This is a genomic window from Sphingobacterium litopenaei, assembly GCF_014692495.1.
GTDB classification, from domain to species: domain Bacteria; phylum Bacteroidota; class Bacteroidia; order Sphingobacteriales; family Sphingobacteriaceae; genus Sphingobacterium; species Sphingobacterium litopenaei.
Genome location: NZ_JACOIJ010000010.1, coordinates 57,672 through 107,960, shown reverse-complemented (window position 1 = coordinate 107,960; position 50,289 = coordinate 57,672). Strand labels below are relative to the sequence as shown.

Annotated in this window: 38 protein-coding genes (1 of these 38 cut by a window edge); 18 read left to right on the top strand and 20 right to left on the bottom strand. The window is 35.5% G+C overall.

The window, feature by feature from the left end; translation table 11 throughout:
- The first annotated feature begins 289 nt into the window (after positions 1 to 289).
- The gene (locus H8B04_RS07445; protein WP_190301940.1) at positions 290 to 1,921 is read left to right on the top strand and encodes an ABC-F family ATP-binding cassette domain-containing protein; all 1,632 of its coding nucleotides are present in this window, start codon (positions 290 to 292) and stop codon (positions 1,919 to 1,921) included.
- 51 nt (positions 1,922 to 1,972) lie between these two features.
- On the opposite strand, the gene H8B04_RS07440 is transcribed toward H8B04_RS07445, so the two are convergent.
- The 6 genes from H8B04_RS07440 to H8B04_RS07415 all read right to left on the bottom strand — a co-directional run bounded on the left by H8B04_RS07440 (position 1,973) and on the right by H8B04_RS07415 (position 8,035).
- On the bottom strand, positions 1,973 to 2,320 hold the full coding sequence (locus tag H8B04_RS07440) for a YcxB family protein (protein ID WP_190301939.1): 348 nt from the start codon (positions 2,318 to 2,320) through the stop codon (positions 1,973 to 1,975).
- A 314-nt stretch (positions 2,321 to 2,634) separates the two neighbouring features.
- Positions 2,635 to 4,212, bottom strand: coding sequence for an efflux MFS transporter permease (locus H8B04_RS07435; protein ID WP_190301938.1), 1,578 nt, complete (start codon positions 4,210 to 4,212; stop codon positions 2,635 to 2,637).
- Between the two features lie 5 nt (positions 4,213 to 4,217).
- Positions 4,218 to 5,273: an HlyD family secretion protein gene (locus H8B04_RS07430; RefSeq protein WP_190301937.1), complete on the bottom strand. Its 1,056-nt coding sequence runs from the start codon at positions 5,271 to 5,273 to the stop codon at positions 4,218 to 4,220.
- Positions 5,273 to 6,592: a TolC family protein gene (locus H8B04_RS07425; RefSeq protein WP_190301936.1), complete on the bottom strand. Its 1,320-nt coding sequence runs from the start codon at positions 6,590 to 6,592 to the stop codon at positions 5,273 to 5,275. Before H8B04_RS07425 ends, H8B04_RS07430 begins: the two co-directional genes overlap by 1 nt.
- Positions 6,593 to 6,694: 102 nt before the next feature.
- On the bottom strand, positions 6,695 to 7,090 hold the full coding sequence (locus tag H8B04_RS07420) for a luciferase domain-containing protein (protein ID WP_223815317.1): 396 nt from the start codon (positions 7,088 to 7,090) through the stop codon (positions 6,695 to 6,697).
- A gap of 33 nt (positions 7,091 to 7,123) precedes the next feature.
- Positions 7,124 to 8,035 (bottom strand): SRPBCC family protein, encoded by a 912-nt coding sequence (locus H8B04_RS07415; RefSeq protein WP_165289755.1) that lies wholly within the window; start codon positions 8,033 to 8,035, stop codon positions 7,124 to 7,126.
- Between the two features lie 231 nt (positions 8,036 to 8,266).
- Here H8B04_RS07415 and H8B04_RS07410 point away from each other — a divergent pair, with 231 nt between their 5' ends.
- Genes H8B04_RS07410 through ppk1 form a run of 6 tightly spaced genes read left to right on the top strand, consistent with a single transcriptional unit; the run spans position 8,267 to position 18,371 of the window.
- Positions 8,267 to 9,418 carry a Pycsar system effector family protein gene (locus H8B04_RS07410; RefSeq protein WP_190301934.1) on the top strand — a complete coding sequence of 384 codons (1,152 nt, stop codon included), beginning with the start codon at positions 8,267 to 8,269 and terminating at the stop codon, positions 9,416 to 9,418.
- A 9-nt stretch (positions 9,419 to 9,427) separates the two neighbouring features.
- Complete coding sequence (locus H8B04_RS07405) at positions 9,428 to 10,315, top strand: SdiA-regulated domain-containing protein (protein WP_190301933.1); 888 nt, start codon at positions 9,428 to 9,430, stop codon at positions 10,313 to 10,315.
- Positions 10,315 to 11,391 (top strand): metallophosphoesterase, encoded by a 1,077-nt coding sequence (locus H8B04_RS07400; protein ID WP_165289758.1) that lies wholly within the window; start codon positions 10,315 to 10,317, stop codon positions 11,389 to 11,391. The genes H8B04_RS07405 and H8B04_RS07400 overlap by 1 nt, the downstream gene beginning before the upstream one ends.
- Before the next feature lie 39 nt (positions 11,392 to 11,430).
- Positions 11,431 to 13,734 (top strand): hypothetical protein, encoded by a 2,304-nt coding sequence (locus H8B04_RS07395; RefSeq protein WP_190301932.1) that lies wholly within the window; start codon positions 11,431 to 11,433, stop codon positions 13,732 to 13,734.
- Between the two features lie 9 nt (positions 13,735 to 13,743).
- Positions 13,744 to 16,314: a BamA/TamA family outer membrane protein gene (locus H8B04_RS07390; protein ID WP_190301931.1), complete on the top strand. Its 2,571-nt coding sequence runs from the start codon at positions 13,744 to 13,746 to the stop codon at positions 16,312 to 16,314.
- A gap of 14 nt (positions 16,315 to 16,328) precedes the next feature.
- Positions 16,329 to 18,371 (top strand): polyphosphate kinase 1, encoded by a 2,043-nt coding sequence (gene ppk1, locus H8B04_RS07385; protein ID WP_190301930.1) that lies wholly within the window; start codon positions 16,329 to 16,331, stop codon positions 18,369 to 18,371.
- 4 nt (positions 18,372 to 18,375) lie between these two features.
- On the opposite strand, the gene H8B04_RS07380 is transcribed toward ppk1, so the two are convergent.
- The 5 genes from H8B04_RS07380 to H8B04_RS07360 form a co-directional block, all read right to left on the bottom strand.
- Positions 18,376 to 20,820, bottom strand: coding sequence for a DUF4982 domain-containing protein (locus H8B04_RS07380; RefSeq protein WP_190301929.1), 2,445 nt, complete (start codon positions 20,818 to 20,820; stop codon positions 18,376 to 18,378).
- A 79-nt stretch (positions 20,821 to 20,899) separates the two neighbouring features.
- Entirely contained in the window at positions 20,900 to 23,797 is a 2,898-nt protein-coding gene (locus tag H8B04_RS07375; RefSeq protein WP_190301928.1) for an exo-beta-1,4-galactosidase, read from the bottom strand.
- Between the two features lie 162 nt (positions 23,798 to 23,959).
- On the bottom strand, positions 23,960 to 24,160 hold the full coding sequence (locus H8B04_RS07370; protein WP_165289764.1) for a DUF6965 family protein: 201 nt from the start codon (positions 24,158 to 24,160) through the stop codon (positions 23,960 to 23,962).
- 18 nt (positions 24,161 to 24,178) lie between these two features.
- Positions 24,179 to 26,563, bottom strand: a complete 2,385-nt coding sequence (locus H8B04_RS07365) for an endonuclease MutS2 (protein ID WP_190301927.1) — start codon at positions 26,561 to 26,563, stop codon at positions 24,179 to 24,181.
- Positions 26,560 to 27,483: a DUF4296 domain-containing protein gene (locus H8B04_RS07360; RefSeq protein WP_190301926.1), complete on the bottom strand. Its 924-nt coding sequence runs from the start codon at positions 27,481 to 27,483 to the stop codon at positions 26,560 to 26,562. Before H8B04_RS07360 ends, H8B04_RS07365 begins: the two co-directional genes overlap by 4 nt.
- Before the next feature lie 91 nt (positions 27,484 to 27,574).
- On the opposite strand from H8B04_RS07360, the gene H8B04_RS07355 reads away from it, so the two are divergent.
- The 6 genes from H8B04_RS07355 (at position 27,575) to H8B04_RS07330 (ending at position 33,222) form a co-directional block, all read left to right on the top strand.
- The gene (locus tag H8B04_RS07355; protein ID WP_190301925.1) at positions 27,575 to 28,264 is read left to right on the top strand and encodes a YggS family pyridoxal phosphate-dependent enzyme; all 690 of its coding nucleotides are present in this window, start codon (positions 27,575 to 27,577) and stop codon (positions 28,262 to 28,264) included.
- Positions 28,265 to 28,279: 15 nt separating this feature from the next.
- Positions 28,280 to 29,089, top strand: a complete 810-nt coding sequence (locus H8B04_RS07350; protein ID WP_165289768.1) for an RsiV family protein — start codon at positions 28,280 to 28,282, stop codon at positions 29,087 to 29,089.
- Positions 29,090 to 29,107: 18 nt separating this feature from the next.
- Positions 29,108 to 30,376: an aspartate kinase gene (locus H8B04_RS07345; RefSeq protein WP_190301924.1), complete on the top strand. Its 1,269-nt coding sequence runs from the start codon at positions 29,108 to 29,110 to the stop codon at positions 30,374 to 30,376.
- Positions 30,369 to 31,553, top strand: a complete 1,185-nt coding sequence (locus tag H8B04_RS07340; RefSeq protein ID WP_190301923.1) for a THUMP-like domain-containing protein — start codon at positions 30,369 to 30,371, stop codon at positions 31,551 to 31,553. The genes H8B04_RS07345 and H8B04_RS07340 overlap by 8 nt, the downstream gene beginning before the upstream one ends.
- Before the next feature lie 51 nt (positions 31,554 to 31,604).
- Positions 31,605 to 32,600, top strand: a complete 996-nt coding sequence (locus H8B04_RS07335) for an LLM class flavin-dependent oxidoreductase (RefSeq protein WP_190301922.1) — start codon at positions 31,605 to 31,607, stop codon at positions 32,598 to 32,600.
- 61 nt (positions 32,601 to 32,661) lie between these two features.
- Entirely contained in the window at positions 32,662 to 33,222 is a 561-nt protein-coding gene (locus H8B04_RS07330) for a hypothetical protein (protein ID WP_190301921.1), read from the top strand.
- A 3-nt stretch (positions 33,223 to 33,225) separates the two neighbouring features.
- Here H8B04_RS07330 and H8B04_RS07325 read toward each other — a convergent pair whose 3' ends face one another.
- From H8B04_RS07325 to H8B04_RS07315, 3 genes are all read right to left on the bottom strand, one after another.
- Positions 33,226 to 34,311 (bottom strand): acyl-CoA dehydrogenase family protein, encoded by a 1,086-nt coding sequence (locus tag H8B04_RS07325; protein WP_190301920.1) that lies wholly within the window; start codon positions 34,309 to 34,311, stop codon positions 33,226 to 33,228.
- A gap of 1 nt (position 34,312) precedes the next feature.
- The gene (gene pnuC, locus H8B04_RS07320; RefSeq protein WP_190301919.1) at positions 34,313 to 34,921 is read right to left on the bottom strand and encodes a nicotinamide riboside transporter PnuC; all 609 of its coding nucleotides are present in this window, start codon (positions 34,919 to 34,921) and stop codon (positions 34,313 to 34,315) included.
- A 188-nt stretch (positions 34,922 to 35,109) separates the two neighbouring features.
- The gene (locus H8B04_RS07315; protein WP_190301918.1) at positions 35,110 to 36,603 is read right to left on the bottom strand and encodes a malate:quinone oxidoreductase; all 1,494 of its coding nucleotides are present in this window, start codon (positions 36,601 to 36,603) and stop codon (positions 35,110 to 35,112) included.
- A gap of 238 nt (positions 36,604 to 36,841) precedes the next feature.
- On the opposite strand from H8B04_RS07315, the gene fabG reads away from it, so the two are divergent.
- The 5 genes from fabG to H8B04_RS07290 all read left to right on the top strand — a co-directional run bounded on the left by fabG (position 36,842) and on the right by H8B04_RS07290 (position 41,171).
- A complete protein-coding gene (gene fabG / locus H8B04_RS07310; protein WP_165289775.1) occupies positions 36,842 to 37,585 on the top strand; it encodes a 3-oxoacyl-[acyl-carrier-protein] reductase in 744 nt (247 codons plus the stop codon).
- Positions 37,586 to 37,664: 79 nt separating this feature from the next.
- On the top strand, positions 37,665 to 38,645 hold the full coding sequence (locus tag H8B04_RS07305) for a long-chain-fatty-acid--protein ligase (RefSeq protein WP_165289776.1): 981 nt from the start codon (positions 37,665 to 37,667) through the stop codon (positions 38,643 to 38,645).
- A gap of 430 nt (positions 38,646 to 39,075) precedes the next feature.
- A complete protein-coding gene (locus H8B04_RS07300) occupies positions 39,076 to 39,864 on the top strand; it encodes a YEATS-associated helix-containing protein (RefSeq protein WP_317170648.1) in 789 nt (262 codons plus the stop codon).
- Between the two features lie 274 nt (positions 39,865 to 40,138).
- Positions 40,139 to 40,846, top strand: a complete 708-nt coding sequence (locus H8B04_RS07295) for a histidine kinase (protein WP_190301916.1) — start codon at positions 40,139 to 40,141, stop codon at positions 40,844 to 40,846.
- 46 nt (positions 40,847 to 40,892) lie between these two features.
- A complete protein-coding gene (locus tag H8B04_RS07290; RefSeq protein ID WP_190301915.1) occupies positions 40,893 to 41,171 on the top strand; it encodes a LytS family sensor histidine kinase in 279 nt (92 codons plus the stop codon).
- Between the two features lie 63 nt (positions 41,172 to 41,234).
- Here the strand turns inward: H8B04_RS07290 and H8B04_RS07285 are convergent, their stop codons facing one another.
- The 6 genes in view from H8B04_RS07285 to H8B04_RS07260 are tightly spaced (at most 11 nt apart) and all read right to left on the bottom strand, a layout consistent with a single transcriptional unit that may run on beyond the window.
- Entirely contained in the window at positions 41,235 to 42,482 is a 1,248-nt protein-coding gene (locus H8B04_RS07285; RefSeq protein WP_190301914.1) for a DUF4843 domain-containing protein, read from the bottom strand.
- 11 nt (positions 42,483 to 42,493) lie between these two features.
- Positions 42,494 to 42,691, bottom strand: a complete 198-nt coding sequence (locus H8B04_RS07280; protein WP_165289780.1) for a hypothetical protein — start codon at positions 42,689 to 42,691, stop codon at positions 42,494 to 42,496.
- Complete coding sequence (locus H8B04_RS07275) at positions 42,681 to 44,045, bottom strand: RagB/SusD family nutrient uptake outer membrane protein (protein WP_190301913.1); 1,365 nt, start codon at positions 44,043 to 44,045, stop codon at positions 42,681 to 42,683. Before H8B04_RS07275 ends, H8B04_RS07280 begins: the two co-directional genes overlap by 11 nt.
- A gap of 1 nt (position 44,046) precedes the next feature.
- On the bottom strand, positions 44,047 to 47,397 hold the full coding sequence (locus H8B04_RS07270; protein WP_190301912.1) for a SusC/RagA family TonB-linked outer membrane protein: 3,351 nt from the start codon (positions 47,395 to 47,397) through the stop codon (positions 44,047 to 44,049).
- Between the two features lie 3 nt (positions 47,398 to 47,400).
- Entirely contained in the window at positions 47,401 to 49,653 is a 2,253-nt protein-coding gene (locus H8B04_RS07265; protein ID WP_190301911.1) for a S9 family peptidase, read from the bottom strand.
- Positions 49,634 to 50,289, bottom strand: partial view of a S8 family serine peptidase gene (locus H8B04_RS07260; RefSeq protein ID WP_190301910.1) — the final stretch only. Its footprint extends 880 nt past the window's final position; only the last 656 of its 1,536 coding nucleotides appear in the window; its start codon lies beyond the right edge, outside the window; its stop codon occupies positions 49,634 to 49,636. The genes H8B04_RS07265 and H8B04_RS07260 overlap by 20 nt, the downstream gene beginning before the upstream one ends.

The following is a 50,289-nucleotide window of genomic DNA, read 5'->3' as shown; positions in this document are numbered from 1 at the left end:
GTCCTAATATCTGAGAAAATACGTTTATATTTACCATGGCGGTGATGGAATTTTAGCGAATTAAATATAGCAATCCCTGCTATATAAATACACCGCCATTTTTTCCCTTATTTTGGACACTACTGTAGCCACATATATTTTAATTTTTATTAAAAAAAATATTAAACTTATTAATATTAATTAGTGAGCTACAACAAATTTATTTTGTAGGGTATTCAATATGATTGTGCATATAATTAGAAATAACCCACTTAAATCTTATCTTTGCAACTCATAAAAAATTTTAATTGTGATTGATGTAAATAATGTCTCTGTAACATTTGGGGGCACTACCTTATTTAGCGACGTATCTTTTTCTATTAATGAAAATGACAAAATAGCCCTAATGGGCAAAAATGGTGCTGGGAAATCTACCTTACTTAAAATTATAGCTGGTGTCGGTAAGGCGACTACAGGTGGCGTATCTGGCCCTAAGGAAGCTGTTATTGCCTACTTACCACAACATCTTCTTACAACGGATAATGCAACTGTCTTCGAAGAAGCTTCTAAAGCCTTCGAAGAAGTTTATAAAATGCGTGATGAGCTTGATCAAATCAATGAGCAGCTGAACATTCGTACAGATTACGAATCGGATGATTACATGAAATTAATCGAACGCGTATCTGAATTGAGCGAAAAATATTACTCGATCGAAGAAACGAACTATGATGCAGAAGTCGAGAAGGTATTAAAAGGTCTTGGCTTCGAACGTACTGATTTCACAAGACCAACTTCAGAATTTTCTGGTGGATGGCGTATGCGTATCGAATTAGCTAAAATTCTCCTTAAAAAGCCGGATCTTATTCTTTTGGATGAGCCTACCAACCACATGGATATCGAAAGTATTCAATGGTTAGAAGAATTCTTGGTTAATTCAGCGAAAGCTGTTATCGTTATTTCCCATGACCGTGCTTTTGTCGATAATATCACGAATCGTACGATTGAGGTAACAATGGGACGTATTTATGACTATAAAGCCAAATATTCGCACTATTTAGAATTACGAAAGGAACGTCGTGCTCATCAATTGAAGGCATATGAAGAGCAACAAAAGTTCATTGCCGACAATCAAGAATTTATCGACCGATTCAAAGGAACGTATTCAAAAACACTACAGGTACAATCTCGCGTGAAAATGTTGGAGAAACTAGAAATCATTCAAGTGGATGAAGTGGACAATTCAGCATTACGTTTGAAATTCCCTCCTTCTCCGCGTTCGGGTAATTATCCTGTGATTGTCGAAGATCTTTCTAAATCGTACGGAGACCATGTTGTTTTTGAAAAAGCAAATATGGTTATCGAACGAGGTCAAAAACTAGCTTTTGTTGGAAAAAACGGTGAAGGTAAATCGACCATGATAAAAGCCATGATGGGTGAAATTGATTTTGAAGGTACGTTGAAAGTCGGTCATAATGCTAAAATCGGGTACTTTGCGCAGAATCAAGCTTCTCTATTGGATGGAGAATTAACAGTTTTCGACACAATTGATCAAATCGCTGTGGGTGATGTGCGTGTGAAAATCAAAGACTTGTTGGGTGCTTTTATGTTCAGCGGTGATGATATGAATAAAAAAGTAAAAGTGCTTTCTGGAGGAGAAAAAACACGTCTGGCGATGATAAAATTATTGTTAGAACCTGTAAACGTGTTGATTCTCGATGAGCCTACCAACCATTTGGATATGAAAACTAAAGATATTATTAAAGACGCTTTGCAGGATTTCGATGGTACATTGATTTTAGTTTCCCACGACCGTGATTTCTTAGATGGTTTGGTTACCAAAGTTTTTGAATTCGGAAATAAACGTGTACGCGAACACTTTGAGGATATTAAAGGCTTCTTGGAATATAAAAAGATGGCCAGTCTAAAAGATATAGAAAAGTAAAAATCAAAAGCCTGAACATATGTTCAGGCTTTTGATTTAAAATAGATATCTCTATTTCCATTCCCAATTCAATTCTTCTGAATAAGGTATATTAAGCAGTTTATACATTTCAAGTAATCTTAGTTTTATAGATTCTGTATGATTTGTATCTTCTTTTGGAATAATTAATGATTGACCACCTTTAATTTTAATCAAAAACATAGAAGAAATCTCAACCAATTCCATGACTTCGCTCGTTGAAACTTTACTTTCGCTTCCGGCATCACGTGTATGAATAAAATCATCAGCCAATTCAACTGTTACAACCTGATTTAATTTTTCTACGAAATTCTCCTTAATATATGCTTTAAAATGGTTTGTATATTTTCTTCTTTCCCATTTAGGATAAAGGAACACCATAGAATAGCGAAAACACCAAAAATTATAGCTAACGCTATATTTTCTTTGACAAAAAAAGAATACCAAAGAACACGTAAAATACAGGTACAATTATCTTATTTCTAAATCTTTTCTTTGTTATGCGCTCCGATTTCGAAGCTGTGTATAATTGATATATTAAATAATGATTCTCCTCTAAGGAGTATTTTAAAATCATAGTTTATGTTATTGATTTGTCTAAAATAAAGAAAACTTTGTGAAATTTTATAAAGAAAGCCTGAACATTTGCTCAGGCTTTCTACTGTTAAAATATAATATATGAAGATAAAAACGGACTATGCTGGTGAGACTAGATTTTGCTTTAATTTATTATACATCGTTTTCAATGATGGTGAGAATAAAATCAACACCAATAAACAAATGCTAATAAGGGACATCAATTCGTAATAATCCATGGCATAGCGAACATAAGCCTCATTCCGTACACGTTGGGCTATTAACTTAATTGCGGCAGCATGCTCTTTATATTGCAAGCCTTGATTCATTAATTTTCCCGCTTCTGTGGATAAGTATTCTCTGAAAATTGGATTATTCGGTTGAAGTTGACTGCCAAAAGCCTCTTGGTGTTGTGAATTTTCAAATAGTTTGAAAAAATTCTGTAATCCTATACTTGTTGTATATCCTAAATAGCGAATTGCTAAACAAACAGCTGCTGCAGAAACGCCAAAATGAGTTTTGACGCTGGAAATTACAAAGAGAATTGTCGGCACCATGATCAATCCTACTCCTAATCCATGAATCACTAGTGGAATAAAGAAATAATAGTCATTACCATCACTTTCGAAAGAAAAGAACATGATCTGATGGAAAGTCAACAAGCTAATATACCCAAAAGACCACATCCATTTTACCGATCGTTTTGCCAGAATCCAATACATCGAAAAGACTACCCCGCAGACTATCCCTAAAATATTAAACCATTGTATATAGGATAAATGTATTGGATCTAAATGCAATACTTGAAGGAAATACTGATTGGCAATTGACAATGAGAAACGCTCAATATACATCATGTAAAGCACCAAAAGTCCTAAAAGAAAATTTCGGCTTTTGAATATTCCCATGTGAATACAAATACGCTTCAACACATTTTGGCGAACAGTAAAAATTAGTGTTAGCGAGATAAATAAGATCAGTGCAATAAGCATTTTGGAATCTGAGAACCAATAGACTTCTTGCCCGTACACCATCATATAACCGAAACTTACAATAAGCAAGCTGTACAAAATAAAACTTCCCCAATCCAAAGAAAATAAAGGATAAGGTTTTGCCTGACGGATGGAACGCATCGTCAGCATAATCATGATAAGCCCTGGAACAAAAGAAATGGCTGCGTAAAAGTAGATTTCATCGAAATTGAAGGAATCAATAAAATCTGCTGTAACGAAGGTATTGAATGGCGAACTACACAATAACATACCAAAAAACACAGCATAACTTCCCTCCTTTGCTCTCTCAGATTTCAATCGGGAGAATATCATAGAAATAGACAGATTCACCGCAGAAGCAAATAACATTCCTTGAAAAAATCGCAATCCATACACCCATTCAATATCCGAAATCAAATGCATGAGCAGACAATTCAATATTTGCAGTATATTGAATATAATGTAGTAATGTTTGACAGGAAAGAACTGAAAAAATCGTCTTTCTAATATATAGAAACCTACAAAGCCTGCATAAAACAATACAATTAATAACTGTACATCCGATGGCTGACAACCGTAATAACCTGCTGTCACATTGATATTGGCGCCCGGTAGAAAAAATAAAACCATGCTGGGCATCAATCCGCTGAAAAGAATCAACTTGATCAACCATTCTGGCACCCACTCTTTGAATATTCCTTTCACCTCTGTTATTTTTTCGGAACAGAAACATTCACATTCATACCCGAACGAAGCTTATTTTCGTTTTGTCCTTTATCTAATTCAATACGAACCGGAACACGCTGTACGATCTTCACGAAGTTACCTGTAGAGTTATCTGGAGGCAAGAGTGAAAAAGAAGAACCTGTTGCTGGTGATATCGAAATAATATGACCTATAAACTTCTCATCTGGGTAAGCATCCGCTTCAATTTCTACTTTATCATTTAGAGCCAAATGACGCAACTGCGTTTCTTTAAAGTTCGCAGTAACCCATACAGGCGTTTCGGCATTCACAATAAATCCTAAAACTTCACCCGCATTGATCATCTGCCCTACTTCAATAGTTCTTTTTCCCATGATACCATCATAAGGCGCACGAATGATTGTATAACCAACATCCAAATGTTTTCTGCCTGCAGCAGCAGCCAAACGACTTTTTTCTGCGCCAATTACATTCTTTTGGACATCGACATCTTCTACTCGCTCTTTCGATGCATCCAATTTATGTTTTAGCGATTCTAATTCACTTTTGTATATATCAAGTTTTGCTTCTACTTCTTCCAATTGTTGTGCTGTTGCTGATTTTTCATCGTATAAGAACTTATAGCGATCATATTCCAACTGTTGCTTTTTTACTTTTGCTTCGCTGGCGCTAATAGATTTTTGCAACGCTTCGTGTTCTTGATTTAAAATTTGCTTTTTGCTCGACAAAACACTGATTTCCGCATTCTCGCGCTGAATTGATGCTGAAGCCTGATCCGCTTCATATTTGTATTCTCGATTGTCAATAACCAATAAAGTATCACTTCTTTTTACCGTTTGGTGATCGCGGTAGTTTACAGAAACAATATATCCTCCGACACGGGAAATAACAGGATTTATATATTGTGTCACCTGCGCATCATTCGTATAAGTATACCTGACACGCAACCACAATGTTTTTCCTCCCCAAATTAATAACACAAATAAAATGACCCCAGCTAGAATATTTGTGATGCGTGTTAATTTTCTATCTGATAAATGCTGCTCCGATTTAGGCTTCATTAAATAGTACCCTTTAAAAATTCAATAAAATAATAGTGTTTCTGTATAGCGATTTTGGCTGTTTCCAGCTCAAATAATGTTTGCAATAATTGCATATCTGCATCGAGAAGGTCTGTAACTAATGCTGCAGATTTGAAATAGCGGTTTTTAATGATACGTGCATTCTCTTGGGCTAAATCGACATTTTTCAATTTTACATCCTTCTCTTCCAATGCAAGTTTATACCCTAAGAAAGCTTGCAACAATTGATTTTCTAATGTTTCTTCCTCGTGGTGATGTTTTACTTTTTCACGTTCATAAGCGATGTTAGCTGATTTGACCACATTCTTATTCAAGTAAAATGATGAAATAGGAATATTCAACTTCAGACCTACGATACCTAAGTTGTACCAGGCATCATTATAGGGATAAAGAAATATTTGAGGATTTGCGAAAGTGAAGGTACTTGTAAGTCCGAGTTCGGGAAGATAATTGGATTTGGCTTGCTTGATGGAAAGCTTTTTGAGTTGAACTTCCTGTTCTGATTTTTGGAGGATAAATGCGTTTTCTTTGGCTTCTTTCACAATTTCCTCGTAGTCGAACAGTGTTTTGTCAAAAACTCGTTCCGTAGGAACTATCTCATCATCAATGCCAGTAATAAACTGTAATTTTTGATTGTTTGCAGCAATATCATGTTGAATTTGAACAAGCAACATTTCACGTTTAGACAATTCCAATTCTATTCGTAATACATCACTAGAAAGCACAGAACCTGCTTTGTACAGGTTTTTTACTTGCTTTAATTGTTCTTTTTGATCGATAATATCATTTTCAATCAAATTCTTGTGAATATAGCAACGTTGCAAATCCAAATAAAGATTGCAAACTTCCATCTTGATTTCTGCATTGGCCGTCAACCAATCTATAGAAGCAATTTCTTTCTCTAATTTCGCGGATTGAATCTTCATCAAATCACGATGGCCATTATAAAGGTTCAAATAAAAATCTGCTCCAGTATCGTATAAATAATGGATGACCTCGTGTTGAGAAGGTTTTTTGAAAATCCCATTGTCATAAATGGGCATATTAGTTGCATAACTTGCGGACCCACGAACAGAAATTTTTGGAAGTAATTCCATTCGTGTTTGCTCTACCTCTACTTCTTTTTGTTTTAAGTTTAAGTGTGATTGTTTGATGTGTTTACTGTTATTCATTGCATGTTTTAGGATATCATCCAACGATACATGTAATGAATCGATCGCATAAGTTGTATATACCGAGGACGATAGCACGCCTATCGCTAAAGACCTCTTTACCCAAGTTGGGAAATTTAAATTCACTGCCCTTTATTCTAAATTAATTAGTGCAAACTTAGAGACTAATTCATTTAAAAATTTATTCACAAATGGCAATAAAATTCTAATTATTGCCAAAAGTGTGATTTAAGACATGTTTTTGAATGATCTTTGTTGATAGGCTAGAGAAAGAAGCTTTTTTGCATAAACTAAATCATCGGTATTTTTAATATAAAAGCTAATCCAACCCGACTTAGGAAAGACATGATGGGATGAAATTCGACCTTCAAACAATAATTGAGCCTTCAGTTTTTTTGATAAAAGGACATCTAAAAGACCATTGCTATGTATATGCGCTAATTCTTTCTTATTAAAATCGAATTGTAACCCTCCATATGGGTGCATCAAAATAATTACATCGGGCATTTGCTGACCAAAAGATTCTAATTCATCTATGAAGTCTAATATTATTGGATTCGTTATTAAATACCAAATCCGCATTATACTGTCATAAACATTTCCCATCAAGGGAATATGCTTCAAATAGCCTAAATATTTGACGACGAACGAAAACATCTAGTTCTTTTCACTAAGGTGTTTTATGTGCTCCATGACACGAAAATGCACATTTCGCGTCACATTCTCCGCCCACAAATCAAAATACCAGGTCGGGAAAACATACAACTTATACCAACTGTTTCCAATTAAAGTGGTCGTTCCATTACCATTATCTTTTAGGATAAATTGACCTCTTTTAATATCAATATGCCCCATTATTTCTGGGTCTTTTGGCTGATCGATGATATCAAAAGTTAGTTTTTTATTCTCTTCAAATTCAACAATTGTTTCATCAAAAATATACCCATTGCTAAATATACATTTACGGTTGGCACCTAATTCTCGTGCACTCACTGTTGTAGCCATTGGACTGGGCATACCGATTTTGAAAAACCAATATTTTTCCTTCTCTTCTATTTTATCAAAAGCTACTACATGTGGCCATATTTTGTCAGGAGTGGCTTCAATTAAAATCTCATCAGCAACTAAATTTTCATGATCATGATCACTTATAGAATCAACTATAAACACTGCTATCAATAAGGAAATCACACTGACATTGAGTTTTTGATTTTTGCGTTTAAACATTGCTCTTCCTAAAAAAGCACCTGTAATAACAAAAGCTCCTATTAGTGGTGAGACGATCAGTAAACACAAAATACCTTCACCTAATAAAAAATAACTTAATATTATTCCTATTATACCATTTAACAACGATAATAAGGTCAATTGCTTACCTCTCAATTCTAAATCCCGCCAAATTCCTGCAGAAATAATACCCATGAGAATAGGAACAATTACGAAAGAAGAAAAGACAATTATACCCGAAGAGTTTTCATGCGAAATTTTAGTTTGAATTCCCACCACGGTAAGGGCAAATATATTCGCAATTATTATTCCTAATGCAGTTTTTAAAAATCTTTGATTCATAGAATGAAAGATAGTTTGTTTTTTTTATCTAAAGTAAATAATTTATTATAAAATTAACGACTTACTCTGCATATAAAACTATAAATATGGGAACTAGTTATAGCATATAATAGATAATATCTTGAAAATAGAGTGACATGTTAATCCATTATTAAAGGTATTTTTGCGAAAATAATAGTAAATTTAAATGGATAGAACTGTTCAAATACCTATTATCATTAAACAAATTGTATGACAGCATACAGCTCATTACTAGTTAAAATTCAACTCCATATACAATCCTTATTTGGCAATTGTGCCAGTAACTATTGTTATCATGGTATGCAACATACCGAAGGTGTGGTAAATGCGACAAAAGAAATTGCGACACATTATAATTTGCCCGATGAAGACTATTTTATAGTGGTTACTGCAGCCTATTTTCACGATTTAGGATATATGAATGGTGGTAGCCAGGATCATGAAGTTCGAAGTGCGCAACTAGCGGAAGACTTTTTGAAAGCCGAAGAAGTGTCTGAAGAAGTGATTCAAAAAGTTAAAGATTGTATTCTTTCCACTAAAATGCCACAATCGCCTACTAATCTATTAGAGTCAATTCTCTGCGATGCGGATTTATTTCATTTGGGATCTCAAAATTTCAAAGAAAAAAGTAAACTCATTCATCAAGAAATCGAGAATACACATAACAAAAAAATAGGTAAAGGACTGTGGCGAAGAATGACTATTCTGCTTATGCAAGAACACAAATATCATACAGATTACGCAAAGGAAAAATTGGAAAAAAAGAAGCAAGAAAACTTGGAAACTCTTATCAAAGAAGAAAAAAAATCAAAAGATAAAAGTGCTTTAAATAAGAAACCGGAACGTGGGATAGAAACAATGTTTCGCATTACCTCGTCAAACAATCAACGCTTGAGCGATATGGCGGACAACAAAGCAAATATCTTGTTAACTGTCAATTCCATTATATTATCGTTGGTTGTCACTGTACTGCTTCGCAAGTTGGATAATGATACGCATTTATTGATTCCAACGATATTTTTAATGGTGATCGTGGTTTTAACTATGATCTTTGCTATTCTTTCTACTATTCCAAAAATTCCTAACGGGTATTTTAATTTAGATCAATTGGAAAAGAAAAAAGTCAATCTTCTCTTCTTCGGAAACTTCTATAAGATGAGTTATATAGATTACGAAAAAGGAATGGGTAAAGCTATGGAAGACAGCGAATTACTTTACGGTATGTTAACAAGAGATGTATATTCCCAAGGTGTTTCTTTGGGGCGTAAGTACGTTCTTTTGCGTTACGCGTATGGAATTTTTATGATTGGTTTGATAATCTCTGTTATAGCTTTTAGCATAGCGGTTGTTGCAGGTAAATAGTATTATAATATGTCAAAGAATACACTATTCTTATTTTATTTGATGTGCGTATGGGTTTTAAGCTCTTGCCAAACCTCGAGCAATGGTCAGCAAAAATCGAAAGATAATACTATTGCAGTATCTAGTTTCCAATATGATTTAAATACATCACAAAAGATATATACATTACCGGCAGTATTGGATGAAATTTCAGGAATTACATTTCATCCTCAACACACAGAAGTTATTTATGCTATTCAAGATGAATTAGGTAAGTTGTATTCTTACAGTTTATTGCAAGAAAAAGTCATTGATGAATTTACTTTTGGCAAAAGTGGAGATTATGAAGATGTTGCGACGGATGGAAAGTACTTTTATGTGTTAAAGAGCAATGGAGATATATTTTATTTCCCGTTTGATCATAAAAATGATAAATCAAATGTTCAAGTAATTAAGAATCTATTACCGAAGGGTGAATATGAATCTTTAGCTATCAACCCATCGAATAATACACTTCATGTGCTATGTAAAGAATGTAAAATAGACAAATCTAACGGCACTCTTACGGGGTATATTTTGCAATTGGGAGAAAATGGAAGTTTCGACACTACTTATAAAACGTTTAGTTTGGATATAAATAGTCTTAAATCTTGGAAATCCGATATAGGAAAAAGCATTAAACCTTCAGCAATAACATATAACGCGAAGACACAAGAATGGTTTATAATCTCTTCTATTGACAAGTTTCTCTTGGTTACAGATTCTGATTTTAATCCAAAAAATTTGGTTTCATTCCAACGTCGTCAATTTGAACAACCAGAAGGATTAGCGATAAATACCAAGGGAGAATTATTTATTAGCAGTGAAATTGGAGATTCAAACTCCGCCGCATTATATCAGTTTAAGAGCGAAATATAATGAAGTATTTACTTTCCTTACTTTTACTTTTATCGATTAATTCTTTTGGGCAAACGATTACTCATCGTATGCTCCTATTCGGTGATGCAGGTGAAATAAATGAAGGACAACAACTTTCTATTAAGACCGCTCTAGGACTTGTTATTCCTGAAAAAACTTCTGTTTATTTTTTAGGAGACAATATTTATCCTGTTGGAATGGGAATAGATAGTGCGAGCGCTTTAGAAACAGAACAAATACTAAGGCACCAATATGCCCCATTTATCTATATTAATGTGCCTGTTACATTTATCGCCGGGAATCACGATTGGGATAAATCAGGCAAGCAGGGATTGGAAAAAGTTAAAGCTCAAGAGGCGTATTTATTTTCACGGTCATTAGATCTTTTAAAATTTGTACCCAAAGCAGGCACTGCAGATGTATCAGTAGTGGATATCACAAATACTACTAAGGCTATTCTATACGATAGTGAATATTGGTTATTTCCTCATCACAGTAATCCAGATTCTGCCCTTTCGGAACAGGTAAGAAATATCTTTTTGGATAACATTAAATCCTTGATTTCTTCAAATCCAGACCAAACAATTTTTATTCTTTCCCACCACCCTATGCTGTCCTATGGTGAACATGGAAAAAATATAACATGGAAAGATCACGTTTTTCCTTTGACTAGAAAATGGAAGAATTTGTATGTCCCATTGCCTATTATTGGATCGGTATATCCGTTACTTAGAAATACAATATTTCATTCAGCTGAAGATATGGGACACACTATCTATCAGAAACTTATAAACGACATTACTAATAGTACGTCAAATCATAAAAACATACTTTTTATAGCTGGACATGATCATGGCTTGCAATTCATAGAAAACCAGAATATTACGCAAATAGTGACAGGTTCGGGTTCCAAAACTTCACATATAGCTCATAATACGGCGCAAAAATTTGTTTCCAATAAGCAAGGATTTTGTGTATTAGATGTTCTTTCCAGTGAAGACATTAGACTTGCTTTTTATACTGTAGAAAAAGGAACCGTTACAAAATCCTTTGAAACTTTGTTACCAAAGAAATAGTATAAAAGAATATTATTAACGACTAGAGAATTAGATTACATGCCATTCAAGAATATACATATTGATTTAAATATAGATTCAAGCGATATACAACAAGAATTCTCGCTTTCGCCCGTCATAGCAAAAATAAAGACTATTAGCGAGGATGCTTCTTACGGCACAAAATTATTAGCTAAAGAATTACTCCATATTATTGAAGAAAATCACGTTGAAAATCTGAGTGTTAAGAAAGATTCAGAAAAATTTAAACCGATTTTTGAAATCATTTCAAACCTTTCGGGAGATATAAATTTTTCAACAGAAGAGCCTATTGCCTTTGGTTTTCCCGTTCCGGACAAACTTATTTTCAGTTCTTCTAACTTGCAGGAACTTTCGGCTAATGGTTTAAAATTCTATGAAGGAGAAACGAATTGCGACACTATTAATACAAAAAACTTAATTCTTTATAATCTTATACTTGAACGTTTTTATGGAATCAACTCTATCGAGACAGATTATATATTTGAGAGCTCCTTCGCAGGTTATACCAAATACTATGAGCTAAAGATAGATTTTTCGTTTGTTGATATTCAATACCAAGGAACACTTCCGAAAATCGACCTTGCAGCGATAAGAGATAATAAATTTCATTCCTACGATGCATTAAACGATGCTTTGGCAGGGATTGATTTATCTAAATTCAAATTCGAAGGATTAAGTATTCTACGTTTTAAAAACCGCGACAAAGAATTCATAATTAAGAGATTACAAGATATTATTAAAAATGTCAATATTAAGAATAAGGAAAGTTTAAAGGAAGAATTAAACAGTATTTTTAGATCGATCATTCATAAGAATGATTTAGATTTCTTCTTTTTACCCATTTTTGAATTAAGCGGTTTTCCTATTTCTGAGAATGAATACGCCAAGAAATCCATTCTTTTGGGAGAATATATGAATCATTCCATTGCCTGCAGTTTATGCTCCATATATTCTTATTTGAGTGAGCCTATTATTTGGTCCTATGGAATAGATCAAGATTTAAACATTAATGATCAGGTCTTTATACAAATACTAAAAGATAATGGCATTACCAATTATTTGGGTATTCCGCTTTTTCATACAGACCGCTTTGTAGGTTTTATCGAAATTTATTCAAAACACAATAATTTTGACAAAAATGACGCATTGAAGCTAAAACCTTATCTTCCTCATTTTGCTCAGTTATCTAATGATTTTGTTGCCTATTTGAAAAATCAGTTGAACAATATTATTTTGCAAAATTACACTTCTATTCAGCCAGCCTTGCAATGGCGATTTAATGAAGTGGCCGTTTCGTATTTTTCCCAATTAAACAGTAATAAAGAAACAGCAAAATTAGATAAAATCATCTTTAAAGACGTCTATCCAATCTATGGCGCTGTAGATATTAAAGACTCCACCCGAATTCGTAATGCTGCCCAAAAGCAAACTCTGCTCCATCATTTAGAATCGTTAAAGCAATTGTATGAAGAGCTAATTACACATCAAGATTTTGATTATTTACACTGTTATGGACAAAATTTTGAAAACGCTTACCAATGTATTCATGACAAAGGGATAGAGAAAAATATTGTTAATCTTCGTACGTTTCTCGAGAAAAAAGTGCCTATATTTTTAGCAGAAATAAAACCGAAGTTGGAAGACAATGTCAAACTTCTTATTACTATTGATGAGATAGAGCGAAACAATACACTTATTTTAGATCCAAATAATGATCCTTTCGAGAAATCATTACGAGCATTTACTCAAATGATTAAATCGGAATATGATGATCTGAACAAACAGCTTCAAAGCATATTTCCGTGTTATTTTGAAACATTCAGAACGGACGGTGTGGAGTATGACGCTTATATTGGGCAATCCATTACGCCTACATCCACTTTCCGAGACGAAATTCTACACGAAATGTGTAAACATCAGATTCTTTCAATGATACGTGTAGTGCAAAAGGCGAGAACGCTGAGTACAGATTTACCCCTTCCTTTGAAAACTACCCAACTTCTTTTTGTTCATCCCGAAAAGATTAGCATCAGTTTCAGGGAAGATGAAAAGCGTTTTGACGTAGAAGGTGGTTATAACATTCGTTATCAGATTATTAAAAAACGTATTGATAAAGCATTAATTGAAAACACTAAAGAACGATTAGTTCAACCAGAAACTATTGCTATCGTATTCAGCAATGAGTATATCAAAGATGATATTCAAAAGATTTTGGAAGAAATTATTTTATCGGGATTAATCGAGAAAGATTATGAATTTCTTACATTAGAGGAACTACAAGGCGTAAGCGAATTGCGTGCTATTCGAGTAAAAGTCATCTAATCTTTTTGTATGAGGAATTATATCCAAAAATCTTTATTTCTTATATTCATTCTAGCAGGTTGGAACTCAGCTTTTGCACAGCAATCCGATAGTACTACCGCCATTATTGCTTCAGAATACGATAATGTTGGGGCATTTCATCGATTTTGGCTTGGTGATAGTTACCGCAAACTTTACAATACTCCAGTGAAGATGCGTGTGGTCAATCTCGCTACAGAAAAAGGTGGATTGCAGGTGGTAAAACTGGGAGGTGGTATGCAAACTCAATCCTTACGTCTGGAAGATCCTTCTGGGCGACAATGGGTTTTACGCTCCATCCAAAAGTTTCCAGAGCGTAGTCTTCCGCAAGCTCTCCGCAAAACCATTGCAAAAGACATCGTACAGGATCAGATTTCAATTGCGCATCCTTTTGGGGCTTTAACTGTTCCAACATTTAATAAAGCTTTAGAAATTCCGCATGCGGCGCCTGAACTCGTTTATGTTGGAGATGATCCTCGATTAGGCGAATACAGAGAAATTTTCAAAAATCGAGCTTACATTTTCGAATCTCGCACTCCAGACAGCGATCCTAAAACTGATAACACGGATAAAGTTATACGCAAATCGCTTGAAGACAATGATGTGCAAGTGGATCAAAAACTCACCTTACGCGCTCGATTGTTGGATTTTGTATTAGGAGATTGGGATCGTCATGAAGATAATTGGCGGTGGTCTCCTTTCAAAGAAGATGGCAAGACATTATATTCGCCTGTCCCTCGAGATCGAGATAAAGTATTCTACAAAACGTCTGGTGTTTTTCCTACACTTCTATCCTACCAATGGTTGAAAGCACATCTACAACCTTTTAGTCCGAAGATTAGAAATGTGGCACATTGGAATTTCAACGAACGCCATTTCGATCGTTTTTTTCTCAACCATTTAAATCATAAAGATTGGGAAAAAGAGATATCTTCTTTTCAAGTTATTGTAACTGATTCCCTTATTCATCAGGCCATGTTGGCCATGCCTGATACTATTGCTAAATTGAGTGCTGCAGAAATTGAATACAATATACACGCTCGAACCGCAGATTTAAAAAACTCTGGATTAACCTATTACAATTCCCTATCTAAAGTAGTTGACTTGCCTCTTTCTGCAAAAAATGAGTTTATTGAAATCACAATTGATGATAATGGATCGGTCGAGATCGATGTACACAATAAAAAGAAAGATGGGACACAAGGCAGAAGACTTTTCAAAAGACAATTTTCACCTCATGAAACAAAAGAAATTCGAATTTATGGCATTGCAGGAAATGACGAATATAAATTAAAAGGTCAAGGGAAAACACCAATTAAAGTTCGCATTCTCGGCGGTAAAGATTATGATATCTATTCTCGTTCAGCTGCCTTCCTAAAAAATAAAAACGTTATTCTTTACGACACTAAAGATACAACGACAAACAAAATTGATCTAGATAATAAAATTAGTTATCGTCTAAAGAATGACACTGCGGTACATGCTTACGATTATTACAATTTTGCTTACGACCGAAAAGGTGTTATCTTAAATCTAAATTATGGAGTAGACAGAGGTCTGATACTAGGTCTAGGCTATTTGATCGAAAATCAAGGATTCCGAAAATCTCCTTTTGCAGAAAGACATCAGTTTTCTGGAAGCTATCTTACGGGACGACGTTCCTTTATTTTTGATTATGAAGGAAAATACAAAGACCTCATCTTTGGTCATGATTTGGCTTTAGAACTTTCGTCTTTAGGTCCACGAAATCTGAGTAATTTCTTTGGGTATGGAAACAATACCCAATTCGAATACCGAGATATTCGCGGAATAAAATATTATCGTAATCGATATGATCTGGTAAATGCCAACATTTTTTTAGAAAAGGAAATACAAAAATCATTTAATGTCTATTATGGTAGTACTTCACAATTCTACCATAGTTCAAAGGCGAACAATGGAGGACATTTCTTTGAATATTTTGATAACAACTACCCTTCTGAAGATATTTATGGCGCTAAGTTTTTCACGGGAGTAGCAGCTGGAATTTCTTACGATACGAGAGATAAAAAGGAATTTGCTAAAAAAGGAATTCACCTAAATTCTAAAATATCTTGGCAAAGCCAAATTTCGGAAGCTAATAGACAGTATACTGCTTTTGAAACTAGCTTGAGTGTATACAAATCCATATTGGATAGCACGGTCACTTTGGCTAATCGTACAGGAGCACAGGCTGTATGGGGAAATCCTTATTTCTTTCAACATGCTAAAATCGGTGGAGAAAATAGTTTGAGAGGATTTAACACCAATCGATTTACTGGTAAAACAACCGCTTACAACAATTTAGATGCGCGTATCAAATTGTTTTCTATTAATTCCTATTTGCTTCCTGCCACATTTGGTGTATTAGGATTTTACGATATTGGTCGCGTATGGCACACAAATGAGCAATCATCCAAATGGCATATGGGATACGGTGGCGGTATATATTTCATGCCTGCTGATCTATTTATCATTCAAGGCGCAGTAGGATTTAGCAATGAGGCTACTTTGCCTTATATTCGAATTGGCATGTCTTTCTAAAGAATTTTTAGCAGATGAAAAATCATAATCTTTTTAATAATAGAGATATCAGTTGGCTGTACTTCAATGAACGCGTATTGTTGGAATCCCAACGAGATTATGTTCCGTTATTGGAAAAACTGAAATTTCTAGCTATTTATTCTTCTAATTTAGATGAGTTTTTTCGTGTTCGAATACCTCTTTTGCATGGCTGGAAGAAATTGGATAAAAAAGGAAAATTAGACAGTACGGATCAGCAAGCTGAATTAAACGTTTACAAAAAGGCTAAAAATATCATTAAAAAGCAGCAAGAACTTTTTGGTCATATTTTAACTCAAGAAATAATTCCAGGACTAAGTAAGCATAATATTATTCTACATTACGATTTAGCTTTACCTGAATTTGCCCTTACTACACTACGTGAATTTTTCTTAGCGGAAATTGCTTCTTATTTACATGTTTCAAAGCTTGAAGACCATACGGACTTCTTTCCGCTCAATAATGAGTTGTATTTCTTTATTCTAACATCCAATCAAGAACGTTACTTCTGCCCTATTCCCTCATCAAGTGTAGGTAGGTTTAAGACTATTGTTCACGAAGAAAAGTACTATATTTTCTTTATTGATGATATCATAAAACACTTTTTAGCGGAAGCCAATCTTATTCCTAATATTGAATCTTTCTATAGCTTTAAAGTAACTCGCGACGCGGAATTGAACTTACAAGAAGAAGCAGGAACCGATCTAACTGAAGCTTTAATAAAAGAATTAAGTAAACGAGATTTCGGTATTGCCACGCGTCTTTTGTATCAAAGCGATTTACCTTCGGAAGAATTGGCCATCTTATTGGACTGCTTAAATTTGAAAAAATCCAATACCATGAAAGGTGGAAAATACCATAATTTGAAAGATTTCTTTGATTTTCCTGCTCATAATCGACAATTAGAATATCCTCAAGCTGTCTCGATAGAACCTCCCTTTCAAGAATTATTGAATTCCAATTCTATATTTTCAGTCTTACAGCAACAAGAAATCTTATTACACACGCCCTATCATAGCTATGACACTGTTTTGCGTTTTTTCAATGAAGCGGCTATGGACGAATCTGTTCAGTCCATTTGGGTAACTTTATACCGATTGGCAAAAGATTCAAAGATTGGACGCGCCTTATTGAATGCAGCACAAAATGGAAAGAAAGTAAATGTTTTTGTCGAATTAAAAGCTCGTTTTGACGAAAGTAATAATTTGCAATGGGCTAAGCGTTTGGAACAAGCTGGGGTAAATATTTCCTACAGTATACCAAAAATAAAAGTACATGCTAAAGTGGCTCTGGTCGAACGTCTAGAAAACGAGCAAATCAAATATTATGGACTCTTGTCAACAGGGAATCTAAATGAAAACACAGCAAAAGTGTATACAGATCATTCTTTGCTGACTTCTGACGAAAAACCATTAAAAGAGCTTGCTACACTTTTTGATTTCTTAACCAAACACCGCGAGAAGATTCATGATAAAGAATTGGTTTTTCACCATCTCTTAGTTGCACATTTTAATTTGTACGACGAATTTATGAATCTTATTGACCATGAGATTGAACAAGCTAAAGCAGGCCGTATAGCATTTATTCGTATAAAACTGAACAATTTAGAAGAGGAAACTTTAATAAAAAAATTATACGAAGCTTCCTCTGCAGGTGTGCGAATTGAGCTTATAGTCCGAAGCATTTGTAGGATAATTCCTAACCAAATAGGTTTGAGTGAAAATATAACTGTAAGACGTATTGTAGGTCGCTTTTTAGAACATTCTCGAATTTTTCACTTTCATCATGCTGGAGATAATTTAGTATATATAGGTTCTTCGGATTGGATGAACCGCAATATTTATCATCGTATTGAGGTGTGTTTTCCGATTAAGAATGAACTATACAAGCAGCAACTATTGAAGTATTTGGATATACAATTAGCTGATGATACTTCGGCCAGCAGTATTAATAATTTAGGTCAGAATGAGATCCCTGAAATCAATAATTTCATCGATGCACAGGAAGAAATTCCGCGTTTTTTAATACATTGCGATTAACTTATTATTTTATATTAATCGATAATTCTGAAGATTTAAGACCTTTACCTTTTACTACTAATTTTGCGATTCCAGCTTTGTCTTTAGACTGAACCAAAACAACTAATTGTCCGTTGAAAGTCCTCATCGTTGGTAAATGAAAAGGCTCTAAAGATGTAGGGTCGCCATTACACACTGCCTTAAAATTTCCAGCACCACTAACTTCAAACTGCAAAGGTATATTCGCATTTGGACATAAGTTTCCATGCTTATCCACTACAGACACTTTGACGAATGATAAATCTTCTTTATCAGCGTTAATCGTACTTCTATCTGCTTCTAAAACTATTTTATGAGGTTTTCCTGCTGTATGAATTTCTTTTTCCATTGCTTTTGAACCGTCTTTGTGATAAGCGACAACTTTTACCGTACCTGGCTCATACTTCACATCCATCCACATTAACCGGTAACGGTGTTGCGGAGTAGAATTGTTTTTTTGCTGAACTCCCATGCTCTTTCCATTCACAAAAAGTTCTGCTCTATCAAAATTTGTATACACAAACACGGGGGTGGTCTGTCCCACGCGATCTGGCCAAGTCCAATGAGGTAAAATATGTAAGGTGTTATCCGTAGTATTCCAACGACTGCGGTACAAATAAAATCGATCTTTTGGCAAGCCAGCTAAGTCATTGATACCGAAATATGAACTACGCGAGGGCCATTTTTCATCATAAGGTGTTGGCTCGCCCAAATAATCAAATCCTGTCCATACAAATTCACCTATAACCCAATCTTTATCATCCTGCAAGATAAAATCATCTTCAGGAAGATTAGACCAACTTGTCGATTCCAAATCATAGCTCGAAGATTGCAAATCGTCATAAGTTTTGTTCTTCGCAATTTGAACCGGAAATTTATATACACCGCGCGAACTTACGGTAGACGCTGTTTCTGAACCCAACAACATGCCTTGTGGAAATTTTTGGTAAGCCTCTTCGTACAAATGTGTTCGATAATTAAGACCAGGAATATCCACCAGCACCCCAAATCCAGATTCCATAACAGCTTTTACTTGGTCCATACCGACAGTCACAGGACGCGTAGGATCTTCCCGATGAAAGATTTCTTGTAAAAATTTAGCTCTTTTCACTCCTTCACTACCCCATTGATCCGGCACTTCATTTCCAGAACTCCACATGACTATGCTGGGATGATTTCGTGTTGCGCGCACTAAATTAACGATGTCTTTCTCGGCATCGGAATTAAAAAACTTCGCGTAACCATTCTTCACTTTCGGCTTTGCCCATTCATCAAAGCTTTCAGCTAAAAACAAAAACCCCATTTCATCAGCTAACTCCAATTGCTCAAAAGATGGCATATTATGTGCACTTCGTATGGCATTACACCCCATATCTTTGAGAATTTCCATTTGTCGTCGCAGCGCGGCTTTATTTACGGCTGCTCCCAAAGGTCCTAAATCATGATGGAGACATACGCCTTTAAATTTGGTTACTTTATCATTTAGTAAGAATCCTTTTCCAGCAATGTATGCTATGGTCCTTATTCCAAACCGTGTATGTTTTATATCCGTCAACTTACCATCTTTATATAGTTTTGATATAGCGATATATAAATTTGGCGCGTCAGGTTCCCATAATTTCGGATTCTCCACTTTGATATCCTGTTCGAAAAACTTTCCAAAGACTTTAGAAGAAGAATCTACAGCTACAGTTTTGCCATTCAAATCTTGGATTTCAGTTACGATATAATCTGGCTGCCCTACAACTTCGGATTTAACATGTACTTGCGCAAAGTCTTCTTGTAGTTGTTTTGTTGTTATGCTAATTCCCCATTGTTCAAAGCTCACATCTTCCGTCACAATAATAGATACATTCCGATATAAGCCTGCTCCGGGATACCATCGTGAAGACTGCGGTAGATTGGTTAGCTGTACCGCTAAAGTGTTTTCTTTATTTTCTAATAATTCCTCGCTGATATCAAAGTAGAAATAACTGTATCCATAATTCCATTGTCCGATTAATCTTCCATTCAAATAAACCTTAGGTTGGCTCATTGTTCCTTCAAAAAGTAACAATGCACGCTTGCCTTTTTTAAAATCTGGAACTTCAAAAGTATTACGATACCAAGCCTCACCAATATATGGCAACGCTCCTGTACGTCCTGTTTTTTCAGTGGCTACTTTTTCATTATTCTGTGTTATGGCTACTGTCTGTTTATCAATTTCTTTGTCAAAAGGCCCGAAAATAGCATAGTCATGTGGAATTCGAACCTTTTCCCAATTTTTAGCGTCAAAATTAACTTTTTCGGCTTCGGGAATTTCACCTCGTTTAAACAACCAGCCATCATTTAATTTGATAACTGATCGAACTTGTCCGAAAACGCTATCTCCAGTAAAAAGAAGGATGAATGTGAATATTAAATTGGTATAATGACTAAAATATGCTTTCATAGATGTAATTAGGTACAAATGATATTATTTCATCAACAAAATATATGAAACATTTTTATCAAAACTATCCTTTACTGTCCTACTCATTCACTTTATTTTGATTCGAATTTGGTTTTAATTCATCGGGACTGTCATGGGTGTAATTGGAGACTTTCGTGCGAGATGCGGTTTGGAAAATATCTTCAATGATTTCTAAACGAATAGTATCTTTCGGATCAAAAGCATTAGACTCCATATATTCCATTATAGAATGATACAATTGCACTGAAGATGGCTTACCATTCATATTAGCTTGTAAATCCGCACTACTCACCACAATTTTACCATTTCCGACTTTTGCTTCGAAAATTAATCCCAATCTTCTGCTCAAAAACCAAGTATCTATAGGTTGTACAATTGGTTTAAAATCTTGTGGAAAATCCTCTAAATTCATAACCTGAGCTTTTTGCTGTATATCCCACCATTGTAAATCCGAGTGATAGCTCGTCGGAAAATCCGCAAAAGCCTTATGATTATGTTGAATCAACATACCCGTCACATGGGGTGGACGCATCTTGAACCATGAAGTATTCCAAAAAACTGGCAAAAAGTGCATTTCTACTTCCTTTCCCTTCAGCACTTTTCCTGCAGCGTTTAGGAATACTTTTCCACCTTCAGCTAATACTTTCTTTGCCTTTTCATCCCAAGAAGTGGTATAATACACAGAAGAATAGGTTTTTTCTTTGGTAGAAGGATATACCCAAAAATTCCAATCATTGATAAACGAAGTGCCTCGAACAGTTACTTCTAGCTTATATTTAGTCGGTTTTTGAGTATTTTGCAAAGATTGTTTTATTTTTCCCACAGGAATTCCATTGGCAATCGGATAAGTTTTAGGATCAAAACTTCCTTTAGAAAATATTTCGCCACGTTCATCGCGAATCACCCAATCCAATATGGCATGCGCTAATGCAGATCTTCCCGAATGAAATAAGGCAACATCTACTTCTAAATTTTCAGAATTTGAGAATACGAATTTTGGAAACTTCGTCAAAGGAACAGTCTCATTCGAAAATTTTATATATTCATCCGCCGTAACATAACCTTTTTCTTGCCAAAAAGCATTCAAAACCCCAACTAAAGCTGTTCCTTGCCCAGGAAAATCTTGTAAACCTAATAACTGAAAACCGCAATAATCTGGGGTGCGCAGAATTCTCTCGATATCATGTTTGTACGCTAAAACTTGAAGTTTACCGGAAGCCATCAAAAAGTCTTTAGCTTGATCAGACATATGGTTATCCGTCAATATTTGCTTGAACATTTCCAAGTTTTTCGCACGATAAGCACCTGTATATTGCGAAATCTCCTCAAAATTTGGAAAAACACAATACTGACCATTTTCATGCGCTATAAAAGGAACCTGAAAAGAAGCAAGCTGCGCACTAAAATCAGAATAGGTTTCTGGCATTTTATTCCATTGCAAACCTCTTAATCCACCTCGCACCTGAAATTCCGCATTTGGTACTACTGGCCAGCTACCACCGACCGACATACCAGTATATACCCTTCTTGAATCTTTAGCTTTCCAATAATCTACATATTTATTTAAGTAGGCAACTTGATTTCCTGCAGGTTCATTCCCAGCGGACATCATCACGAATGAGGCATAATTGCCATAGTGCTTAACCATTCGCTCACTTTCATCATACAAATATTGATCTACAGGCTGTCCCAAACCGATTTTAGGCCCGTGATTTGGCCAGCTAGGTGCTTCTGGCTGCAAATATAATCCAACACGATCTGCTGCAATAAAAGCTGCCTCAGGAGGACACCACGAATGAAAACGTACATGATTCAATCCAAAAGACTTGATTTTCGTATAAATCTTTACCCAATCTTCTACGTCTGTTGAAGGATATCCTGTCAGCGGAAATTCACAATTGTGCAATGTACCTCGCAAAAACACAGGTCTTCCATTAATTTTAAATTGCTTATTTTCTACTTTGAAGTCACGCATACCAAACTGCACGACTTTTTCTTCTTTACCAAAGGAGGAATTTAAAGTAATTTTTAAGTTATATAATGCTGGGTCAAATTCATCCCAAGTCAACATACCTTCACTGAAAGGAACTTGTAATTCATACGTTTCAGTTTCCAAAACATCAAGAGATTTCTTAATAAGTTTCGTTTTGTCTTTTTTAGTGGAATTAAAACTTTCTGCGGAATAAGATATTGAAGTGGTGATTTTCTTACCTGTACGATTTTTTATTGCAAGCTTAATGATGGCTTTTCTATTGGTGATATCAGGAAAAACCGAGATCTGATCGATATGAATTTTAGGCAATGCTTCTAAAGCAATTTTTCCTATGATTCCATTCCAATTTCCTTGCGTATGATCCGAAATACTATGCGAATCAGGCCCTACATTTATTTCTTTTATTTGATTGTCAACTCGTATTGTGATGTTATTTTTTCCTTTTTGTAAATAAGAAGTAATATCATAAATATGGGGTGCTACCAATGAATTTTGTAAACCTACTTCCTGACTATTCACCCATACACGCGTCTCGATATGCGTCCTTTCAAGAAATAGAGTAATTTGCTTATTGGTCCAATTTTGAGGTATTACGACTTCCTTTTGATACCACGCTGCTCCAGTATAATACTTTAATGGTGTCAACCAAAAAGGAATATGAATATTTCCAGGCTGCCTAAACTTCTCCAAAGCCGGGCTAAAGTAAAAAGAACTATCATATATGGAACCGGTCCATTTTGTGGTCAAGGTAATCTCTTCTCCTTTATTTTGAGCAGTCATGGAACCAGGCAAGTTTATTTCATCATTTAGCTTTTGAGAATACCACTTTTGCTGTACACCCAAATCTGAATGGTCTATTTGAAAATGCCATTTTCCGCGCAAAGAAATCTTCTCTTGGGCATAGCTTGGGCAAATAAAGACGTAAAAAACTCCATAAAGAAGTAAAGAGAATATGTTTTTCATTTTAAAGTAGATAGCAATTTATAATTGGACTGACTAATACCCGTCAGGTTTTGATTGATTGAAATCGACTATAAAAATATACAAAACTTCCTAGATACAAAATCTAGTGTAAAATAAAAGGCACGACTATCCTGCCGTGCCTTAACTAAATATTGGTCTTATTTAATTTTTAAGCGCTTCTTTGAACTTCATTAAGCGTACGTAACCAGGACACTTTGTGATATCCTTTTGCCATTTATCCAATTCAATAAACTGTACTTTCAGGAATAAAGGAACATCTACCACAATTTGGTCTTCACTTATTTGTACCTGCTCCGGATAAGTTTTTCCTAATAATTCTTGCTGTAATTCTTCTTTAGTCACTTCTTCCTCCTCTTAAAATTATCCAATATAAGCATATGTAATACCGTCTCCACCTCTATCTGCATGCTCATCCTCAAAACGACTCACATGATTGTATTTACGCAAGTAATCTCGAATAAACTTCCTTAAAATTCCATCTCCTTTACCATGAATGATTTTCAGTGTAGGATAACCAATCATCACCGCACGGTCTAACACCAATTCAATCTTTTGCAAAGCATCTTCAGTACGCATACCACGCACATCTAATTCGGGATAAAAATCGGCCGAAGATTCTGTTGATACAGAACTTTGTCGTTTGATAGCTTTTGATTTTTCTTTGCTTCTTAATTTTGTTACTCTGTTCTTTTTAACAACTGTACGAAGTTCACCTAAAGCAAGAATTAAGCTATTGTTTTTTGTAATCTCCAAAATCTCACCTTCCGAACCTGAATCTTCAATACGCACCCAATCACCCACTTCTAATTCTGTTGTAACAGCAGTTGTACCCGGAACTTTAATTAGATTTTTAGCTTTTTGCAAAGAAGTAGTATGTTGATCAAGTGCTTTATTAAGCTTAGAACGAATTTCTTTAGTTTTCTCTTTATCCGCTTGAACGTTTTTGATTTCAGCAATGGTATGTTCAATGAGCTTATTCGCATCTTTCAGAATTAGTTTAGCTTCTTCCTTCGCTTTGCGAATAATCTCACGCTTATTGGTTTCTATATCCGTACTCAAAGCTTCATACTTTGCTTTCAACTCGACTAATTCCTTTTCGCGTTTGCTGATAGCATATTTCGTATCTACGATCTCCTTTTTATCTCGTTCTAAATCCACGAGTAAAGTATCCACTTTCTTCTGTTGTACGCCTATTTTTTGTTTTGCAGACTCCAGAATATCATTAGTCAAACCAATTTTTTGAGCTATTTCGAAAGCATAAGAACTACCAGGTTTTCCGATTTGCAAAATATACAAAGGCTGCATCTTTTGGTTGTCAAACAACATAGAAGCATTTTCCAAACCTTTAGTATGACTTGCAAAAAGTTTTAAGTTGGAATAGTGAGTAGTAATCACTCCTCGAACCTGCTTTTTATTCAATTGCTCCAACACTGCTTCCGCAATAGGTCCACCAAATTGTGGATCTGTCCCCGTTCCAAACTCATCGATTAAAATTAATGTTCGAGCATTCGCAAATGTCGTAAAATGCTTCATCTTAGAAAGATGGGCAGAATATGTACTCAAATCACTTTCTATAGATTGATCATCACCGATATCTGCGAAAATCTGCTTAAATATCCCGATAGAAGAACTTTCATCCGCTGGAATCAAGAGACCAGACTGCACCATGATTTGAAGCAAACCCACTGTCTTCATACAGACGGACTTACCTCCCGCATTCGGACCAGAAACTAAAATAATTCGATCTGTAGCGTCTATTTTTATATTTAAAGGAACAACCTCATTCTTTTCTTTAAGTGAATTCAGAAATAAAATAGGATGTCTCGCATGTACTAAATTTATACTAGCTTCTTTGTCCAGTAATGGCATATTTGCTTGCAAATCAATTGCAAATAATGCTTTTGCACGAACAAAATCCAACTTAGTAATCAAGCCATGGTAGGACAATAATAGAGGAACATTAGGACGAATTTCTGTTGTCAACTCCGTTAATATACGAACAACTTCTCGTCTTCTGTCAAATTCCAAATCTCTCACTCGATTGTTAAGGTGAAACACCTCTTCTGGCTCTATATAAGCAGTTTGTCCTGTAGCAGATTCATCATGTATTAGGCCTTTAAGCTTTCTTTTATTTTCCGCAAGAATAGGAATACACAAACGACCTTCACGAATAGTCAAGCTACCATCCGCTGTCCATCCATTCGCTTGTGCCTGTCTATATACAACATCCAAACGCTTACGCGCTTCCTGTTCTGATTTTTGAATTTCTTGCGTAATGGCTTCCAATAATCTAGAAGCGTTATTTTTCAAGCGACCACGATCGTCCAGCACTCGCTCAATAGAACGAATAATAGATTTTTCAATTGGCAAATGTTCAAATAACAATTCCAGATGCGCATATTGTCCTTCTCGATCATTGAAATAGCGAATGATATTAAAGACGGTGCGTAATGCCAAAAGCATGCGGTACAATTCATCTTCCGTCAAAAAAGCACCTTCCAGCTTAGCTTTATCTGCTAAAGGCTTTATCGGATAGATATGATCCACAGGAAGCGGCTCATCGTGTAATAATAATTCTTTGAATTCGTGCGTTTGACGCAAAAAGCGATCGATTTGATCTACTTTTATCTGTGGCTGAATTTTCTCCACCATCAATCGTCCAGCCTCACTCAAACATTTCTCTTTGATTAACTCTCGTATTTCCGTGAAGCCCAGCTTATCAATTGCATTTTGAGGATATATCATTGAGGTAATTGTCGTTTTACAGGTTTTACCATTCGATCATTTTTAAACAATTCTCGTCTTTTACGTAAGACTTCTCTGACCGAATCTTTTTTTGTTGCATCAGGTTCATCATTTACCTTAACAGGTTCTTCTACTGGTTGAAGCTGCTCAGCCGCTCTATCCAATGAAACTTCCTGTGGTTCTTCCGTTGGAAGTTGTTGAGGAGCTTGATAATAAGAACCTACTGAGGGATTATAGATGTTCAATTTATTAATAAAACGTTCGCTATTAAGTTTAAATTGTGTCAAATCAATAGCTTTATTTTTTGCTGTATCAACAAATACAAATGGCGATTTGAAGTTGCGCGCATAATTTGCCAAACTATCTTTATCTAACATAGTCAGATTTGGAACCGGTATTAAGTTGAATTGATTATTTAAAAAATCGAAATTTGTATTATTCAAGACTCTCCGTGTATAGTCAAAATAATTTCTAAATCCAGTATCACTGCTGTTATAATATCTCAGGTTTTCTATACGACTATATATACGTTGCATATGATATACACGTTGCATGCTATCTTGTTGCTTCGCATTACGAATAGAATCTTCAACATGAAATTCGCGTTCGTATTTACTTAAATTTTTGTTGATATCGCCATAGATTTTATCTGTCAAATTCGGATTACCAAAGTAGAAATTCAAATTTTTGACAAAAGTAGCAGAATCAATATCGTACTTATCAAATATTTTATCATACAATACAGGCATTACCTTCTTAGCACTGTCTGAAGGCAGAGTATTCAAATAACCATCCACTATAGAAACTTCTGTAAGTATCTCTGTGATCTTACTTTCCGAAACTACTCCACTCGGTTTGGACTTGGCACAAGAAAGAATCAAAAAAAACGATATAAATATGCTGTATAATAACCTTTGCATTGCTTAAATTTGTACAAATTTACGAAATGATACTCTTCTATGAGCCACATCTTGTAAAATAATAATTTTATCTTCTTAATTGGATTTTATAATGAGCATTACGACAAATATTGAGGAAATTCAGACCGAGTTAAAACCTTTGGGTGTAACTCTTGTGGCGATATCGAAAACTAAACCTATAGAAGATATACAAGAAGCCTATGATGCTGGTCAACGTATTTTTGGAGAGAATATGGTTCAAGAAATGGTTGATAAGTACGAAAAACTCCCTAAAGACATTGAATGGCATTTAGTAGGTCATTTACAGACCAATAAAGTAAAATATATTGCTCCTTTCGTGGCTATGATTGAATCTGTAGATTCATTAAAGGTTCTGAAAGAAATCAATAAATATGCACATAAGAACAATCGTATAATAGATTGTCTCTTACAAATTTATATTGCTGATGAAGACAGTAAATTTGGTTTAGATCATGTTGAACTTATTGAATTATTAGAAAGTCAGGAATATGCTGAATTAGAAAATGTACGTATCCGTGGTTTGATGGGAATTGCGACAAATACCGACAACGAAAAATTCATTAAAGAAGAGTTTTATGAATTAAAAATGCTTTTTGATGGCATCAAAGTAAGTTATTTCCGCAAAGAAGAATTCTTTGATACGCTTTCTATGGGCATGTCTTCGGATTACAAAATTGCTATTGAGCAAGGCAGTAATATGATTCGCCTAGGTAGTACATTATTCGGAAAAAGAGTCATCAAACATTTCAAAGCAAAATAAAAATTGCATTATTTAATGGTAAAATTAGCCTACATATTCGCTTTTATATTGTTTAATTCCTGTTCGCAAGGTAATGTAAAATCCCAATCGCAGCAGGAACAAGTTACTCCGCGCGATACGGTGTCTTACACTTACAATATACATAAGAATATTAGCTCTTATCTGGTGGAGAGTGAAGGAAATATAGACACGGCTTATTACCAAATATCTTATCCTATATTTCACGATCGAACTTTGAATGAAATTTTATCTCCCTATATTTTAGTGGATGGAGATGAATCGCCAGAGATTGCTGCCGAATCCTTTATTTTAGGTTACAATGAATTTGTGGAAGAAAGCAGTACGCAAAGCATAAACTTCCCTTGGTACAAAAATGTATCTAGTGAAGTGTGGACCAATACTCCATTATTTTTGACTTTGGCTACAGCTGTGGACGAATATACTGGCGGTGCTCATGGCAATCATTACACGATAATCTCTACTATTGACCTGGAAAAAAAGAAAAAGATCGAACTAAAGGACATAATCCAAAAAGAGAATATTCCCACATTCACAAAAATCGCAGAGAAACATTTTAGAAAGAATGAAAATTTATCAGATTCTGCCTCATTAGAAAAGGATTTCTTTTTTGAAAATGGTATTTTTGCGGTCAACGACAATTTTGGACTAACCAAAAATAGTTTTGTCATTTATTACAATGAATACGAAATAAGACCGTACGCTGAGGGACCAACTTTATTAGAAATCCCCTATTCGGATATCGAAAACATCCTGAATCCTGTAGGCCAAAAGTACATTCACAGTTTGAGACAGTCTTTAAATTAACCTTATACGAAATTATACATGCAGGTATTTAAGTTTGGTGGTGCTTCTGTAAAGAATGCGGACAATATCAAAAACGTAACTTCCATCATCTCCACATACAATTCTTCGGAATTAATAGTCGTAGTCTCAGCCATCAACAAGACCACAAATAAACTAGAGCAAGTTATCAATGCTTATTTTCATCAAAATAGTGATTATTTTGGTTACCTGAATGAGGTGAAACAAGAGCACTATCAAATATTACATAATCTTTTCGAAGATCCAAACCACCCCATTTTTGACGAAATAGCCAATACTTTTGTGGAAGTAGAATGGATACTGGAGGAAGAACCACAAGATACATACGATTATTTATATGATCAGATAGTGTCATTAGGAGAAATACTTTCTTCAAAAATTATTGCGGCATATCTGGTTCATACAGGCATGAAAGCTAAATGGATCGATGCCCGTGATTATATTCAGACGGACAATACCTATCGTGAAGGAAAAGTAAATTGGCAATTGACAGAAGACAAAATCCGCCGAGACTTGCCAGAAATTTTGGATGAATATATTGCGATTACACAAGGTTTTATTGGTTCGACTTCGGAGAATTTCACAACAACCTTGGGTCGCGAAGGGTCAGATTATTCTGCTGCAATCTTTGCTTCCTGTCTCAATGCGGAAGATATCACCATTTGGAAGGACGTACCTGGTGTATTGAATGCCGATCCAAAATGGTTTGCTGAAACAGAGCTTATTCCCGAGTTATCGTATACGGATGCAATCGAATTAACGTATTATGGTGCAACGGTAATTCACCCTAAAACAATTAAACCACTACAAAACAAGAAGATAACATTAAATGTTCGTTCTTTCATCAATCCGGAGAAACCCGGTACAGTTATACGCACTACAAATCAGACTCTACCCGTTCCATCCTTTATCTTTAAGGTAGATCAGGTATTTATCAATATTCAACCGCGAGATTTCTCTTTTATCGTAGAAGACAACTTATCTCACATATTTAATCTATTGCATGAGCATCGTATAAAGATTAATATGATGCACAACAGTGCTATTAGTTTTGCAATTAGTGTAGATAATACAGGTACAAATATTGATGCTTTATTAGAAGATTTAGAAAAGAGATTTAAAGTAACCGTCGAAAAAGGGTTAGAATTAATCACCATTCGCTATTACAATCAACAAACAATTGATCGAGTATTAGTAAATAAAGAAATAATTCGCGAACTTAAGGATCAATATACTTGTCAGATTCTGGTTAAAGATTTGAATGAATAGAAACATCTTACATAAAGAGGTTCAGGATTATATAAAAGCTTACAGGCAGTTGGATCCAGCGGTTGTGGCTTTTAAGAAAAGTCCTTTTCCAGACGTTTCTCCATCCGAATTGGCAGCCCAAATTGATGGCTGGCAACGTGCCTGCAAGAAGTTGCCGACTTGGGCATATTCAGCAAACATTTATTATCCCGATAAAATCAATTTGGAACAATGTTCTTCGGAGCATACCGCTTTGGTGAAGCAATCATTGATTCGCAAAGGAAGCAAAGTGGTCGATGTAACTGGAGGCTTTAGTGTAGATAGTTGTTATATTGCGCAAGAAGCGCATATAGTTGTCCATTGTGAACTAAACGAAAAACTTTCCCAAATCGTAAAGCACAATGCGGAGCAGCTTGGTGTACGCAACCTAGTTCCGCTTCATACGGACGGCGTCAAATTTGTCGAAGAGCAAGAAGATGACTCCTTGGATTATATTTACATTGATCCTTCCCGCCGGGTTAATCACGCAAAAGTATTCTTATTAGAAGACTGTGAACCTAATATCGTCGAGCTACAGGACATGTTTTTCCGTAAATCGCGTTATATTCTGTGCAAACTTTCTCCGTTGATGGATATCAATTCGGCTTTACAGAAGTTGAAGCACGTAAAATTGTTATATGTTATCAGTGTAGATAGTGATTGCAAAGAATTGTTGTTCTTGCAGGATCGAGATTTTAATGGAGAAACTACAATAACAGCTATTCGTTTGTTTTCTGACCAGTTGCAGAATATTTCTTTCACACCAGAAGAAGAAAAATCAACTTTAGTCAAAACATCCGAACCCTTAAACTATCTGTACGATCCAGATGTGGCTATTACCAAAGCTGGAGCTTTTAAAAGTGTAGCCAAAGCATTTGGCTTGTTTAAACTGCATACACATACACACCTCTATACTTCCGAAAATTTGGTTAAGGATTTTCCTGGACGTATTTTTAAAATCCAAAACGTGTACTCTTTAGGCGAATTTAAGAAACTAAACACGTTTGCAAAGGCGAATGTAGCCACCAAAAATTTCCCAATAAAAGTAGATGAGATTCGTAAGAAATTCAAAATCAAAGACGGAGGAGCAGATTTCCTATATTTTGTGACGGATTACGCGGAAAACCATATTGTCATTCATTGCTCAAAAGTTGAATAAAGACATACAGCTTACAATCTTCTATCCTATTCATTGTATATTTAAATTACTATGAATAAACTAAAAATTTCGGCTCTAGAATTAGCCACAATTTGTAAAAACAGTAACCCATCAGAAGCCATTCAACGTGCTGTTGATGGTGCTCAACATATCGAAAAATTAGGTTTTGAACGTATTTGGTTTGCAGAGCACCACAATATGCCGCATATTGCGAGTTCTGCCACTTCGGTTTTAATCGGCCATATTGCAGGCAAAACCAATACAATCCGTGTAGGTTCCGGCGGTATTATGTTGCCAAACCACACGCCCTTGGTTATTGCTGAACAATTTGGCACACTCGAAAGTATTTATCCGGGAAGAATTGATTTGGGATTAGGTCGTGCGCCTGGAACAGATCAACTCACTGCGATGGCTTTGCGTCGCAATAATTTGAATACGTCATTCTATTTCAAAGATGACATCTTAGAATTACAGCAATATTTGGATGAAAACAATGTACAAGCCAAAGTGCGTGCATTTCCAGGAGAAGGCTTAGATATTCCGATTTACCTTTTAGGTTCTAGTACTGATAGTGCTTATTTAGCTGCTGAATTGGGCTTACCATATGCTTTTGCTGCACACTTCGCTCCTGCTATGTTAAAACAAGCTACAGAAATTTACCACGAAAAATTCCAACCTTCTCAATATCTACAAAATCCTTATTTTATTATTTGTGTAAACATTGTGGCGGCAGAAACTGTAGAAGAAGCGCAATTCCAGTCCACGAGTTTGTTCAATATGTTCGCAGGAATCTTGACGAATTTACGTAAACCACTTTCTCCTCCCACGGAAAAACCAATCTATGATGGCATTCCCGAAATAGAACAAGCCGTGCAAAGTATGGTAAATTGTACGTTTATTGGTACAGAGAAAGAAATTCGTGAAGATGTTTTGGCTTTTGCTGAACAATATCAAGCGGATGAGATCATGGCAACAAATTATATCTTTGATGCCAAGAAACGTTTAGAAGCATATGATATTATTGCGAAAGCATTGATAGAAAAATAAGACAAAATTATTGTTTTTAATTTTTAAATAATTAAATTGCTAACCAATTTAATTAACCTACATGAATTTACAAACTATAATTACCGTTTTAGGCATTATCGCTGTTTCACTTTGGATACGTACCTATGCTAAAAAGAAAGGCAATGAAGTCATTATGTTATCTAATGATAAAAGACAATTAAAACCACACATCATTTATGCTATATGCGGTTATATATGCTTGGTTATATTTTTGGGTTTATTAACTGCATTTATTTACTCTGGTTTTGAAACTACAACCAATTATAAAGAAACATATATGACAAGTACTTTAGTGTACAGTGTATTATTTATGTTTTTAGTTTTTGGAATTTATAGCTTACTTTATTTCTACAATCATAAAGTTGTATATGATTCAAATGAAATTATTGTACATAGTGCTTTCAAAAACTGTAAAATAATAAAATGGAAAAATATTAATGACGTAACATTTAATGCAGGTATGAATGAATACACTTTTCGTACATCAGAAAATACAAAAGTAAAAGTCAGCAGCTTGTTTTATGGATTAAATGATTTTAAAAGCGAATTGAAAAATCATAACCCATTTATTGAAGAAAAAATTCAGAGCTTAAATAAATAAGTTTTACCCTTCCAAATTCAATAAACTGTGTTGCGTAGCCGTAAAGATGTTACGAAAAACGATGTTTAGCTCATTGTCTTTTTGCGCTCCCGAAATTCCTACCAAAGGAAATAGTGTAATTACCGCTTCTCTGATTTCACGAACCATTCTTCTTGATTCCTTTGCTATTTCCGTTAACAATTCTGCAGAGATATTTTCTGCATCTTCCGAAACTTGGTTCCAAAGCTCTTGGATTAAAGCCTCTGCTTTTTGCTCATACTTTTCAGCTAATTGCTGATAGCTATCGACCTGACGAAAACGTGTTTTGCTGTACTTCTCTGCCCAATCTAGATTGTTGGACTTATCAAAAAAGTACTTTTCGACCAAATCCAAAAAGCGCTTGTACATTCCCAAATAATTAGGAAGCAAAGTCAATTCTGCAAAGGTCATAAAAGGAATTTTGTAAAGCGTACTCTCTACTTTACGTTCCGAAGGTTTCAGCTCAAAAGCATACGCTTTATCTACCGCTACATTATCCAGCGAAAAGCTATGTGAAGCCGTACATTCCAAACCAAACGTATCCCAATCGTAATGAATCAACACATGCTCTTTCGGAACGAAAAAAGAATAAATCACCGATTCGCCTTGTTCATTTACGCACTGGATTTCGCCATCGTAAATAAAAGCATTCAGGGTGAAATGTGTCAAATGCGGTGCTCCTGTAGCATATTGCCACACCCCCGTAAGGTGATATTTTTCGCCGTCAAAAATAGCTTTACCATTCGCTCTTCCACTCCCACCAAAACATACTTTTGGATTAATAAAAACTTCCTTTGCCAATGAGGGATTGATAAAACCAGCAAACATATTCGCTCCTGAACAAAGTGTTACTGTCCACGCAAAGCCTCCGTCCCAACACGCTAAATTCTTAATTAACTTAAACCCATCTATTAAACTCAAACCCAACCCTTTGTATTCTTTCGGAACCCAAATATTAAACCAATTGTTTTTGTAAATTAAATCCAATTGGTGGGGTACCAATTGCTTCGCTTGAATAGATTTGGATTGTGCATCGCGGATTACGGCTATAGTCTGTTCGTCTAGTTGCATGTTAAGAAAGTTTAGCTTCAAGTTTCATAATTCTAGCCCATTTGAAATAACCAAAAACGGCTACAATAAACAGGAAAGTAGTAAGTAAGGCAAATAAATATAAGTCTTTGTGAATTAATAAAGGAATAGCAAAAGCATTGCTAATGTTGAGCAAAATCCAGTTTTCAATTTTGCGTCGAGCCAATAACCACATACCTGCCCAAGCCGTACAAGAAACCCAAGCATCCCAAATAGGCACATCCGAATCGGTCACGTATATTAAAAAGAAATACAGTATCGCAAAAGCACCTACAACAATCCCAATAACCGTTGTCCATTCTCGGGAAGAACAGGAAGTAATAGGCTGATCGCTTGCTTCTTTATTGGTTTTCCAATACCACCAACCGTATATACTCATGACGAGATAATACATATTTAAAGCGATATCCGCATAAAGTTTCGCTCCAAAAAGCACATACATACCCGAAACAATTCCTAAGATTCCAAAAAGGTAATTGGAAACTTTGTTGTTTTTGCTCAGTAATACTTGGATAATGCCACAGAGGACAGAGAATCTTTCTAACCACGAAGTAGCTTGAAAGGCTTGAATTATTTGGTCTATAATTTCCATTTAAGTGCGTTAAAATAATTTAAAACTACACTTACGGAAATGCTTTGATAGCTTTTAGAAATTAATCCCTACGCCAGCATTACCTGGATCAGGTTCCTTCCGATAGACGGAATTGGGTATAATCTCAGCTTAAAAAGTAGAGCCTTACGGCTCTACTCTAGCACCCCATAAGTTTCTTTACTTATATATTAATCCATTTTCAATACGCGTTGCGAATGCTCGCGAACTTGCGCACAAAGTTCTGGATTGTCATTCAATGATTGACCCCAAGAAGGAATCATCTCACGAAGTTTATTTTTGTATTCTGTTGATTTGGCTCTTTCAGGGAAACATTTTTTCAATAATTGAATCATGATAGCCACTGAAGTCGAAGCACCAGGAGAAGCACCTAATAAAGCAGCGATAGAACCATCTGCACTTGAAACGACTTCTGTTCCGAATTCTAACACACCACCATGTTTAGGATCTTTTTTAATAACCTGTACACGTTGACCTGCTTTTTCGATAACCCAGTCTTCCATTTTTGCTGTAGGCATGAATTGTTTCAAAGACTCTAATTTGTCTTTTGGTTTTTTCATCACCTCCGTAATCAAATATTTAGTTAAATCTAAGTTGTCCAAACCTGCTGACAACATCGGTTTGATGTTTGACAACTTAATAGAAGCTGGTAAATCGAAGAATGAACCTTGTTTCAGGAATTTAGTGGAGAATCCTGCATAAGGACCGAACAATAATGCTTGTTTACCATCGATATAACGTGTATCCAAGTGAGGTACAGACATCGGAGGAGCACCTACAGATGCTTTACCGTATACTTTCGCTTGGTGTTGTTTGATGATTTCTTCATTTGTACATCTCAACCATTGACCACCTACAGGGAAACCACCGTAACCATTAGCTTCAGGAATACCTGATTTTTCTAACAATAATAAAGAGTGACCACCTGCACCGATGAATACAAATTTCGCTTTGATTTCGCGTTTATCACCAGTTTTAAGGTCTTTTACTTCTACTTCCCAACAGCCATCATCTTCACGATCGATATCTTTTACTTCTTGATTAACCGAAATATTAATGTTTTTCTTTGTAGAAAGATGCTTAATTAAATCTCTAGTCAATGCACCGAAATTCACATCCGTACCGATATCCATTTTTGTAGCAGCGATAGGTTCATTACCTGTTCTACCTTGCATCATTAATGGAACCCATTGCTCTAACAACGTCTTGTCTTCCGTATATTCCATACCTTTGAACAACGTTTGTTTAGTCAATGCTTCGTAACGTGTTTTTAAGAATTTCACGTCATTCTCGCCAAATACCGCACTCATATGAGGCACTTTGCGAATGAAGTGTTCAGGATTTTGAATAACCCTTTTTTCAACCAAATATGCCCAAAATTGTTTCGAAATCTCGAATTGTTCTGCAATTTTGATGGCTTTATCAATTTTTACTGAACCATCAGCTTGTTGAGGCGTATAGTTCAATTCACATAAAGCAGAGTGACCTGTTCCTGCATTATTCCATGCATCCGAACTTTCAGCTGCTACAACGTCCAAACGCTCTAAAATCTCAATATTAATATCAGGATTTAACTCATTGATCAATGTACCTAGAGTAGCACTCATGATACCCCCACCAATTAGCACTACATCAACTTCTGATTTTTGTTTTTTCTTGCCCATGACTAGTATTAATTCCAACAAAATTAACATTCATAAATCTTTCTAACGAATGATTTTGTCAATTTATACTCATATAGTTTGAAATTTTTTAACAAAAAGTCAATCTTGGTTCGGAAATGAAATTCACTGTCATTTTTTAATAAATTACTACAATTTCAAAATTTGTGTATTTTTGTTTTTAACTCCAAAATGAAGGAATCTTCATCAGAGGTAAAATTGAAACTATAAAAATTGCTATATGAAATTATTAGAGGGAAAAACAGCTTTAGTAACCGGTGCTTCTAAGGGAATCGGTCGTAAAATCGCAGAAGTATTTGCTCAACACGGCGCTAATGTGGCTTTCACATACCTTTCATCTGTAGAAAAAGGTCAAGCTTTGGAGCAAGAACTACAAGCTTTCGGTACTAAAGTCGTGGGTTATCGCTCAGATGCTTCAAAATTTGATGAAGCAGAAAAATTAATTAATGACATCGTTGCTGATTTTAGCACTATCGATATCGTCGTTAATAATGCAGGTATTACAAAAGATGGTCTTTTGATGCGTATGACAGAAGAAAACTGGGATGATGTGATCAATGTAAACTTGAAATCTATCTTCAACGTAACGAAAGCTGCTTCTAAAGTTATGATGAAAAACCGTAAAGGTTCATTTATTAATATGTCTTCGGTGGTTGGTATCCAAGGTAATGCAGGTCAAGCGAACTATGCAGCTTCTAAAGCAGGTATCATCGGTTTCACTAAATCGGTAGCTAAAGAATTAGGTTCTCGTAATATCCGTGCAAACGTGATTGCTCCAGGATTTATCCGTACAGAAATGACTGACGTATTAGATCCGAAAGTAGTAGCAGGTTGGGAAGCTGGTATTCCATTGAAACGTGCGGGTTCTACAGACGATATCGCGAATGCTTGTTTATTCTTAGCTTCTGACTTATCATCATACATCACAGGACAAACATTGTCAGTAGATGGTGGTATGGTATAATAAAATATTATTGTAATAAAACGATTGGAAGCGTCTCGAGTAATTTGAGACGCTTTTTTTATGCTTATATTTGCACACTATGATAGCTAAAGAAAGTGTTTTTTCTATTCAGAATGAAGAAGATTTCAATCGTGTTGCCTTAGAAGTTTTCCAATATCAATTTGAAAACAATAAAGTCTACCAACAATATGTACGCAATCTGCATATAGACACTTCAGCTATCAGCCATTATAGTGAAATTCCTTTTCTACCGATTCAATTCTTCAAAACACAAAAGGTGTCGACGCTAGATAGTATGCCACAAATTACTTTTACCAGTTCGGGTACTACAGGAATGATCAACAGTCAGCACCATGTGTACGACTTGGAATGGTATGAAATGAGCTTTCGTAAAGCTTTTGAACAGTTCTATGGTAGTATCAAAGATATTGCAGTATTAGCGTTGCTTCCATCCTACTTAGAACGTGAAGGTTCTTCGTTAATCTATATGGTGAATGATTTGATTCAAGCCTCGCAACAGCCCGAAAGCAATTACTTCCTGTATAATCACGATGAACTGTATGCGACTTTGCAACAATTACAAGCCAAAGGCACAAAGACATTATTAATAGGTGTCACCTATGCCCTATTGGATTTTGTTGAGAAATACAAAGTCGACTTTCCTGAATTAATCGTTATGGAAACGGGCGGTATGAAAGGAAAACGCAAAGAAATGATTCGCGAAGAACTGCATCATATTCTTTGTACTGGTTTTGGTGTATCCGCTATTCACTCCGAATACGGCATGACCGAACTATTGTCACAAGGTTACTCTAAAGGTCAAGGTCTCTTCCAAACCCCAAAATGGATGAAGATATTAATCCGTGACACCAACGACCCGCTGACCTTAATCCCAAACAGCAATACGGGAGCTATTAATGTCATTGATTTAGCGAATATACATTCTTGTTCCTTTATAGCTACACAAGATTTAGGCAAAATATACCCCGACCAATCTTTTGAAATCCTAGGCAGATTCGACAATGCAGATATTAGAGGTTGTAATTTGTTAGTGCAGTAGATTTACAGCTCCATCTACGCTATTGTTTAACAATAAAGATTAAACAACTAGTTTAATTAACAACTCAAGAAAGTATAGTTTCGCTACACAAAACTCTACAGCTGATTAAACAATTATTTTGTTCGCTATATGTGAAATAGAAACAAAATAAATATGTGAAAACTAATAATATACAATAGTTATAAATGAAATACTACTATAAGGATGATTTAGCGAAGCATTTTTGTATATTAGTTTTCGTAAAACCAATTGTTGTAGGCAATTGACAAACTATTCTAAATCAACTAAACATGGACTGCAAAATGGACACCCACTTATTTATAATCATTGGCATTATGGTTGCCAGCGGTTAGTTCGGCGGTTACCTCAACTACTTGCATAATTTTGATACTCACGAGAAGGATGGAAAGGATAAACTCGCAAAGCTTAAATATATTCTATTAGGTATCGGTGCGGCTTATTAGTCCCTGCATTTCTCAAAATGATTTCCAGCAATCTTGTTAGTAGTCAAGACAACAATGACTACTTGATATTTGCTGGTTTCTGCTTAATCGCTTCAATTTTCTCTCGAAGATTTATCACTACAATTGGAGAGAGAATATTAGAAGCTGCTAAGAAGGCTGAAAAAACAGCGCAAGAGAGCAAGCAAAAAATTGAAAATACGCAACTTGAACTCTTCTCCGCCAGAGAAAGAATTGAAGATGTAAAGCTTGCCGTTGATTTAAAAAACTCTGAGAATACTGTCACCGAGTGCACTAATAATACTCAGAAAGATATTTTATTGGAGCTTGCAGACAACTACATCTCCAAAACTAGTGTTCCCGATTATAGTGAAAGGTTGAAGCTGAAGGCAGAACTAGGTAGAAAAATGGGAGAAATAATAGTTCGAAATAATCTACCAAAAGATGAGTTACTATCTAATCACCATTCTGAAGGAATGTTATTAGCACTGTCATACTCGGTTCAACTTAAGCCTAACGAAACAGGCTTGGATTTGCTTATTAGCATTGCAAAATACGCTTCACAGCTCTACACTAAATATTCGATTCTTGTTTCTTTTGACACGCTAGCAAGAAGCAGTTATATAAGCCCAAATCAAGTTAAAGAAGTGAGTGATATAGTCAAGGCTTTCAGAACTCATGCGGACAGACCTTTGCTTAGAAAAATTCATGATACCTTAAATATTTTGAGTTTCATTGGACCTCTTGATGACGAGTAAATGCCTACAACAGTGCATTGGCAATATGGCGGGTTGACGAATATACTCTCAACTTTTTGTTCTCTATTCAGCTTCTGTTTCGGCAGACGAATAGAGCCTAGCAGCAGAATTAACAATAGGCTTCTGTAGCTTTAATTAACAGCGGCAACAGCGGACGGAACACAGAATACCACCACATCGCCAATTCTTCAACGTTAAAAAAAGCTTATTAAATTTCAATAAAAAACTTCCCGCAACAGACTGACCATTAACAATTAAGCTATATCTTTGAAATATGAAAAACATATTGAGGATATTTTTTATAATTTGTTTTTGGTTAGGGCTTTATTACATCGTTATTACCCAATTTAATACCATTGGAAAAATAGATCACGAACATAGTAATTTCAAAGGAATACTATTTTTCGGGATGCTGATGAATGCATTGTTATTTCATGGTATTGTACATTATTGGATTCCTCGAAACTTCAAATATGATACTTTAGGAAAATCAATCTTACAGCTTTTAGCGATATACCTTTTTATTACAGCGATTGAATGTCTTGTAGATTATATTTTTATTCCAATAGAAACTAAAGACCTCAATTTCTTTCTTGAAATTGTGATAATAAACTTCGCAGCAAACTTCATCTATTTACTTGCCGGCTCATTAATTGGATTAACGATCTTATGGTTGAATAACGAACGTAAAAATCAACTATTGATTCAAGAAAATTTAAAGACACAAATCAAATTCCTAAAGAGTCAGATCAATCCACATTTTCTATTTAATGTACTGAATACAGCGTATGCTAGCGCTAAAATAAATAAAGACAATACCACGGCAGACATCATTATGGATTTGTCCGAAATGATGCGCTATATGCTTTATGAAAGTGACCAAAAATATGTTACTATAGATAAAGAACTAGATTATATTAAAAGTTACCTCGAACTAGAACGCAGAAGATTACCTGAAGTATCAACAAAATATTCATTATAATTTCAATATCAACAAGGATAATCAATTGAAGATAGCACCTATGGTTTTGATACCTTTTATTGAAAATGCTTTCAAACATGGTAGAGTCGACATCTCCCCTGTTTCGATTGATATTCAAGCGACATTAAGCACTACGAATGTACTTACATTGACTGTAAAGAATATTAAAAATCCATATAAAACAACGCGAAAAAACTCAGGTGGTATAGGTATGAATAATGTGAAAGAAAGACTTAATCTATTATATCCTAATAAGTATGCTTTAGACATCCAATCGGATGAAGAAACCTACCAAGTTAAGTTAGAATTGACATTAAATACTTGATAGTTTATAAAAAAAGGCAGAACATGAGTTCTGCCTTTTATTTTTCTAAGTTAAAACCTTAGCTTATTTTACTTTTGTAAAGTGGTAACGTAATGGTGCGAAACGCATAGCTGGGCTGTCACCAAATGATTTGTATATATCGTACGTGTTTTTCAAGAAATCAGTTGGTTCGAAATCAAAGATAGTTACTTCTAAAGTTTCTACACCGTCATTTGTAGTAAAAACACGGAAACCAATTTGCGCTTCGCGTTCTGCTACATTCGTAGCCGAGAATTTCACATTTGCCAAAGCTTTGACTACCAACATTTGAACTCTTGGGTATCCAGCCTCTTCTTGTAATCTTTCAGCAACCTCACCTAAATTGATTAATTTAGAATCTCTAAAATAATTTTTAAGGTCACTTGTCAAGGCTGTTGTCAAACCTTCTTCGTTGAAGACTAATTTGTCAGTAGCAGCACCTTTAGCTAATTTCGTTAAATCATCCACACCGAAGTTATTCATTGTTTTCCACCAATCTTCGTTTGTGAAAGCTGCGTATTTCCACTCACCTACTAATTTATCGTATAGGCTACCGAAAATTACTACTGAAGCTTTATCAAAGTTACCTGGTTTCAAGATGAAAGGAACTTGTTTTAATTTTAATACTACTTGCTCTTTACCAGCCTCTTGTTTGATTAAATCCAATTTCAAAGTTCCTTTGCTTTGCCCAGCAGGAATAGTGATTGTTTTACCATTGCTGAATTTGAAGTGCTCACCTTCTACCGCTGTAGATGAAGGATCTACTTCTACTTCAAAAGTTAATGCTTCTTCTGTAGTGTATGCACCTGAAATTTTGCTCAATTGCAATACCACATCCGAAGATTGCGTCATAGTGTAGTTTTCTTTGTCAAAAGAGTAGATTACAGTGTTGGAAATATCCACACCAACTGAAGCTTTTGACAAACCTAAAGTAGCAAAAGACGCAGGAGCCAATGTAAGATCAAGCTTTGTGTCTTCTGTAATAGATTTTAAAAATTTCACCACGACAGTTGCTTCGTTGCTACCATTAGCAAAAGTGAATTTTTTAGCGGAAAGCGTGTAGTCCACACCTTCTACCAAACCACCAGAAACTGTAAAATCAACAGATTGATTGTTTGCGAATGGTGCTGTAGAAACCACTTTTACTACCGCTTCATTGTTGAAATCTAAACCATACACCTCTTTTGCAAAAGCAACAACAGGTAACTGCACGGTTTCATCTTTCGAGCACGACGTCAATAAAGTCGCAACGGCTACAAATGCCAATAAAATGGCTGAAAATTTAGTTTTCATAAAATTATTAATTATAGTTTATTGTATTCTTCACGTTGTTGATTCACCAATTCACGTTCTTCTTCCGATAGAAAAACAGGATCTGGCGCTCTGTATTCCCGAATAAAAGTCTCCGATGGCGGAGGAACTTCATTTGGTTTTTCACATGCTGATAGGATCGTAACGCATCCTAAAACAGCGACACATTTCAATATTTTATTAAAATTCATATCCTTCATTTTGAATGAGTCCAGGTGTTAATTCCACGTCGCGGCGAGGCAATGGAAAGGTGTACATGTATTTTTTAGTAGTGTATTTAAGACCGTTGTTGGCTACCCAAAATTCTGGTCTACCGTTTCTTTTTAACTCGTAGAAACGATCACCTTCACCATGCAATTCTTTTCTTCTTTCATTTAGAATAGCCGTAATTAAAGGTGTCAACGGTTTTCCATTCACATCTACTTTAATGTTTCCAGAAGAAGTTTCAGTTGGCAAGGTTGCCAACGTGTAAGGTTGGAAGTTAGTTATGCGGTTTTGACGTAAAATGTTTAGCCATTTTAAAGCTTCGTCCGTATTCCCCAAATGCGCGTTTGCTTCTGCTAAGACCAACACAAATTCTGCTGAACGCACCTTTCCTACAAATAGCTTTTGATTTACGCGTTTGCTATTTGTCGTGATGGCATACCGTACATCATTTCCTTTCTCCGTGAAAGCTTCCACAAAGTCTTTGCTTAATGGACGATTCTTAATCACAGCTTGGCTGTTGATAAATTCTGCAGAAGTGCTAAATGAGAATAAATAAGAACGTAACAAGACATTCGCTTCTTTATTATTTTGAGATTGGATCATGGAAGCATATTCTAAACCTTTTACCAATGGATGACGGTCGACAATTTCAGCTGACAAGTCAATTGCTTTTTGCCATTGCTTAGTCCAGAAATAATATTTTGCATAATAAGCTTTAATTACATCCTCGGTGTATCGGTAGATTTCATCTGAAATATCATAGCTCAATGCTTTATCAAAATCACTTTCAATTAAAGATTTCACGGCACCATATGAAGCACGTATGGGGCGTTCTTCCATATCAAAATCGACTACGATAGGCACACCTAATTGTGTATCATCTGCAAATGGCTCACAAAAATCACGTAATAAAAAGAAATAAGCTATTGCACGCATCGTGTAAGCTGTACCCATCACATTCTTTTCTTCAGCAGATTGTACCGAAGGCAGGTTATTGATAATGATGTTGGCATCACGAATGACCTCATATAATTTTTGGTAACGTGTTTGCTTATTGCTTAGCTGACCACCGATATACATTTGCAAGGTACTCCCCCCTGGTTGTGTCAACGTAGCATTGAAATTATCTGTAATGGATTCAATAGCGACTAAAGCAGAAGCATTTTCTATCAATACATGATCTTCTCCATTATCGATACTGTTAAGATGTTTGTGAAGAATAGAAGCAAATTCTTCAGAACTTTTAGGAATAGCTTTACCATAAGTTTTTACTTCTAAGTAGTTATCACAACTACTGAAAAGTAAAACTGCTAAAGCCAGCATACATATTTTTCTCATATTAAAAACCAATATTTAGACCAAATGAAAATGAACGTGTCAATGGATACACTGCTCCAGGAGTTTCTGGATCGATACCATCATAATTTGTAATGGTGAATAAATTCGAAGTAGAAAAATTAAAGCCCATACTACTTAATCTTATTTTCTTAACTACCTCATCTTTCAAATTATAGCCAATATGAATTGAACCCACACGTAGGTATGACACGTCTTTCAACATAGAAGCTCTCGTGATGGTACTGCTCGTAGGATTAGTCATGGATAGTCCAATAGGTGCAGCGAAATGGTCGATCAAACGCGGATAGTCACTTATTGAAGGATTATCTTGGAACCACACTTGTGCACGATCTCTAGGAATATTCAAATGGTGCAAATATAAATCATTGTAACTTGTAGGAATGGTTTCACGCGCATCAGAATTTGTCGTAGAAATGGTACTGTAATTCGTTTGCGGATTAACTTCATCCACAATTTTGCTATTCAATGTAAAGTTTCCACCAACAGACATTGTCCATTGTTTATAGGAAACTGAAGTGCTAAAACCACCAGTTAATGGCGCATCAGAAGTTCCTACATAGAACACGTAATTAGCTGCATCGCGCAAATCAGCATTCGAAGTGATAACTGCATCTGGACGTAACTGATATTTGTAAATACCCGTTGCTGGATCAATACCTATCACTTTTCCAGTGAAAATACTGTTCAACGGATAACCTTCTTGCTGACCAGCTGTGGTATTTGCCGTGCCCGTTGGCGTCGAGAATTTTAACAGTTTGTTACTGTTATGAGCTGCGTTAGCGGAAGCTGACCAAGTAAAATCTTTCTTTTTGATTATTGTACCATTCAACGAGAACTCTATACCTGAATTTTGTACTTTAGAGGTATTGTAACGTTGGGAAGTAAAACCAGTAGTTGAAGGAACAGCCAATGATGTTACTAAGTCCGTACTTGTTCTCGTATAATATTCTACTAAACCGCTAATTCTATTTTTGAATAATCCAAAATCAGCTGCAATTTTATTATCCTGTGTCTTTTCCCAACGCAAATTCTTGTTTGGCGCATTGCTAATTACACCAATACGGTAGTAATCATCATACGTTTTACGGAATGATGTCAAATAATCCATAATCAATTGCGGAGATACCTGACGATTGACATTACCTGTATACCCTGTAGCCGCTTTGATCGTAAATCTATTGACTACAGGTTTTATTGTTTCAAAGAAATTTTCTTCATCTACATTCCAAGAAAAACCTGCAGACCATGTCGGATTGAACTGTTGATCGGAACCAAAATTATTGGAACCATCTGTTCTTGCCGTCAGACTTAAGGTATATTTACGATTGTAATTATAGTCAGCCGAGAAATAAAAAGAAGCAAAAGCATCTTCTGTACGTGTTTGTCCCGATAAGGCATCCACAATCGCTGCATAATTTATTAAGTCGTTATAATTAACCAGGTCATTGATTTTTGGAGGAACAGGCATAGATGCATTTCCGGTTACCTCATCGTAGCCATAGCGCTTACTAAAAACAGATTTAGCACGTTGTGAACGAATTTCAGAACCCACTAAGGCAGATATACGATTGTTGCCTTTTAGGAAGTTTCCAACTTCAAATTGTCCACGCAACATGTAACTGTTGTTTACCGATGATGTTTGTGTGATCGAGGAATAGGTTCTTGTAGACAAATAACCATCGAAACTTAATCTATCTCGGAAAGCTGCATTGGAATTTTTACCATTAACGTTGTCCGATTGATTATTCGTATAAGAATATGATCCCATTCCCGAAAAGGAGAATAGATTCGAAATCTTATATCTTAAGTTAGTCGTTACCGATCCAGAATAGTTGTCCGAAACATTAGAGGTTTCGTTGATTTCGCGCAGTATATTAAAACCATTTGGTGGTGTATAAATATCATAACCTCCTCCATTAGCTTCTTTCAAACTATAAAATGTACGATCCGCTCTATAGCTTCCATCTTCATTATAGGGCTTTTCGTACGGATTCGCGAAATAAGCGTAACGGAATAAATCCTGATTTACAGAAGGAGATTTAGACTTTTGACCCGTGAAGTCCAAATTCACCCCGATTTGCAAACGGTCATTTGGTGTAATATCTAATTTAGAAGCAATATTATATCGGTCGTGCAATGTCTTTTGCACTAAACCATTATTGTTTCCATAACCCGTAGAAATGTAATATCGGTTTCTTTCATTACCTCCAGAAAAACTTAAATAATGATTTTGAGACCAAGAATTTTGGAACAATTCATCAAACCAATCCGTGCTTGTCAATGTAGCTTCTTGGAGAATAGCTTCTTGTTGATCGGGCGTTAGACCTGCAAACTCTCCTACACCTCCTCTAACTAAACCCACCAAGCCTAGTTTCGGATAATGTGTGCTATTCAAGAATCCTTGCTGCGAATATCTATCCCACAATTCTTTCTCCCAAGCAATTTTTTCCGAAGAATTCATCAAACCTAACGAACGTTGAGGTTTGGCATTCATCGAAAAATAATTGGAATATGTAGTTTGCATACGCCCAGCTTTACCACGTTTAGTCGTTACTACGATTACACCTCCAGCAGCTCTTGAACCATAGATTGCTGCCGCAGAAGCATCTTTCAATACCGTAACACTTTCAATATCATTTGCATTGATTCCTGCTATACCTCCGGAGAAAATAGCATTGAAATCTCCTGCTTTTATTTGTGAAGAGCTGATAGTAGGAATATCTTTTTGTAAAGGTACACCGTCGACTACCCATAATGGCTCCGCATTACCCGTAATCGTATTTGTACCACGGATGCGGATTTCAGCAGATTCTCCCGGTCTTCCAGACAATGATTTGATGATTACCCCCGCTACCTTACCTTGCAATAATTTATCGACGTTGAACAAAGGTTGATCTTTCAACAATTCCCCATCTACTACAGCTACTGAACCTGTAGTACGTCTTGTCGTCGTGGTATTATAACCAGTTACCACCACTTCACCGACATTGATGTCATACGCCAGAAGACGAATACGTATAGGTTTTTCATTCTGAACCGTCAGTTCTTGAGGTATCATCGTAATAAAAGACACCTTGAACTTCTCTCCTTTGGCAGCTTTAATTTCAAAATAACCTTCATTATTTGTCATGACCTGCTTTCCATTGGCAAGTGTAATTGTTGCACCACCAATGGCATTATTAAATTCGTCAGTCACATACCCCGAAACATTTAGTTGCTGATTAGATGACTGCGCATAAATACCTAAAGGAGTAACAGTTAATGTTCCTCCCAAAGCTGGTAACAACCAAAGATTAGGTATAAGAAATTTGTACTTAAATTTTCTTAACATTATTTATTTTAGGTGTAATAAAAAATAATTCGCTATTAACGATTGGTAATACCAATCCCCCAAACCGTGATCTTTTCCAGGCAAAACCATCATATCAAAAAACTTATTTGCCTTGATTAAAGCATTTGCCAAACGGAACGTATTAGCCGGATGTACATTAGTATCTACGTCACCCGTAATGAGCAAAAGTTTTCCTTTTAGATTAGGCGCTAATTCTGCTGTCGTAGGAATGTAGTTTGGCTTATTCGTTGTATTTATCCCATGATAAGTTTCACCCCACCATTGGGTATAAATGTTTGGATCATAATTACCCGAAGCGGCAACACCAACTTTGTAAAAGTCTGGATAAGTCATCATGGCCGTCGCTGTCATAAAACCACCGCCTGAGTGCCCAAAGATTCCTACTTTATCCAGATTGATATAAGGTCTTTCTTTCGCCAAATCTTCTATAGTCTTTTTGTTATCTGCTAAGGGATAGTCGCGCATATTGCCATGACTATATCCGTGGAATTTCAATCCTCTGTAAGGTGAAGAACCTCTCGATGGAACTTGAACCACTAAAAATCCTAAATCCGCAAAGGATTGATGGTTGTTGTCATCTACAGAGAAAGATTGCGGTACAAAATCCTCTTGTGGTCCTGGATATACCGAAGTAATAATGGGGTATTTTCTTGTTGGATCAAAGTTCGATGGCTTGTACAAAAGTCCGTACAACATTGTCGAATCGTCCGCAGCATTTAGCTGAATTTGTTCTGGCGCAGACCAACCGATAGTTATTAGCTTGTCGATATTCGCTTGACCAAGTGTACTTATCAACTTTCCATTTGTGTCGCGAATAACGTGCGTACTCGGCGAATTAGCTGTAGAATATGTATTTAAGATGTATTTTTTATCGTCTGAAAACTCGATTTGATTATTAGCAGCCTCTGGGGTCAATAAAACACCTTTTTCATTATCCAAATACGCCTTGATATATTGCTTGTAATATGGATTTACAGTTTTGGAATAACCGTATACTTCCAAGAACAATTCTCTCTTGGCTGTATCCAATTCAACAATTTTGCTAACCACATAGTCTCCCTTTGGACCAATTTTGTTCAACAATTTACCAGTATTGTCATAATGATAGTACTGACCAAATCCGGTGCGCTCAGACCAATACAAAATATCTTTATCCGAATTGAAAATCTTTACATTAAACAATTGCTCATTTACATGCGGTAATGTAGATTCAGTAATCAATACTTTTACGTTTCCTGTATTGAAATCCAAACGGCACAATTCTACTTTCTCATTCGAACGAGAGCGTCTTAGGAAGTAAGTGTAAGACGTATTAGTACCTAAACGATCTGCCCACAAATAGGTTCTTCCATTGACAAGCTGTCCAGCAAGAATAATACGCTGATCTTTTTCTTCGGTAACTTTAATCGTTTTTGCCTCACGATTTGATGTATTCCAAATTTTGACATCGTACCCTATTGTGGTAGAGTCACCCGGCATAGGAAATTTATACGTGCGAATAGTTGGACGAGGATTGGATAGGCTATTAATTACTGCCATTTCCCCGATCATGCGCTTATCTTCACGCCAAGCTAAGACATTATCTCCTAACCAAATAGCGCTTGTACTAACAATCTTTGTCGTATCATTATCCGCCGTATTATTACTATTGTAAGAGAAATAAGGCTCACCATCACATGATAATTTATACTCTTTATTAGCCTTAACATCAAACAAATACAACTGATGACCTTTACCAAAAATATACTTCGTGCTATCAGCATTAAATTTCTTCCAATATTCAGCTGAAGGAGCTTTATATCCCCCTTTATTAGAGGAAGTTTTTACTTCTTCTTGCTTAAGGATTTTTTGTTGAAAGGAATAGATAATATTCGATCCTTTGAATTTAAAAGACAAAGAAGTTTGTTTATCATCTACCTGATAACTGTACAAATTCCACTTTTCAATTTCCGTAGCAGTACCGAAGTTTCCTTTTTGAAGAAGTGATTTTAATGTATTCTCGTCAGTAATCTTGGTTTTCTTTTTGCTTCTTAAATCTATTTTATACAAAACCTTGTCTTCACCTGCTGTCCACACATAATAGGCAGCTGAGCTTTTCCAGTTTACGTTAATACTGTTATTCGTAATAAGTTGACTCGAAGATTCATACTTAGACTTGACAGGCAATGTCTGCCCGTACACAGAAACAAAACCAAATAAAATAAAGGCTAGCGAACTATTTCTTAACATATTCATAAGCAATTAATAATGCTTGGTAAGCATCTACGATTCCTGGCGTAACCGCATAATTCTGAAGACCCGCTACATGATTTTTAGCAGCTGAACGTTTCAAAATCTCTACAACTTCGTAAGCTTTTAATTCAGGATAAACTCCCCAAACTAAAGCAGCCACACCTGAAACTATAGGCGCGGAGAATGAAGTTCCGTTCGCCGTTTTATATTGATCAAATGTAGATGTAGAAGTCACTTTCTCGCCTGGCGCAAAAAAATCAACCTCTTTGCTGCCATAGTTAGAAAAAGAAGCTTTTGTTCCTTCACTTGTGGAAGCGCCAATACGTAAGTATGAATTTTTAGTTTTCTCGATTTTCGCAGGTTTGATCGGATAACTATTGATTGTGTCTAAATTCTTATTGTCATTACCAGCAGCTTGAACAACAATTACATTCTTGCGCATGGCATATTTAATTGCGTCAGTTACCCATTTGCTATTTGGCGAATAATATTTACCAAAGCTCATGTTAATGATATTTGCACCATAATCCACAGCAAAGCGAATAGACAAAGCAATATCTTTATCAAATTCATCTCCGTCCGGAACTGCACGAATCCCCATCAATTTAGCATTATCAGCAATACCATTTATTCCAATTT

What these genes read in the sequence shown, in the direction of transcription:
- H8B04_RS07440 (WP_190301939.1), bottom strand. Translation starts at nt 2,320, where the DNA reads ATGGTGTTCCTTTATCCTAAATGGGAAAGAAGAAAATATACAAACCAT.
- H8B04_RS07430 (WP_190301937.1), bottom strand. Translation starts at nt 5,273, where the DNA reads ATGAAGCCTAAATCGGAGCAGCATTTATCAGATAGAAAATTAACACGC.
- H8B04_RS07415 (WP_165289755.1), bottom strand. Translation starts at nt 8,035, where the DNA reads ATGAATCAAAGATTTTTAAAAACTGCATTAGGAATAATAATTGCGAAT.
- H8B04_RS07410 (WP_190301934.1), top strand. Translation starts at nt 8,267, where the DNA reads ATGACAGCATACAGCTCATTACTAGTTAAAATTCAACTCCATATACAA.
- H8B04_RS07405 (WP_190301933.1), top strand. Translation starts at nt 9,428, where the DNA reads ATGTCAAAGAATACACTATTCTTATTTTATTTGATGTGCGTATGGGTT.
- H8B04_RS07400 (WP_165289758.1), top strand. Translation starts at nt 10,315, where the DNA reads ATGAAGTATTTACTTTCCTTACTTTTACTTTTATCGATTAATTCTTTT.
- H8B04_RS07395 (WP_190301932.1), top strand. Translation starts at nt 11,431, where the DNA reads ATGCCATTCAAGAATATACATATTGATTTAAATATAGATTCAAGCGAT.
- H8B04_RS07390 (WP_190301931.1), top strand. Translation starts at nt 13,744, where the DNA reads ATGAGGAATTATATCCAAAAATCTTTATTTCTTATATTCATTCTAGCA.
- ppk1 (WP_190301930.1), top strand. Translation starts at nt 16,329, where the DNA reads ATGAAAAATCATAATCTTTTTAATAATAGAGATATCAGTTGGCTGTAC.
- H8B04_RS07380 (WP_190301929.1), bottom strand. Translation starts at nt 20,820, where the DNA reads ATGAAAGCATATTTTAGTCATTATACCAATTTAATATTCACATTCATC.
- H8B04_RS07375 (WP_190301928.1), bottom strand. Translation starts at nt 23,797, where the DNA reads ATGAAAAACATATTCTCTTTACTTCTTTATGGAGTTTTTTACGTCTTT.
- H8B04_RS07365 (WP_190301927.1), bottom strand. Translation starts at nt 26,563, where the DNA reads ATGATATATCCTCAAAATGCAATTGATAAGCTGGGCTTCACGGAAATA.
- H8B04_RS07360 (WP_190301926.1), bottom strand. Translation starts at nt 27,483, where the DNA reads ATGCAAAGGTTATTATACAGCATATTTATATCGTTTTTTTTGATTCTT.
- H8B04_RS07355 (WP_190301925.1), top strand. Translation starts at nt 27,575, where the DNA reads ATGAGCATTACGACAAATATTGAGGAAATTCAGACCGAGTTAAAACCT.
- H8B04_RS07350 (WP_165289768.1), top strand. Translation starts at nt 28,280, where the DNA reads ATGGTAAAATTAGCCTACATATTCGCTTTTATATTGTTTAATTCCTGT.
- H8B04_RS07345 (WP_190301924.1), top strand. Translation starts at nt 29,108, where the DNA reads ATGCAGGTATTTAAGTTTGGTGGTGCTTCTGTAAAGAATGCGGACAAT.
- H8B04_RS07340 (WP_190301923.1), top strand. Translation starts at nt 30,369, where the DNA reads ATGAATAGAAACATCTTACATAAAGAGGTTCAGGATTATATAAAAGCT.
- H8B04_RS07335 (WP_190301922.1), top strand. Translation starts at nt 31,605, where the DNA reads ATGAATAAACTAAAAATTTCGGCTCTAGAATTAGCCACAATTTGTAAA.
- H8B04_RS07330 (WP_190301921.1), top strand. Translation starts at nt 32,662, where the DNA reads ATGAATTTACAAACTATAATTACCGTTTTAGGCATTATCGCTGTTTCA.
- H8B04_RS07325 (WP_190301920.1), bottom strand. Translation starts at nt 34,311, where the DNA reads ATGCAACTAGACGAACAGACTATAGCCGTAATCCGCGATGCACAATCC.
- pnuC (WP_190301919.1), bottom strand. Translation starts at nt 34,921, where the DNA reads ATGGAAATTATAGACCAAATAATTCAAGCCTTTCAAGCTACTTCGTGG.
- H8B04_RS07315 (WP_190301918.1), bottom strand. Translation starts at nt 36,603, where the DNA reads ATGGGCAAGAAAAAACAAAAATCAGAAGTTGATGTAGTGCTAATTGGT.
- fabG (WP_165289775.1), top strand. Translation starts at nt 36,842, where the DNA reads ATGAAATTATTAGAGGGAAAAACAGCTTTAGTAACCGGTGCTTCTAAG.
- H8B04_RS07305 (WP_165289776.1), top strand. Translation starts at nt 37,665, where the DNA reads ATGATAGCTAAAGAAAGTGTTTTTTCTATTCAGAATGAAGAAGATTTC.
- H8B04_RS07295 (WP_190301916.1), top strand. Translation starts at nt 40,139, where the DNA reads ATGAAAAACATATTGAGGATATTTTTTATAATTTGTTTTTGGTTAGGG.
- H8B04_RS07285 (WP_190301914.1), bottom strand. Translation starts at nt 42,482, where the DNA reads ATGAAAACTAAATTTTCAGCCATTTTATTGGCATTTGTAGCCGTTGCG.
- H8B04_RS07280 (WP_165289780.1), bottom strand. Translation starts at nt 42,691, where the DNA reads ATGAATTTTAATAAAATATTGAAATGTGTCGCTGTTTTAGGATGCGTT.
- H8B04_RS07275 (WP_190301913.1), bottom strand. Translation starts at nt 44,045, where the DNA reads ATGAGAAAAATATGTATGCTGGCTTTAGCAGTTTTACTTTTCAGTAGT.
- H8B04_RS07270 (WP_190301912.1), bottom strand. Translation starts at nt 47,397, where the DNA reads ATGTTAAGAAAATTTAAGTACAAATTTCTTATACCTAATCTTTGGTTG.
- H8B04_RS07265 (WP_190301911.1), bottom strand. Translation starts at nt 49,653, where the DNA reads ATGAATATGTTAAGAAATAGTTCGCTAGCCTTTATTTTATTTGGTTTT.